This is a genomic window from Motiliproteus sp. SC1-56, assembly GCF_017309075.1.
Lineage (GTDB): Bacteria > Pseudomonadota > Gammaproteobacteria > Pseudomonadales > Balneatricaceae > Motiliproteus.
Map to the genome: position 1 here is coordinate 165,315 of NZ_JAEMGS010000008.1, position 48,615 is coordinate 213,929.

General features: G+C 62.8%; 50 protein-coding genes, 1 tRNA gene and 1 rRNA gene (1 of these 52 cut by a window edge). 26 read left to right on the plus strand and 26 right to left on the minus strand.

Annotated features, from left to right (window positions below):
- A protein-coding gene (gene rsmI / locus JGZ97_RS10960; protein ID WP_207062655.1) for a 16S rRNA (cytidine(1402)-2'-O)-methyltransferase crosses the window boundary here: on the minus strand, nucleotides 1-579 show its 5' portion. The gene continues 258 nt to the left of window position 1, outside the view; only the first 579 of its 837 coding nucleotides appear in the window; it begins with the start codon at nucleotides 577-579; its stop codon lies off the left edge, out of view.
- A gap of 50 nt (nucleotides 580-629) precedes the next feature.
- Between rsmI and JGZ97_RS10965 the strand changes: the two genes are divergently transcribed.
- Genes JGZ97_RS10965 through JGZ97_RS10980 form a run of 4 tightly spaced genes read left to right on the plus strand, consistent with a single transcriptional unit; the run spans nucleotide 630 to nucleotide 3,977 of the window.
- Nucleotides 630-2,447 carry a penicillin-binding protein activator gene (locus JGZ97_RS10965; RefSeq protein ID WP_207062656.1) on the plus strand — a complete coding sequence of 606 codons (1,818 nt, stop codon included), beginning with the start codon at nucleotides 630-632 and terminating at the stop codon, nucleotides 2,445-2,447.
- Entirely contained in the window at nucleotides 2,444-2,800 is a 357-nt protein-coding gene (locus JGZ97_RS10970; protein WP_207062657.1) for a YraN family protein, read from the plus strand. Before JGZ97_RS10965 ends, JGZ97_RS10970 begins: the two co-directional genes overlap by 4 nt.
- Before the next feature lie 14 nt (nucleotides 2,801-2,814).
- Nucleotides 2,815-3,408 (plus strand): SIS domain-containing protein, encoded by a 594-nt coding sequence (locus tag JGZ97_RS10975; RefSeq protein ID WP_207062658.1) that lies wholly within the window; start codon nucleotides 2,815-2,817, stop codon nucleotides 3,406-3,408.
- A complete protein-coding gene (locus JGZ97_RS10980; protein ID WP_207062659.1) occupies nucleotides 3,408-3,977 on the plus strand; it encodes a BON domain-containing protein in 570 nt (189 codons plus the stop codon). Before JGZ97_RS10975 ends, JGZ97_RS10980 begins: the two co-directional genes overlap by 1 nt.
- Before the next feature lie 85 nt (nucleotides 3,978-4,062).
- On the opposite strand, the gene JGZ97_RS10985 is transcribed toward JGZ97_RS10980, so the two are convergent.
- The 8 genes from JGZ97_RS10985 to zapE all read right to left on the minus strand — a co-directional run bounded on the left by JGZ97_RS10985 (nucleotide 4,063) and on the right by zapE (nucleotide 10,564).
- On the minus strand, nucleotides 4,063-4,455 hold the full coding sequence (locus JGZ97_RS10985; RefSeq protein WP_207062660.1) for a ClpXP protease specificity-enhancing factor: 393 nt from the start codon (nucleotides 4,453-4,455) through the stop codon (nucleotides 4,063-4,065).
- A 181-nt stretch (nucleotides 4,456-4,636) separates the two neighbouring features.
- Nucleotides 4,637-5,263, minus strand: a complete 627-nt coding sequence (sspA, locus tag JGZ97_RS10990; protein ID WP_207062661.1) for a stringent starvation protein SspA — start codon at nucleotides 5,261-5,263, stop codon at nucleotides 4,637-4,639.
- 96 nt (nucleotides 5,264-5,359) lie between these two features.
- A complete protein-coding gene (locus JGZ97_RS10995) occupies nucleotides 5,360-6,067 on the minus strand; it encodes a cytochrome c1 (protein ID WP_207062662.1) in 708 nt (235 codons plus the stop codon).
- On the minus strand, nucleotides 6,067-7,326 hold the full coding sequence (locus JGZ97_RS11000) for a cytochrome bc complex cytochrome b subunit (RefSeq protein ID WP_207062663.1): 1,260 nt from the start codon (nucleotides 7,324-7,326) through the stop codon (nucleotides 6,067-6,069). Before JGZ97_RS11000 ends, JGZ97_RS10995 begins: the two co-directional genes overlap by 1 nt.
- A gap of 1 nt (nucleotide 7,327) precedes the next feature.
- A complete protein-coding gene (gene petA, locus JGZ97_RS11005; protein WP_207062664.1) occupies nucleotides 7,328-7,927 on the minus strand; it encodes a ubiquinol-cytochrome c reductase iron-sulfur subunit in 600 nt (199 codons plus the stop codon).
- A gap of 524 nt (nucleotides 7,928-8,451) precedes the next feature.
- Nucleotides 8,452-8,844, minus strand: a complete 393-nt coding sequence (gene rpsI, locus JGZ97_RS11010) for a 30S ribosomal protein S9 (RefSeq protein ID WP_207062665.1) — start codon at nucleotides 8,842-8,844, stop codon at nucleotides 8,452-8,454.
- A 12-nt stretch (nucleotides 8,845-8,856) separates the two neighbouring features.
- The gene (gene rplM, locus JGZ97_RS11015) at nucleotides 8,857-9,285 is read right to left on the minus strand and encodes a 50S ribosomal protein L13 (RefSeq protein ID WP_207062666.1); all 429 of its coding nucleotides are present in this window, start codon (nucleotides 9,283-9,285) and stop codon (nucleotides 8,857-8,859) included.
- 172 nt (nucleotides 9,286-9,457) lie between these two features.
- Nucleotides 9,458-10,564 carry a cell division protein ZapE gene (zapE, locus tag JGZ97_RS11020; RefSeq protein WP_207062667.1) on the minus strand — a complete coding sequence of 369 codons (1,107 nt, stop codon included), beginning with the start codon at nucleotides 10,562-10,564 and terminating at the stop codon, nucleotides 9,458-9,460.
- Between the two features lie 144 nt (nucleotides 10,565-10,708).
- Between zapE and JGZ97_RS11025 the strand changes: the two genes are divergently transcribed.
- Together JGZ97_RS11025 and JGZ97_RS11030 are read left to right on the plus strand one after the other, a co-directional pair.
- Nucleotides 10,709-11,056 carry a CidA/LrgA family protein gene (locus JGZ97_RS11025; protein WP_207062668.1) on the plus strand — a complete coding sequence of 116 codons (348 nt, stop codon included), beginning with the start codon at nucleotides 10,709-10,711 and terminating at the stop codon, nucleotides 11,054-11,056.
- Nucleotides 11,056-11,769, plus strand: coding sequence for an LrgB family protein (locus JGZ97_RS11030; protein WP_207062669.1), 714 nt, complete (start codon nucleotides 11,056-11,058; stop codon nucleotides 11,767-11,769). The genes JGZ97_RS11025 and JGZ97_RS11030 overlap by 1 nt, the downstream gene beginning before the upstream one ends.
- Here the strand turns inward: JGZ97_RS11030 and JGZ97_RS11035 are convergent.
- Nucleotides 11,766-12,365: a TMEM165/GDT1 family protein gene (locus JGZ97_RS11035; protein WP_207062670.1), complete on the minus strand. Its 600-nt coding sequence runs from the start codon at nucleotides 12,363-12,365 to the stop codon at nucleotides 11,766-11,768. The two genes, JGZ97_RS11030 and JGZ97_RS11035, sit on opposite strands and share 4 nt — an antisense overlap.
- Nucleotides 12,366-12,508: 143 nt before the next feature.
- On the opposite strand from JGZ97_RS11035, the gene JGZ97_RS11040 reads away from it, so the two are divergent.
- Nucleotides 12,509-12,585, plus strand: a tRNA-Pro gene (locus tag JGZ97_RS11040).
- A 176-nt stretch (nucleotides 12,586-12,761) separates the two neighbouring features.
- Here JGZ97_RS11040 and glcF read toward each other — a convergent pair.
- The 8 genes from glcF to dctP form a co-directional block, all read right to left on the minus strand.
- Nucleotides 12,762-13,982, minus strand: coding sequence for a glycolate oxidase subunit GlcF (gene glcF / locus JGZ97_RS11045; RefSeq protein WP_207062671.1), 1,221 nt, complete (start codon nucleotides 13,980-13,982; stop codon nucleotides 12,762-12,764).
- Between the two features lie 13 nt (nucleotides 13,983-13,995).
- Complete coding sequence (gene glcE, locus JGZ97_RS11050) at nucleotides 13,996-15,054, minus strand: glycolate oxidase subunit GlcE (protein ID WP_207062672.1); 1,059 nt, start codon at nucleotides 15,052-15,054, stop codon at nucleotides 13,996-13,998.
- The gene (locus JGZ97_RS11055) at nucleotides 15,047-16,558 is read right to left on the minus strand and encodes an FAD-linked oxidase C-terminal domain-containing protein (protein WP_207062673.1); all 1,512 of its coding nucleotides are present in this window, start codon (nucleotides 16,556-16,558) and stop codon (nucleotides 15,047-15,049) included. Before JGZ97_RS11055 ends, glcE begins: the two co-directional genes overlap by 8 nt.
- A 35-nt stretch (nucleotides 16,559-16,593) precedes the next feature.
- The gene (locus JGZ97_RS11060) at nucleotides 16,594-17,031 is read right to left on the minus strand and encodes a heme-binding protein (RefSeq protein WP_207062674.1); all 438 of its coding nucleotides are present in this window, start codon (nucleotides 17,029-17,031) and stop codon (nucleotides 16,594-16,596) included.
- Nucleotides 17,032-17,103: 72 nt separating this feature from the next.
- Nucleotides 17,104-19,290 carry a malate synthase G gene (locus JGZ97_RS11065; protein WP_207062675.1) on the minus strand — a complete coding sequence of 729 codons (2,187 nt, stop codon included), beginning with the start codon at nucleotides 19,288-19,290 and terminating at the stop codon, nucleotides 17,104-17,106.
- An 81-nt stretch (nucleotides 19,291-19,371) separates the two neighbouring features.
- Nucleotides 19,372-20,922: a TRAP transporter large permease subunit gene (locus tag JGZ97_RS11070; RefSeq protein WP_207062676.1), complete on the minus strand. Its 1,551-nt coding sequence runs from the start codon at nucleotides 20,920-20,922 to the stop codon at nucleotides 19,372-19,374.
- Nucleotides 20,919-21,614, minus strand: coding sequence for a TRAP transporter small permease subunit (locus JGZ97_RS11075; RefSeq protein WP_207062677.1), 696 nt, complete (start codon nucleotides 21,612-21,614; stop codon nucleotides 20,919-20,921). The genes JGZ97_RS11070 and JGZ97_RS11075 overlap by 4 nt, the downstream gene beginning before the upstream one ends.
- A 56-nt stretch (nucleotides 21,615-21,670) precedes the next feature.
- Nucleotides 21,671-22,798 (minus strand): TRAP transporter substrate-binding protein DctP, encoded by a 1,128-nt coding sequence (gene dctP / locus JGZ97_RS11080; protein WP_207062678.1) that lies wholly within the window; start codon nucleotides 22,796-22,798, stop codon nucleotides 21,671-21,673.
- A gap of 292 nt (nucleotides 22,799-23,090) precedes the next feature.
- Between dctP and JGZ97_RS11085 the strand changes: the two genes are divergently transcribed.
- Entirely contained in the window at nucleotides 23,091-23,834 is a 744-nt protein-coding gene (locus JGZ97_RS11085; RefSeq protein ID WP_207062679.1) for an FCD domain-containing protein, read from the plus strand.
- A 150-nt stretch (nucleotides 23,835-23,984) separates the two neighbouring features.
- On the opposite strand, the gene JGZ97_RS11090 is transcribed toward JGZ97_RS11085, so the two are convergent.
- A complete protein-coding gene (locus JGZ97_RS11090) occupies nucleotides 23,985-24,779 on the minus strand; it encodes a helix-turn-helix domain-containing protein (RefSeq protein ID WP_207062680.1) in 795 nt (264 codons plus the stop codon).
- Nucleotides 24,780-24,912: 133 nt separating this feature from the next.
- On the opposite strand from JGZ97_RS11090, the gene JGZ97_RS11095 reads away from it, so the two are divergent.
- The 6 genes from JGZ97_RS11095 to JGZ97_RS11120 all read left to right on the plus strand — a co-directional run bounded on the left by JGZ97_RS11095 (nucleotide 24,913) and on the right by JGZ97_RS11120 (nucleotide 31,472).
- Nucleotides 24,913-25,875, plus strand: coding sequence for an ornithine cyclodeaminase family protein (locus JGZ97_RS11095; RefSeq protein ID WP_207062681.1), 963 nt, complete (start codon nucleotides 24,913-24,915; stop codon nucleotides 25,873-25,875).
- A gap of 263 nt (nucleotides 25,876-26,138) precedes the next feature.
- The gene (locus tag JGZ97_RS11100; protein ID WP_207062682.1) at nucleotides 26,139-26,741 is read left to right on the plus strand and encodes a glutathione S-transferase family protein; all 603 of its coding nucleotides are present in this window, start codon (nucleotides 26,139-26,141) and stop codon (nucleotides 26,739-26,741) included.
- Nucleotides 26,742-27,232: 491 nt separating this feature from the next.
- On the plus strand, nucleotides 27,233-27,694 hold the full coding sequence (locus JGZ97_RS11105) for a (2Fe-2S)-binding protein (RefSeq protein WP_207062683.1): 462 nt from the start codon (nucleotides 27,233-27,235) through the stop codon (nucleotides 27,692-27,694).
- A 3-nt stretch (nucleotides 27,695-27,697) separates the two neighbouring features.
- A complete protein-coding gene (locus JGZ97_RS11110) occupies nucleotides 27,698-29,857 on the plus strand; it encodes a xanthine dehydrogenase family protein molybdopterin-binding subunit (protein WP_207062684.1) in 2,160 nt (719 codons plus the stop codon).
- 41 nt (nucleotides 29,858-29,898) lie between these two features.
- Nucleotides 29,899-30,885: an XdhC family protein gene (locus tag JGZ97_RS11115; protein WP_207062685.1), complete on the plus strand. Its 987-nt coding sequence runs from the start codon at nucleotides 29,899-29,901 to the stop codon at nucleotides 30,883-30,885.
- A complete protein-coding gene (locus JGZ97_RS11120; RefSeq protein WP_207062686.1) occupies nucleotides 30,882-31,472 on the plus strand; it encodes a nucleotidyltransferase family protein in 591 nt (196 codons plus the stop codon). Before JGZ97_RS11115 ends, JGZ97_RS11120 begins: the two co-directional genes overlap by 4 nt.
- A gap of 81 nt (nucleotides 31,473-31,553) precedes the next feature.
- Here the strand turns inward: JGZ97_RS11120 and trmB are convergent, their stop codons facing one another.
- The 3 genes from trmB to JGZ97_RS11135 form a co-directional block, all read right to left on the minus strand.
- Nucleotides 31,554-32,255 carry a tRNA (guanosine(46)-N7)-methyltransferase TrmB gene (gene trmB / locus JGZ97_RS11125; protein WP_242521686.1) on the minus strand — a complete coding sequence of 234 codons (702 nt, stop codon included), beginning with the start codon at nucleotides 32,253-32,255 and terminating at the stop codon, nucleotides 31,554-31,556.
- Between the two features lie 145 nt (nucleotides 32,256-32,400).
- Nucleotides 32,401-34,245 (minus strand): dihydroxy-acid dehydratase, encoded by a 1,845-nt coding sequence (gene ilvD, locus JGZ97_RS11130; RefSeq protein WP_207062688.1) that lies wholly within the window; start codon nucleotides 34,243-34,245, stop codon nucleotides 32,401-32,403.
- Between the two features lie 110 nt (nucleotides 34,246-34,355).
- Nucleotides 34,356-35,774 (minus strand): 4Fe-4S binding protein, encoded by a 1,419-nt coding sequence (locus JGZ97_RS11135; RefSeq protein ID WP_207062689.1) that lies wholly within the window; start codon nucleotides 35,772-35,774, stop codon nucleotides 34,356-34,358.
- A 254-nt stretch (nucleotides 35,775-36,028) separates the two neighbouring features.
- On the opposite strand from JGZ97_RS11135, the gene JGZ97_RS11140 reads away from it, so the two are divergent.
- Nucleotides 36,029-36,613: an iron transporter gene (locus JGZ97_RS11140; protein WP_207062690.1), complete on the plus strand. Its 585-nt coding sequence runs from the start codon at nucleotides 36,029-36,031 to the stop codon at nucleotides 36,611-36,613.
- A 15-nt stretch (nucleotides 36,614-36,628) separates the two neighbouring features.
- Here JGZ97_RS11140 and JGZ97_RS11145 read toward each other — a convergent pair whose 3' ends face one another.
- Genes JGZ97_RS11145 through JGZ97_RS11155 form a run of 3 tightly spaced genes read right to left on the minus strand, consistent with a single transcriptional unit; the run spans nucleotide 36,629 to nucleotide 38,579 of the window.
- Nucleotides 36,629-37,585 (minus strand): diguanylate cyclase, encoded by a 957-nt coding sequence (locus JGZ97_RS11145; RefSeq protein WP_207062691.1) that lies wholly within the window; start codon nucleotides 37,583-37,585, stop codon nucleotides 36,629-36,631.
- Nucleotides 37,585-38,217, minus strand: a complete 633-nt coding sequence (locus JGZ97_RS11150) for a histidine kinase (RefSeq protein ID WP_207062692.1) — start codon at nucleotides 38,215-38,217, stop codon at nucleotides 37,585-37,587. Before JGZ97_RS11150 ends, JGZ97_RS11145 begins: the two co-directional genes overlap by 1 nt.
- The gene (locus JGZ97_RS11155) at nucleotides 38,214-38,579 is read right to left on the minus strand and encodes a response regulator (protein WP_207062693.1); all 366 of its coding nucleotides are present in this window, start codon (nucleotides 38,577-38,579) and stop codon (nucleotides 38,214-38,216) included. Before JGZ97_RS11155 ends, JGZ97_RS11150 begins: the two co-directional genes overlap by 4 nt.
- A 162-nt stretch (nucleotides 38,580-38,741) precedes the next feature.
- Between JGZ97_RS11155 and JGZ97_RS11160 the strand changes: the two genes are divergently transcribed.
- The 11 genes from JGZ97_RS11160 to JGZ97_RS11210 all read left to right on the plus strand — a co-directional run bounded on the left by JGZ97_RS11160 (nucleotide 38,742) and on the right by JGZ97_RS11210 (nucleotide 48,388).
- A complete protein-coding gene (locus tag JGZ97_RS11160; RefSeq protein WP_207062694.1) occupies nucleotides 38,742-38,984 on the plus strand; it encodes a hypothetical protein in 243 nt (80 codons plus the stop codon).
- Nucleotides 38,981-39,652: a Crp/Fnr family transcriptional regulator gene (locus JGZ97_RS11165; RefSeq protein ID WP_207062695.1), complete on the plus strand. Its 672-nt coding sequence runs from the start codon at nucleotides 38,981-38,983 to the stop codon at nucleotides 39,650-39,652. Before JGZ97_RS11160 ends, JGZ97_RS11165 begins: the two co-directional genes overlap by 4 nt.
- A 105-nt stretch (nucleotides 39,653-39,757) precedes the next feature.
- Nucleotides 39,758-39,955 carry a DUF2892 domain-containing protein gene (locus JGZ97_RS11170; RefSeq protein WP_207062696.1) on the plus strand — a complete coding sequence of 66 codons (198 nt, stop codon included), beginning with the start codon at nucleotides 39,758-39,760 and terminating at the stop codon, nucleotides 39,953-39,955.
- Between the two features lie 166 nt (nucleotides 39,956-40,121).
- Nucleotides 40,122-40,700, plus strand: a complete 579-nt coding sequence (locus JGZ97_RS11175) for a glycine zipper 2TM domain-containing protein (RefSeq protein WP_207062697.1) — start codon at nucleotides 40,122-40,124, stop codon at nucleotides 40,698-40,700.
- A 31-nt stretch (nucleotides 40,701-40,731) separates the two neighbouring features.
- Complete coding sequence (locus tag JGZ97_RS11180) at nucleotides 40,732-41,010, plus strand: PepSY domain-containing protein (protein WP_207062698.1); 279 nt, start codon at nucleotides 40,732-40,734, stop codon at nucleotides 41,008-41,010.
- Nucleotides 41,011-41,012: 2 nt separating this feature from the next.
- Nucleotides 41,013-41,696 (plus strand): response regulator transcription factor, encoded by a 684-nt coding sequence (locus JGZ97_RS11185; RefSeq protein ID WP_207062699.1) that lies wholly within the window; start codon nucleotides 41,013-41,015, stop codon nucleotides 41,694-41,696.
- Between the two features lie 6 nt (nucleotides 41,697-41,702).
- A complete protein-coding gene (locus tag JGZ97_RS18495; RefSeq protein ID WP_207062700.1) occupies nucleotides 41,703-43,025 on the plus strand; it encodes an ATP-binding protein in 1,323 nt (440 codons plus the stop codon).
- Nucleotides 43,026-43,129: 104 nt separating this feature from the next.
- On the plus strand, nucleotides 43,130-44,287 hold the full coding sequence (doeB2, locus tag JGZ97_RS11195; protein WP_207062701.1) for a N(2)-acetyl-L-2,4-diaminobutanoate deacetylase DoeB2: 1,158 nt from the start codon (nucleotides 43,130-43,132) through the stop codon (nucleotides 44,285-44,287).
- Between the two features lie 210 nt (nucleotides 44,288-44,497).
- A complete protein-coding gene (locus tag JGZ97_RS11200; protein WP_207062702.1) occupies nucleotides 44,498-45,745 on the plus strand; it encodes an aspartate aminotransferase family protein in 1,248 nt (415 codons plus the stop codon).
- 1 nt (nucleotide 45,746) lies between these two features.
- The gene (gene doeA / locus JGZ97_RS11205) at nucleotides 45,747-47,027 is read left to right on the plus strand and encodes an ectoine hydrolase (RefSeq protein ID WP_207062703.1); all 1,281 of its coding nucleotides are present in this window, start codon (nucleotides 45,747-45,749) and stop codon (nucleotides 47,025-47,027) included.
- Nucleotides 47,021-48,388 carry an NAD-dependent succinate-semialdehyde dehydrogenase gene (locus JGZ97_RS11210; RefSeq protein WP_207062704.1) on the plus strand — a complete coding sequence of 456 codons (1,368 nt, stop codon included), beginning with the start codon at nucleotides 47,021-47,023 and terminating at the stop codon, nucleotides 48,386-48,388. The genes doeA and JGZ97_RS11210 overlap by 7 nt, the downstream gene beginning before the upstream one ends.
- A 128-nt stretch (nucleotides 48,389-48,516) precedes the next feature.
- Here the strand turns inward: JGZ97_RS11210 and rrf are convergent.
- Nucleotides 48,517-48,615 (minus strand): 5S ribosomal RNA (gene rrf, locus JGZ97_RS11215); the annotation flags it as partial.

Below are 48,615 nucleotides of genomic sequence, written 5' to 3' on the forward strand. Positions count from 1 at the left end.
GGTCTCGAAGGTCTTGGTTAACTCCCGGGCAATGACCAGGTAGCGATCGTCCCCAAAACAGTCGCGAATCGCCTCAAGCGCATCCCGAATGCGATGCGGAGACTCGTAAAACACCAGCGTACGGGTCTCCGCCGCCAGCGCTTCCAACCGCGCCAGCCGCGCCTGCGGTTTGGCAGGCAGAAAACCCTCGAACACAAAGCGGTCGGTGGCCACCCCCGAGGCGCTCAGGGCCGCCACCAGCGCACAGGCGCCCGGCACCGGCACCACCGTCACACCCGCCTCGCGGGCCGCCCTCACCAGGTGAAAACCGGGATCCGATATCAGCGGGGTGCCGGCATCGGAGATGAGGGCGATGTTTTCTCCCTCCAGCAAACGCTGTACTATTCTATCGGCCTGAGTTCGCTCATTATGGTCATGCACCGCCCACATAGGGGTTTCAATGCCGAAATGGTTCAGCAAGCGACCACTGTGACGGGTGTCTTCAGCGGCGATCAGGTCCGCCGCGCGCAACACATCCAGCGCCCGCGGGGTCATGTCGCCCAGGTTGCCGATGGGCGTAGAAACGATATAAAGACTCATAAGGCTACAGATCCATCATCAAGCGCATTTTACAGGCACGTATCGATTCGATGAGCACCCTCCGCCGCCCGCTGCTAATTGGCTCCGCGCTCTTTCTGCTTTTTATCCAGGGCTGTACCACGGCGCCACCCTCCCCTGAACCGGTGCCCGCCGAGACGCCGGGACAAGCACTGAGCGAAATCGAACAACTGTTACTGCAGGCTGAAACCAGCACCCCGCTGGCCCGGGCGGAGTATACACTACTGGCCGCCGAGCGCCTCGCCGAAGAAGGCAGCTACACGCGCGCCTCCCGCGTGCTGGAGGGGCTCAACCCCATGTATCTCAATGATACCCAGCACCAGCGTTTAAACTTGCTGCGCGCGGAGCTGGCGCTGGCCAACGACGACCCCGAGGCCGCGCAGCGCTGGCTGGACCAGGTGCGCGCCGAGACGCTGAGTGAAGCACTCTATCAACGCTGGGCAGCGCTCCGCACCCAGACCCAGCTCCAGATCGGCGACGCCTCAACCGCGCTGAAAGCGCTGATCGCCCAGAGCGCCGGGCTAACCGAGGCCCAGCAGGCCGAGCTGCATCCGCAAATCTGGGCCGCCGTTCAAGGGCTCGACGATGAGACCCTGAAGAACCTGGCCGCCGATCCGAGCAACGACTACCTGTTACAAGGCTGGCTCGACCTGGGCCTGGTGACCCGACAGGGAGACCGCGACATACAGGCGCGCAACCAGGCCCTGGAAAACTGGTTGACCCTGTGGAACCTGCATCCCGCCGCAACGACGCTGCCGCCGCAACTGGAGCAGCTGCGCCGCCTCCGCCCCGACGGGATCACCCACCTCGCCGTACTCCTCCCCCAGAGCGGACGCCTGGCCACACCGGCCCGCGCCGTGGTCGAAGGCATTATGGCGGCCCATTACCAGCGTCGGGAGGAAGGCCGCCCGTTGCCACGCCTGAGCTTTTATGACAGCCAGGCGATCGACGATCTGGCCGCCTTTTACCAGAGCGCCCAGGGAGCCGGCGTCGAGCTGGTGATCGGCCCCCTCGACAAAGAGCTGATGAGTCAGCTGATTCCCAAGACCATCATGCCCATCCCCACCCTGGCGCTCAATTATGCCGAGCAGGACACGGGAGCCCTCGATCTTTACCAACTGGGACTGAGCGGCGAGGACGAGGCCCGCCAGGCGGCGCGCCGGGCTTGGAACGACGGTCACCGCATCGCCCTGAGCCTGACTCCGGACACCGACTGGGGCCGCCGTATCGCGGACGCCTTTGAGCAGCAGTGGCGCCTGCTCGGAGGAACCCTGGCCGCCGAGGAGCGCTTCGCCGGGAACGACTTCTCGGAGAAGGTCAGCCGGCTACTGAGCGTCGACCGCAGCGAGACCCGCGCCCAGACCCTGCTGCAGATGGTCACCGAGCCCTTTGAATTCGAAACCCGCCGACGCCAGGATGCCGACTTTCTGTTCCTGAGCGCCCTGATCGCTGAGGCCCGCCAGATCAAACCCACCCTGGCCTTCCATTACGCCGGGCGCCTGCCGGTCTACGCCACCTCCCACGTCTTCGACGGCGAGCCTGCTCCCCTCAAAAACCAGGACCTGGACGGCATCCGCTTTGCCGATACGCCCTGGATCCTGAACAACGACAACCCGCTGCGCGCCTCGCTACTGCGGCACCGGGACAACGCCCGCAGCCGCTTTGGCAAGCTTTACGCCCTTGGCGCCGACGCCTACCGAGTCGCCCCCTACCTCAACCAGCTGCAGGCCCTGCCGGACAGCTACCTACAGGGGCAGACCGGGCGACTGCAGGTCGACCCCCAGGGGCGCCTCAGCCGGGAGCTGGACTGGGCCCTGTTCCGCGACGGGAAGGTGCGGAGACTCAATTGAGCATCACCCGCGGCGCGGAGGTGGAAGCACAGGCGCTGGCCTTTCTGGAACGGCAGGGTGCCCGGCTGGTCAGCCGCAATTACCGGGCCCGGGGCGGCGAGATCGACCTCATCGTCATCCTCGAACAGGTACTCGTGTTCGTCGAGGTGCGGTTTCGAAGCAATTCGCGCTATGACAACGCAGCCGAGTCTGTGGACTACCGCAAGCAACAGCGACTGGCGCTCACCGCCCAGCGCTTCTTACAGGACCGCCCCGACCTTCAGGACACCCCCTGCCGCTTCGATGTATTGGCTTGCCACCCGGAGGCCGGTAAAGTGCAGACTCACTGGATAATCGACGCCTTCCAACCCTGAACTTTGGAAAACCGATGGAACTGCAAGACCGCATTATTGACCACTTTCACCAGAGCCTGGACCTCAAAGCCCACTGTATCGAGGAGTTCGGCCCTACCATCGAGGACGCCGGTCTGCTGCTCTTTCGCTGCCTGGTTTCAGAGAACAAAATCCTCTGCTGTGGCAACGGCAGCTCCGCCGCCCTCGCCCAGCTGTTCTCCTCCCTGATGCTCAACCGCTACCGGCAGGAGCGGCCAGGTCTTCCCGCCATGGCCCTCAACGGCGACAGCACCACCCTCAGCGCCATCGCCGAGGACGGCAGCTTCAGCGAAATCTATTCCAAACAGATCCGAGCCCTGGGACAGCCCGGCGATGTGCTGCTGGCCCTCTCCCCGACCGGGCGCGCGGCCAGCCTGGTCCAGGCCGTCCAGGCGGCCCACGACCGGGAGATGACGGTCATCGCCCTGAGCGGAGACGACGGCGGCGGCATGACGGCCCTTCTCAACCCGGAGGACATCGAAATTTGCATCGACTCCCCTTCACCGGCCCTGGTCCATGAGGTACATTTGCTGATCATTCACGCCCTGTGCGACCTGATTGAATTCCAACTTTTTGGCGGTATCGATTGATGAAATTCCCTTTAATTCTCGCAACGGCAGCCTGCCTGGTGCTCAGCGGCTGCGCCCAAGTTCTCACGGCAACCACCGAAGAACCCATTAAGGAAGACCCCACCCGGCGAACCACCGGCGCGCTCATCGACGACGAGCTGGTTGAGATCAAAGCCCTGGTCAACCTGGCCAAGGCCTCGCCGTCTCTGGAAAACGCGCACATTTCCGCCGTCAGCTTCAACGGCATCATGTTATTGGTAGGCCAGGTTCCCGACGCCCAGAGCCGCAAGCTTGCCGAGCAGGTGGTCAGCAAGCTGCACAAGATCCGCACGGTTCACAACGAGCTGGAGGTGGCCGGCCCCACCTCACAACTGGTGCGCACCAACGACACCTGGCTCACCGGCAAGATCAAGACCGCCATGCTGGCCGACCGAGGCATTGAAGGCAGCCGCCTTAAGGTCGTGACCGAGAACGGCGTGGTCTACCTGATGGGACTGACCACGCAGCGCGAGGCCGAACGCGCCGTTAACCTGGCCCGCCAGACCCAGGGGGTACAGAAAGTAGTGAAAATCTTCGAATACATTCGCTAACCCCCCCTTCAGCCCGATACAAAAAGGCCGCCTTGGATTACCAACGCGGCCTTTTTTACAACCTTCTTACCACCGAGATTCAGCGCTACTTCACCACCTTCAGCGACGGGCGCGCCTTGCCACTCTGAGGCGGCTGCGGGGGCGCGGTGGTCGGCGGCTCGGGGGCACCCGGTTCACGCCCAAAGCTCATACCCTGCCCTGTCTCCTTGGCATAGATCGCCATCACAGCGATGATCGGCACGTGAACGCGCATGGGCACCCCGCCAAACCGGGCGCTGAACTCAACCGCCTCGTTGCTGATCAACAGGTCCTTGACCGCGGTCGATGATACGTTCAGCACAATCTGCCCGTCGCTGACATAGTCCTGGGGAACCTGAACGCCCTGAATACCCGCATCCACCACGATATAGGGGGTACTCAGGTTGTCGTTGATCCAGTCGTTCAGGGCTCGAATGAGATAAGGGCGGCTTGGAGTCATAGGTTTTTGCTGTTCCGCTTGTTCAATGGCGCAAGGATACCAGAGTTAGCCCCGAAGCTCCCCCGCCTCGTCGGGAGAACCCCCTGCCGCGGAGACCGGGCCAGCGCGCACACCTTTTCGCCCTCCCAGCGGCAAACAAAAAAGGGGCGCCAGTGCACCCCTTTTTCAACCCTCTGTAAGCTTAGCGCATCTCGCGCTCCGCCTCGGACAGGGAAGCCTGGAACGAGTCGCGCTCGAACAGACGCTCCATGTAGGCGATCAACGGCTTGACCTGCGCCTCGGGCAGCTCAACCCCCAGCATCGGCAAGCGCCACAGGATCGGCGCCATGCAGCAGTCCACCAGGGTAAACTCCTCGCTCATGAAGAACGGCTTCTCGGCGAAGATCGGCGCAATGGCCACCAACCCGTCGCGAAGCGCCTGGCGAGCGGCCGTCACTGCCTTCTCGTCATCACCGGCCAGAATGGTTTCAATCAGGCCGCACCAGTCCTTCTCGATACGGTGCATGAACAGACGGCTCTCGGCACGGGCCACCGGGTAGACCGGCAACAACGGCGGGTGCGGGAAACGCTCGTCCAGATACTCCATCATGATATTGGGCTCATAGAGCACCAGATCACGGTCGATCAAGGTCGGCAGGCTGTTGTAGGGGTTAAGATCCGCCAGTTCCGCGGGCTTGCTGTCCGCGTCAACATCCAGGATTTCCACCGCCACTCCCTTCTCCGCCAGTACGATGCGTACGCGGTGGCTGTAGTGATCCATACCATCGGAAAAGAAAGTCATTGAGGAACGTTTTGCCGTTACGCCCATTGGTATCCCCTTGGATATTTGCGCAATTTATCAAATGCGTACGCGGCCCTGAGGCCGCGCACGTCAAAATCAATGCCCCCGAGGGGGCAGACACTCTTAGTGAACGTCTTTCCAGTACTCTTTCTTCAGGGCATACGCCAGGAAGAACAGAATCACCAGGAAGCCGAGCACCCAGGGTGCGACCCGCTTTGCGATCAACGCAGAAGGCTCGCCCATGTACGTCATGAAGTTGGTCAGGTCGTACATGGCCTGGTCGAACTCCTCGGGCGTCATGGAGCCCTTCTTGATCAGCTCGAACTCCTCGCAGTGCTCACCCTTACAGGCCTGGACACCCTGCATGGAAGCCAGCACGTTGGGCATACCCACATCCGGGAACACCTTGTTGTTGACACCCCAGGGACGGTTTTCGTCCACGTAGAAGCTCTTCAGGTAAGTGTAGATCCAAGCCCCGCCGCGCAGGCGCGCCTCGAGGGTCAGATCCGGCGGCGGCGCACCAAACCAGGCAGTGGCAGCCTCGGTGGGCATCGCAATCGTCATCTGCTCACCGATCTTCTTGTCACCGACGATCAGGTGCTCTTCAACGTAGGCATTTTCCATGCCCAGGTCAGTGGCGGCGCGCTCGTAGCGCTGGTACTTGGCCGAGTGGCAGCCCATGCAGTTTTCGACGAACAGCTTCATGCCGTTCTGCAGGGACTCTTTGTCCTCCAGATTCGCCTCAAAGGGCAGCAGAGGTACTTTCGCGCCGGCCGCCATGACGGACATGGGCAGCGCGGCAAAAAGGATAGCGATCAATAGCTTTTTCATTAGCCTGTCACCCTCTCAGGAACCGGTTTAGTCTTCTCCATCTTGCTGTACCAAGGCATCGCCAGGAAAAAGACGAAGTACAGCGTGGTCGTGATCTGTGCCACCAGGGTGCGCCCAGGCGTGGAGGGCAGCGCGCCCAGAACACCCAGAATCACGAAGGAGACCGCAAAGACCACCAGCATCAGCTTGGAGATCATGCCCTTGTAGCGAATTGACTTAACCGGGCTCTTGTCCAGCCAGGGCAGCACGAACAGGATAGCGATCGCAGCCCCCATCACCACGACACCCCAGAACTTGGCGTCCACACCGAACAACGGGTAGGTCACGGCGCGCAGCATGGCGTAGAAGGGCGTGAAGTACCACACGGGCGCGATGTGCTCGGGGGTCTTCAGCGGGTTAGCCGGCTCAAAGTTGGGCTTCTCCAGGAAGTAGCCACCGCCTTCGGGGAAGAAGAACACCACCAGCAGGAAGACGAAGAGGAAGACCACCACGCCGACAATGTCCTTGACGGTGTAGTACGGGTGGAAAGGAATGCCGTCCAGGGGCACGCCGTTCTCGTCCTTCTTCTTCTTGATTTCGACGCCGTCGGGGTTGTTGGAACCCACTTCGTGCAGCGCCAGGATGTGCAGAACCACCAGCGCCAGCAGCACAATCGGCAGGGCGATCACGTGCAGGGCGAAGAAACGGTTCAGGGTGATGCCGGAGATCAGGTAGTCACCACGGATCCACTGCTGCAGGTCTTCGCCGATCCAGGGAATGGCGCCGAACAGGGAGATGATCACCTGGGCACCCCAGTAGGACATCTGACCCCAGGGCAGCAGGTAGCCCATGAAGGCCTCGGCCATCAGGCAGAGGTAGATGGCCATACCGAAGATCCAGATCAGCTCGCGAGGATTCCGGTAGGAGCCGTACATCATGCCGCGGAACATGTGCAGGTAGACCACCACGAAGAAGGCCGAAGCCCCGGTGGAGTGGAGGTAACGCAGCAGCCAGCCCCACTCGACATCACGCATGATGTACTCAACGGAGGCGAAGGCGCCTTCGGCAGAGGGGTTGTAGCTCATGGTCAGCCAGATACCGGTCAGGATCTGGTTGACCAGCACCAGCAGTGCCAGCGAGCCAAAGAAGTACCAGAAGTTGAAGTTCTTCGGGGCGTAATACTTGCTGAGGTGATCTTCCCACATCTGTGTAGCGGGGAAACGATCATCAATCCAGCGCATCAGGCCCTTTTCGGCCTTGCTTCTATTTGGGTTTCCCATTTTATGCAGTCTCCTCAGGATCAACACCGACCATGATCACCTTGTCGTCAATGTACGCGTGGGGCGGAATCACCAGGTTGGTGGGTGCAGGAACCCCCTTGTAGACGCGTCCGGACAGGTCGAACTTGGAGCCGTGACAGGGGCAGAAGAAGCCGCCCAGCCACTCTTCACCGAGATCTTCGGGAGCAATCTCAGGACGGTAGGTCGGCGAGCACCCCAGGTGGGTGCAGATACCGGTCATTACCGCGAATTCCGGCTTCAGGGCCCGTACCGGCGTATTGGGAATGTAGTCGGGCTGCTGCGGCTTCTCAGACGCGGGGTCGGCGAGCTTGTCGTCGAGCTTCGCCAGATTCTCCAGCGCTTCCTCAGTACGGCGAACGATCCAGACCGGCTTGCCACGCCACTCCACAATCATCTGCTGTCCCGGCTCCAGCTTGCTGACGTCCGCCTTCACAGGGGCGCCGGCGGCCTTCGCCTTGGCACTGGGATTCCAAGAAGCCACGAAGGGGACCGCTGCGCCAACAGCACCCACCGCCCCAACAACGGAGGTGGTGGCTACCAGGAGGCGACGGCGCCCTTTATCTACGCCTTCATTACTCATCAAGGTTTCTCCCGTTTACCGACCGCTCTGGCGGCCGACGGGCCGCTCAATGGGTCGCAATGAACTAAAGACTTAGCGCCCCCCGCGCCAAGCGCACGCGGAGGGTCGAATTCACGGTTGAACAAAATGGGCGAGATTTTAAAGAGAAAGGGCCATTCTGGCAAGGCGGGCAGGGGCTTTTTTGCAGTGCATTATACTAACGGGGAACCCGCTCAACGCACCCAAAACCACCCCTAAAAACCTTGAAACGCGCGGCCGGCAAAGGATAGAGAAAATGCCGTCCGTCCAGCCGAGAACCTGACGCAAGCCGCCGACAGAGCCCAGCGAACACAGCCCCGCTCGCCCGAAACACACAACCACAAATCAGCCGGTTACATATATCAACCCGAGCCAGGCCTGACGACGGTGACAAGCAACCGCCCCCTCGCAGGCAACATCCCGGCCCGAACAAGCACCCGCCACAGAAATGAAAAAAGCGCCTGCCCCGAGCGGGACAGACGCTTTTCTGCAACCGGCGTAAGCGATTAACGCTTGGAGAACTGAGGCTTCTTACGGGCCTTGCGCAGACCGACCTTCTTACGCTCGACTTCACGGGCGTCACGGGTCACGTAACCGGCCTTGCGCAGCACAGGACGCAGAGACTCGTCGTACTCCATCAGGGCACGGGTAATGCCGTGGCGGATCGCACCGGCCTGACCGAAGCTGCCGCCGCCTTCAACGGTGATGTGCAGGTCAAACTTGCCGGTGGTCTCGGTCAGCTCCAGCGGCTGACGTACGATCATACGCGCCACTTCGCGGCCGAAGTACTGCTCCAGAGAGCGCTTGTTGATGGTGATGTTGCCAGTGCCCGCTTTCAGGAAGACACGCGCAGTGGAAGTCTTGCGACGACCGGTACCGTAGTATTGAGTAGTAGACATATCCGCCTTCCTTTAGATGTTCAGTTCTTGAGGTTGCTGAGCTGCATGGGGGTGCTGGCCGCCGGCGTAAACTTTCAGCTTGGCGAACATGGCACGACCCAGCGGGCCCTTGGGCAGCATCCCCTTAACGGCGGACTGCAGGACACGCTCGGGAGCGTGGTCGATCAGCTTGTCGAAGGACATGGAACGCAGACCACCGGGGTAACCGGTGTGGCGGTGATACATCTTGTCCTTGGCCTTGTTACCGGTCACGCGGACCTTCTCGGCATTGACCACAACGATGTAGTCACCGGTGTCAACGTGAGGCGTATACTCGGGCTTGTGCTTGCCGCGCAGACGACGGGCGATTTCGGTGGCCAGGCGACCCAGGGTCTTGCCCTCAGCGTCAACCACAAACCACTCGCGCTTTACTTCAGCGGGCTTCGTGCTAACAGTTTTCATGAACTTTGCCTTTAATCTTCCCCGGACTTTAAGGGCCCGGCGTTTCCTATAATTATTGGTTGCCGCCAAGCGACAACAGGAGGTCGTTACGGGGAGCCCAAAACCACTCCAGCCGAAACGGACGGCGCATTATACGGAAAAGAATTCGCCTTGTTAAGGTCGAATTCGCTTTTTATGCGCGATGTGCCCGGGCCAGGTATTCGTGAGACTGCATCTCCAGCAGGCGGCTGGTGGTGCGCTCGAATTCGAACTCCAGGCGACCACCGGCGTACAGGTCCTTGAGCGGTGCAGCCGCGGAGAGAATCAGCTTCACCCCGCAGTCGTAGAACTCGTCCACCAGGTTGATAAACCGCCGCGCCTGATCATCCCGCTCCCCGCCCAGCACCGGCACATTGGACACCAACACCGCATGGTAGAGCTTGGCCAGCTCAATGTAGTCGTTCTGGCTGCGCGGCCCCTCGCACAGCGCCTCGAAGTCGAACCAGACCACGTCTTCACAGCAACGGCGGCTGTGAATCGGCCGGCGGTTGACTTCCAGAACCTGCCCGTTGATCGCCTCATTCAGATCCGGGGCCAGGCGCTCGAAACTCTGGTTCAGACTGCTATCTGCCGCGTCACCCAGCGGATGATGATACAGCTCAGCCTGCTCCAGCGTACGTAGACGGTAATCCACCCCGCCGTCCACATTGACCACCTCAGTGTAGCGGTTGATCAGCGCGATGGCCGGCAAAAAACGGGCGCGTTGCAGGCCGTTCTCGTAGAGCCGGTCGGGAATGATATTGGAGGTAGCGACCAGGGCCACGCCGTGACCGAACAGTTTCTCCATCAGTCCGCCCAGAATCATGGCGTCGGTAATGTCGGAGACGAAAAACTCGTCAAAGCAGATCACTTCCGCTTCCGAGGCTAGGCGGCCGGCGACGATGTCCAACGGGTTTTTCTCCCCCGCCAGCTCGGTCAGGTCCCGGTGCACGCGCTGCATAAAGCGATGAAAGTGGGTGCGCAGCTTCTGGGTAAAAGGAAGGCTGTCGTAAAAGGTATCCATCAGGTAGGTCTTGCCGCGCCCCACCCCGCCCCAGAAATAGAGCCCTTTCACCGGCTCAACCGGCTGTTTTTTTAAGCGCCGACCCAGTCGCTGAATCAGCCGCGGCTTGGGACGGCTGCGCCGCGCCAGGAGGTCATCGTACAGGCGCTGCAGGTGGCGGACCGCCATTTCCTGGGCCGGATCAGCGGCGAAGTCGTCGCGTGTGAGATCTTGATGATAGCGCTCTAGAGGAGTCATAAAATTAAAGCGGTTTGCCGAAATCGGGGCACTGTAACCATTGCGCCAGCGCTTGGCAATTAGCCGAACGCGGAAGGCGCGGCCCTTGAGTTGCCGCGGCCAAGCCTCTAGCATCGCCCCATTCGACCACGTAGAGACACCGATATGATCCGCGGCCTGACCACCATAATGCTGTTCTGGGTGCTTGGGGAGAGCCTCCACTTCCTGACAGGACTGGCGGTCAGCGGCAACGTGCTCGGCATGCTGCTGCTGTTTGCCTGGCTGCTCTTCCGCCAGCGGATAGACCTTGAGCTGGAACAGGCCAGCAGCGCCCTCATCGCCCAGCTCTCCCTGCTCCTGCTACCCGGCGGTGTCGGCCTGTTCTTCCTCGGCGAACGGATGAGCGGTCAGTGGCTGCCGCTGCTGACCGCCGTCATCGTCGGCTCGCTGCTCAGCACCTTTATCTGTCTTGTGCTGATGAAGGCTCTGGTCGCGCGAAAGGAGAGTCGATAATGGAGCGCATTACCGCCCTCGCCGAACATCTGTCCCAGACACCGCTGCTGCCGGTGGCCCTGACCCTGCTGGCCTACCAGCTGGGGCTCATGCTCTTTCAAAAACTCAAGCGCCCGGCCTGGCTCCCCCCCATCGTTGCCGGCAGCCTGCTGCTGGTCCCGATGATCGCCCTGCTGCTGGACTACGCAACCTATTATAGCGGCGCCAAATGGATCAGCTTTTTGCTGGGCCCGGCCACCGTGGCCCTCGCCGTTCCGCTGTTCCTGCAGTTCCGGCACATCCGCGAACTGTTCGTTCCCATTGCCGTCACCCTCTGCGTGGGCGCCCCCCTGGCCGCGGGCCTGGCGCTGGGCATCGCCTGGCTGCTGGGTGCCGATCTCGCGGTTCTGGCGAGCCTTGCGCCAAAATCGGTCACTGCGCCGATTGCAGTGAGCCTGACCGAGCAGCTGGGAGGCGTGGTCCCCCTCGCGGTAGGCATCGTTGCCCTCACCGGCGTACTCTGCTCACTGTTTGCGCCGCTGTGCTGTCGCTGGCTGAAGATCGAGGACGAGCGCATTCTCGGTTTCGTGATGGGGCTGAACGGCCACGGCATCGCCACCGCCCGCGCCTTTGAACTCGGCCATCAGGCGGGCGCGTTCTCCAGCCTGGCCATGGGACTGACCGGTGCCTTCACCGCCCTACTGCTCCCCCTGGCCTGGGCCCTGCTTGCCTAGGCGAAAGCCTGGTAAAGGGCAAACGCCGCCAGCCCGAGAAAGAGCAGGCCGCTGATCCGGTGAATGGTCCCCAAAGGCAGGTGATTGATGAAACGGCGTCCGGCCACCACCCCCAGCACCGTGGTCCCCAGCAACGCCAGGGTTGAGCCCAGCCAGACCGCCAGGGCGTTCTGAGTACTGCCCAGCCCCGCCACCGCCAGCTGCGTCTTGTCCCCGAACTCGGCAACGAAGATCAGCAGGAAGGACGTAATGAAGAGACTGTGCCCGCTGCGCTCGGAACCGGCATCGGCCTCCTCCTCTCCGTCATCAAAGAGCAGCGCCTGCACACCAAAAATACCGAACAGCAGCGCCACCGCCAACGCCAGCCAGGCTTGGGGAATCCAGGCGGCCACCACCGCCCCAAACAGGACCGCCAGCAGGTTGAGCAGGGCAAAGGCCCCCACCGCCCCCAGCAGCACCGGCCAGGGGCGGTGACGCGCCGCCAGGCTCATGCAGACCAGTTGGCTCTTATCACCGAACTCGGCCAGAAAAATCACCACAAAAGCGGCGCCAGCAGTGGAGAAGAGGGCGCCTAGAGCGGGAAGCTGAAAATCCATAGCGGCTTACATCCGTCGCAGAAAAAGCGCGCATTATAGCGCCCTGCCCGCGCCATCAGGTGGAAAAAATTGCCACAAAGCAGTTGTTTTCCGACGACGCTTTTCCTATCATTCGTGCCGCTGGAAACAGCCCCTCATGAGATCGGTGTGTAGCGCAGCCTGGTAGCGCACTTCCTTCGGGAGGAAGGGGTCGGAGGTTCGAATCCTCTCACACCGACCATCTCTACTTCCCCAGACCATCGAACCGTCTATTTAAGCACCTAGCCCGCCCCCTCAGTTTGAGCACATGGGGTTACGGCCATGGAAAAGGACAGGGTCCCTGTTAATGTCTTCTAAAAGCAGGTTTCTTTCTGCAATTGAAGCCAACACCGCTGTGACGCCTTGAAAACAACCCGCTCAGCGCTCAGCCCCCGGATCAAGCAACTCGATCCAGTGCTGTACCGGCACCTTGGCCTGGGTTTCCAGGTGTAGCTGGCAACCAACGTTGGCCGTCACGATCCGGTCCGGCTGATCGATGGACAGGGCGGCCAGCTTGTTATTTAACAGCCGTTGGCTAAGGTCTGGCTGCAGGATCGAGTAGGTCCCGGCCGAGCCGCAGCACAGGTGCTTGCCCGTCGTCGCGGCGAGTTCAATCCCCGCCTTGCTGAGCAACGCTTCCACCACCCCACCCTGCTTCATGGCGTGCTGCTGAGTACAAGGGCAATGGACCGCGACCTTGCCGGGCTGACCGGTCAGTGCCAGCTTGGAAAGATCCTCATCGGCCAGAATATCGGCCAGGTCCCGGGCCAGGACGCTCACCCGCGCCGCCTTCTGCGCATACGCGGGGTCATCCCGCAGCAGGTAGCCGTACTCCTGGACCATGGCCCCGCAGCCCGAAGCCGTCATGACGATCGCTTCGGCGCCCGCCTCGATCGCCGGCCACCAAGCGTCGATATTACGGCGCACGAAATCCAGCCCTTCCTCGTGTTCAGAGAGGTGATAGCTCACCGCCCCGCAACAGCCGGCCTTCGGGGCCTCCACCAGAGTAATGCCCAGGCGATCCAGCACCCGGGCGGCGGCCCCGTTGGTCTCGGGGGTCGCGGCGGGCTGGACACAACCGGCCAGGGCCAGCATCACCCGGGGGTGGCTGCTGGCCGGCCAGGGCGAGGCGGCGCGACGGGGCGGTACTTTTTTTCTTAGCCGCTCGGGCAGCATCGGCGCGACCCATTGCCCGAGCCGCAACAAGGAACCAAACCGACGCCGGTACGGCAGCACCCGCCTCAGAGCCCAGCGGACCAACCGCTCCCCGGGAGCACGTTGCAGTTTTTCTTCCACCAGCCCGCGGCCGATGTCCACCAGCCGTCCGTACCGGACCCCGGAGGGGCAGGTGGTTTCACAGCTTCGACAGGTAAGGCAGCGGTCGAGGTGGGTGCGGGTTTTGTCGCTGACCTCGCCCCCTTCCAGCAGTTGCTTGATCAGGTAGATGCGGCCACGGGGGCCGTCCCGCTCGTCGTTAAGCTCCTGGTAAGTTGGGCAGGTAGCGGTGCAAAAACCGCAATGGACGCAGGAGCGGAGGATCGCCTCTGCCTCCTGCCCCTCACGCCGTTGTTTATAGTCTTCCGTGAGATTGGTCTGCATCGGTTACTGTCCCTCACATCCAGCTATAAAGGCGGCCGGGATTGAACAGGCTGTCGGGGTCAAAGCCGCGCTTCAAGCGTTGCTGCAAAGTCTGCAGGGCATGGGGCTGGCTGTGGAATACCTCGCCGCTGCGATCGCCCCCCTTAAAAAGCGTGACACTGCCGCCCATCTCCTTCGCCACGGGTTCATAGCGTTCAATGTCACCGGCGGCCCGCAGCCAGCGCTGGGCCCCGCCCCAGTCCACCAGCCACTCCCCATCCAACGCCGGCTGCGGTGCCGTGGGGCTGACGGAAAAGCGCCACAGGGGCGTATCGCCCGCGAAGAACTCCAGCTGCTGATCACGCAACTGCCGCCAGAATTCATCCGCTTCACTGTACGGCTCTCCACCCCACTGCTGAACGGTGGACTCCACCGACGAGCGGGCGCCGGCGAGCCGCGTGTGCAATTTGCCCTGCCACCAGCACACGGCAGAGATGGGCTTGGGCGTCGCCGCGCGTTCGTTGCTTACCCTGAGGGCCTCGTCCAGCCCCATCGACTCCACCAGCGTCACCTGGCAGGCCGGCCTGGGCAACACCTTGAGGCTGACTTCGGTGATCACCCCCAGAGTGCCCATGGCCCCCGCCATCAGCCGGGAGACATCGTAGCCGGCAACGTTTTTCATCACCTGGCCGCCGAAGCGAAGCGCCTCACCCCGGCCGTTGATCAGCCGGATGCCCAATAGGTGATCGCGCATCGAACCCTGCCACGGCCGCCCGGGACCTGAAAGATTGCAGGCCAGGGTGCCGCCCAGGGTCGACTGGTCGCTGAAACGGGGCGGCTCAAACGCCAGCATCTGCCCCTGCTCCTCCAAGAGCGCTTCGATCTCGCCAATGGGGGTACCAGCGCGGGCGGTGACCACCAGCTCCACCGGCTGGTAACTGACCACGCCGCGGTGCTGTCCCACATCCAGCAAATCCCCGCTGGATTGGCGCCCCATGAACGCCTTGCTTCCCCCTCCGACGATGTTCAGCTGGCGCCCTTCGCTGCGGGCGCTCAGCACCTGTTGCTGTAGCTGCCGGGTCAGATCAGACATGGGAGCCTCCGCAGGATGAGGGAGCGGGATGCTCGGCTGAGGGGGGCTCGATGCTTCGGTACTCCTGGCATTGGCGCAGGGTGGGCACCCCTTTGCCGGGGTTCAGGGTGCCTGCGGGGTCAAACGCGGCCTTGATCCGGTGGAACTGGGCCAGCTCCTCGGGGTTGAACTGCACCGGCATCTGGCGGATTTTCTCGATGCCGACGCCGTGCTCACCGGTAATGCAGCCGCCCACCTGAACGCAGAGTTCGAGTATTTTGGCGCCGAACGCCTCGGTTTTTTCGAATTCACCGGGCACGTTGGCATCAAACAGGATCAACGGGTGCAGGTTGCCATCGCCGGCGTGAAACACGTTGGCGACCCGTAGGCCGTAGTGCTCCGACATTTTTTGCATCTCGGTGAGCACGTGGGCCAGTTGCCCTCGAGGAATAGTGCCGTCCATGCAGTAGTAGTCGGGCGATATACGGCCAACCGCGGGAAACGCCGACTTGCGCCCCTTCCACAGCAGCGCGCGCTCGGCTTCGCTTTGCGAGGTGCGGATGGAGGTGGCGCCAAAACGGTGGAACAACTGCTCCACCCGTTCAATGTGCTCCTGCACCTCTTCGCAGGTGCCGTCCACTTCGCACAATAACAACGCCTGCGCATCCTTCGGGTACCCCGCCCGGGCGAAGTCCTCGGCGGCGCGAATCGCGTGGCTGTCCATCATCTCCAGGCCCGCGGGAATGATCCCTTCGGCGATAATTCCGCCCACCGCGTCGCCCGCGGCCTGGACGCTGTCAAAGGCGGCCATCACCACCCGCGCCTTTTCCGGAATCGGCAGCAGCTTGACGGTGACTTCCGTCACCACACCGAGCAGCCCCTCGGAGCCATTCAACAATGCCAGCAGGTCCATGCCGGGGCTGTCCAGCCCGCCGCTGCCGATGGTCAGGCGTTCGCCCTCCACCGTGATCAGCTCGACCTTAAGCACGTTGTGCACCGTCAGACCGTACTTGAGGCAGTGCACCCCGCCGGAGTTTTCGGCCACGTTGCCGCCGATGGTGCAGGCGATCTGGGACGAGGGGTCGGGGCCGTAGTAAAGCCCGTGCCGGGCCGCCGCCTCACTGATGGCGAGGTTGCGCACCCCTGGCTGCACCCGGGCCGTACGACCCAGCGGGTCGATCTCAAGAATGCGCTTGAATTTTGCCAGCGACAGCAGCACCCCCTGGCGGTTGGGCATCGCCCCGGCACAGAGGCCGGTACCGGCCCCCCGCGCCACCACCGGTACCTGGTGCTGATGACAGATTTTCATCACCTGCTGCACCTGTTCCACCGTTTCCGGAAGCACCACCAGCAGCGGCATCTCGCAGTACATGGAGAGCCCGTCACACTCGTAGGGCTTCTGGGTCTCCGGGTCCTCGATCACGAAGTCCGGGTCGATAAACTGGCGAAACAGCTGCGCCAGCTGGCCACGATCAGGACCCGTATTGGGGCTAGGGCTGGGACGGGTATTGGCCAATTCGCTCATCAAACACTCCGTATGCGCATCGGGGCGGACGCCGTTCAGCCCTGCTCGGCTGCGCGGCTCTGCAAAAAGTGGTCGATTCCGGCCTGGGCGCAGAGCATGTCCTGCTGCGGCGTGCCGGAGCTAATCCCGATTCCTCCCACCACCTCACCGTCGACCGCCACCGGCAACCCACCGCCGACCACGCACAGGCGTCCGCCGATGGCGGTATGAATACCGAACACCAGACTGCCCGGGACGCAGACTTCGTTGTACTCGTGGGTCGCCTTGCGCGCCGCCGCCGCGGTAAAGGCCTTGTCCTGGGCAATGGTCACGCTGGTGACTTTGCCCCCATCCATCCGTTCAAAGGCCACCAACGCCCCCGACTCGTCGGTGATGGCGATACACATCGGCACCCCGATCTCAACGGCCTTGTTGCGCGCCCCTTCGATCAGGCACTGGGCCTCTCGCTGGTTCAAGCGGTTAATCGATAGCATTCGACGACTCCCGGAAAAGGCCCCTGCCCAGACGGCCGGGGCGGTTAATGGATCAAGCCAACCCCTGTTGCATTAGAGCCGGTTACGCGCTTTAACCTCGCGCCGCCTTGCATGCAGCACAGGCTCGGTGTAGCCGTTGGGCTGCTGGCAGCCTTTGAAAATCAGATCGCAGGCCGCCTGGAACGCCACCGAATTATCAAAGTCGGGGGCCATGCGGCGGTAGTCGGGGTCGCCCGCATTCTGCACGTCCACCACCGAAGCCATGCGTTTCAAGGTTTCCATCACCTGATCATCGGTACAGATGCCATGGTGCAGCCAGTTGGCCAGGTGCTGACTTGAAATGCGCAGGGTGGCGCGGTCCTCCATCAGCTCCACGTTGTTGATATCAGGCACCTTCGAGCAGCCGATTCCCTGTTCGACCCAGCGCACCACGTAACCCAGCAGTCCCTGAATGTTGTTGTCGAGCTCCGCCTGAATCTGCTGCGCGCTGAGGGGCTGGTCACCCAGCAGGGGCGGCGTCAGGAGCGGCTCTAGCGGCACGCGCTCACGGAAGGCCAGTTCCGTCTGCCGCTGAGCGACATTGAGCTGATGGTAGTGGGTAGCGTGCAGGGTAGCCGCCGTTGGCGAGGGCACCCAGGCGCAGTTGGCCCCTGCTCGAGGATGTGCCAGTTTGCTGTCCAGCATCTCGCGCATCTCCTCGGGCTTGGGCCACATCCCCTTGCCGATCTGGGCCACCCCCTTGAGGCCGCACTCCAGGCCGATATCGACGTTACGATCCTCGTAGGCGGCGATCCATGGCTGGCCCTTGATCGCCTCTTTGGGCAGCACCGGGCCTGCCTCCATGCTGGTGTGGATCTCATCCCCGGTGCGGTCAAGAAAGCCGGTGTTGATAAACACCAGGCGGTCCTTAACGGCTCGAATACAGGCTTTCAGATTGACCGAGGTGCGCCGTTCTTCGTCCATCACCCCGACCTTGAGGGTGTTGGGGGCAAGACCCAGCAGCTGCTCAACGCGGGCAAAGAGCTCGTCGGTAAAGGCCACTTCGTCCGGACCGTGCATCTTGGGTTTGACGATGTAAACGCTGCCCCGGCGGCTGTTGCGGTAGGCACCGTTACCCTTTAAATCGTGGATGGCGCAAAGACTGGTGACCAAGGCGTCCAGGAAACCTTCGGGTATCTCGGCGCCCTCGGCATCCAGTATGGCGTCGGTGGTCATCAGGTGACCGACGTTACGCACTAGCAAAAGACTGCGACCGTGCAGCGTCAGCGACTCGCCGTTGGCGGCGGTGTAACTGCGGTCGCCATGCAGGCGGCGCGTCAGGTTCTTGCCGTTTTTGACGAAGGTTTCCTCGAGGGTTCCTTTCATCAGCCCCAGCCAGTTGCGATACACCAGCACCTTGTCGGCGGCGTCCACCGCGGTGACCGAGTCCTCGCAGTCGAGGATGGTGCTCAGCGCCGCCTCAAGAATCACGTCCTTTACCCCGGAGGGGTTGTCGGCGCCGATGGGGTGGCTGCGGTCGATCTGCAACTCGATATGCAGTCCCTGGTTACGCAACAAGATGGCCAGACAACCGCCGGTTTCGCTGAAGCCGATAAACTGCTGGGGCTGCTGCAAGCCGGTGCTGCGACCATCTGCCAACTGAATCGTCAGGCTGTGCTGGCCTTTATGGCTCTGCACCCGGTATTCGGTAACCTCCTGGTGAGAGCCCTCAGCCAACGGCGCGGACCGGTCCAGAAAATCAGCCGCCCACGCCACCACTTTTGCCCCGCGGCGCGGGTTGAAAGCGCCGCCTTTTTCGCAGCCGTCTGCCTCATCGATCACGTTGGTGCCGTAGAGGGCATCATACAGACTGCCCCAGCGCGCGTTGGCGGCGTTGAGGGCAAAGCGGGCGTTGTTGACCGGCACCACCAGCTGGGGGCCGGCGATCCGGGCGATCTCGTCATCCACGTTGCGGGTGCCGAGGGTGAAGTCCTCCCCCTCCGCCACCAGGTAGCCGATCTCCTCGAGAAAGGCCTTGTAACGCGGCATGTCGAGGGGCTCGCCCTTGTGCGCGCGGTACCACTCGTCCAGCCGCTCCTGCATCCGGTCCCGGGTCTGCAGCAGGGCCCGGTTTCTGGGCCCCAGCTGATTGACGATGGCCTCAAACCCCGCCCAGAGCCGCTCCGGCGCGACGCCGGTTCCAGGCAGGATCTCATCGGTAATAAGGTCATAGAGCGCGGTGTCGATTTGCAGCCCGCCTTTGTTAACGCGTGCGTTCATAGAATTCTCTCGACTTGGTAAAAAGTTCGGTGATTAACGTCCGTATCAACGGTGCCTACGCGAAAGGAGCGGCGACCGCCGCTAGCCATACACCATGTTCGGCAGCCAGGTGACGATGGCGGGGAACAGGATGCAGAGCAGCAATCCAACGGCCTGCAGCGCCAGGAACACCAGGGACGAGCGGAAGATGGTGGCCATGCTGATGTCCGGCGGACAGACGCCGCGGATGTAGAACAGGGCGTATCCGAACGGCGGGCTGAGGAAGGACATCTGCATATTCACCAGGTAGAGCACCCCGAACCAGAGCACCACGTCTTCGCCGGGCACCGCGGGCAGGCCGAACAGCCCCTCAAAACTGAGCGCCTTGACGATGGGAATAAAGATCGGCACGGCCAGCAGCAGAATACCCACCCAGTCCAGGAACATGCCAAGGATCACCAGCAACACCATCAGCAGGAACAGGATGCCGTAGGCGGACATGCCGGTGCCGAGAATGGTTTCGGTGATAAAGTCCTGCCCACCCTGAAGGATGTAGAAGCCCACGAACACCGAGGCGCCGAACATGATCCACAGCACCATCGCGGTGGCCTTGGCGGTGGTCACCGAGGCGTCCTTCAGACTGGCGATGGAGAAGGCGCCGTGCTTCCAGGCCACCAGCATCGCCCCGAAGGAGCCGATACCTGCCGCTTCCACCGGCGTGGCGATACCGCCGAACAGCAGTCCGAGGACCAGCATCACCAGGATCAGCGGCGCGATCAGGTCCTTGAGCAGCAGGATCTTCTCCTTCAGCGAGATGCGCTCATCCGGCGGCACCGGCGGCCCGATCTCTGGGTTGAGTTTGGCCCGGATCAACACGTAGGTGACATACATGCCGGAGAGCATCAGCCCCGGCACCACAGCCCCGAGATAAAGCTCACCCACCGACTGCTGGGCGACCACCGCGTAAAGGATCGCGAGAATGGAAGGGGGAATGAGGATGCCGAGGGTGCCGCCTGCCATGATGGAGCCGAGGGCAATCTGGTGATCGTAGCCACGCTTGAGCATGGCCGGCAGAGCGATGATCCCCATGGTGACTACCGCAGCCCCGATGACCCCTACCATGGCCGCCAGGATGGTGGACGCCAGGATGGTGGCCGTGGCCAGCCCTCCACTGAGGCCGCCCATCCACTTGTAGACAACGTTGAACATCTCTTCGATCAACCCCGCCCGCTCCAGCATCGAGGCCATGAAGATAAACAGCGGAATCGCGGCCAGATCGGAGTTGGTCATCATCGGGAAAATACGCCCGGGGATGATGTTGAGCATATTGGCATCGCCCACCAGATAGACGTACATCACCCCCAGCCCGCCGGTGACAAACGCCAGGGGCAACCCCATCATCAGCACCACCAGAAGGGAGCCGAACATCAGGTAGGTCAGCGGGGCGATTTCAAGGTGGGACAGACTGCCCGCCAGGCGAAAAAGGAAGTAGTCATCTTCGTAGGGGTCGTAAAAGACCGCGTTGATAAACTCGACCCCGATCACCAGGGCAAAGCCCAGGGTCGCCAGCACCATCAGCCAGCTACCCAGTTTTCCGGAAGGGGAGGCGGATACGGGAAGCGATGCCCCGCTCTCAAGTGTTTTGGGAGTCATTGCACATCCTCACGGCCCATACGGATATAGAGCTGAACATCTTTGATCAGCTTGGAGACGCCGGCCATCAGGATCAGCACCGCACCCAGCAGCATCATCCCTTTCACCGGCCAGTACTGAATGCCCCAGGTTTCCACCGTGGTTTCGCTCATGGCATAGGCATTCTCAAAGAAGATCCAGGAGGTGCCCACCAGGGCGATGGCAAAGATGAAAAAGAACATCGAGGTAAAAATATCCATACCCACCCGCCCCCGTTTCGGCAGCAGGTTGTAGATCACATCCACCCGCACATGCGCCCCGTGCAGCAAAGCGAAACCGCCCGCCAGCAGGTACTGCATTCCCAGTAGCAGGAAGGAGGCTTCATGCACCCAGATGGTGGGCATGTTGAACAGGTAACGCATCACCACTTCGAAGAAGTAGAAACAGACGGCGTTGACGGTCCAGAACGCCACGAACACCCCCGAGCGCTCGCTGATCCAGTCCAGCACCCGGGTCAGCCCGTTACCCGGCGGCGGAGCCGTCGAATCGGCGTCCTCAGAGTGAGCGTTGTCGGAGCCGGGCGAGATCGCCTCTCCTTTCTCCCGTGTCGCCGCGCGCCGGTCCAGGGCCATCATGATCAGCGGCATGACCGCCAGCCAGCCCCAGTACAGCCAGTGCGGCATCACAAAGCCGAAGCCTTCCAAGTCAGACATGGTGAATTACCTCGTTCGATCAAGGGGGAGGAACGCCCTCCCCCGACTGCACAACGCTACTCGAGCCCTTTAACATCCTCGGGCGACAGGTAGCCCACCAGGTCGTTCATCATGTACTTGAGGTGAATATCGAAAATCGCGCGGGCATCCTTGTCCTTGTTGGCCCACTTGAACCAGACCGGCAGCGCCGCCTGGCGGAACTTTTCAACATCCTCCTGGCTGAGACGGGAAATCTGGCTGCCCGACTCCTTGAACTTCTCCAGGGCCTCGATGTTGCGCTTCTGAATGGTAAGGAAGTGCTGCTGCGAATAGTTGCGCACCTCCTGCTCCACGATCTTCTGCACCCGCGGCGACAGGTTGTTCCAGGCCCGCAGGTTCACGGTCAGGTCCATCAGGTCCACCGGCTGGTAAATGGACATCACCCCGGGCGGGCCGAACAGGATGTTGTTGGTCACCTGGCCGAAACCGAGCTCCCAGTTCACCGCCGGACCGACGTAGTCCGCGGCGTCGATGGTGCCCTTTTCCAGCGCCGGGAAGATATCGGAGCCCGGCAGGCTCACGGTGGAGACGCCGAACTTCTGGAACACCTCCGCCACCATTCCGCCCGGCAGGCGGATCTTCATACCTTTCAGGTCGTCGAGGCTGTTAACCGGTTTCTTGGAGTGGATGATATTGGCGTCGTGATGGATCGGGCCGACGTAGAACAGGCCCAGTTTTTTGTAGATTTCGCGGGTCTTCTCCAGCATCCCCATGGCGTAGAACATGGTGTCCCACTGGTGAGGCTGATCAGGCCCGGCGGGATAAGACGACAAGAAGACCGACGCCGGGATCTTGCCGGACCAGTAAAGGGTGAAGGGGTTCATCCCCTGCAGCACCCCATTGCGCACCGCGTCGAACAGGGCGTTGTTGTCGGCCGCCACCGACTTGGCCGGAAACGGCTTGATAATCAGCTCCCCGCCGGTCTTTTCCTCCATGCTCTTGGCCCACTCCTCGAACAGGGAGTAGCCGACGGTTCCGGCATCCCAGACCGACTGCACTTTCCAGGTCTGGGTTTTGGCCGCCTGGGCCGAGGAGAAGGTTCCGGCGGCGCACAGAGCGGCGGCGCTTAGAGCGGCGGCCTTCAGAAATGAACGCCGGGGGCGCCGGGCACCCTGCCGGTCTGCGGTATGGTTATCGCTTTTCATCGCGTGAACTCCTTATACCTACTTTTATTTTTTTGGGTCAGGTTTTCAGGCCCATCGGCACGCGCTCGCTACCATCAGCCTGCGACAGGCAGCTTGGAGCATCAGCCGGGGTTTGCGCCCCGTCCATTAAATCAACAACTGGTCCAACCAGTTTTTTCAGCTGAGGCGATGGACGATTTCATTTAAATCCCCGATATTTAGGGGGCACCGGACCACATCCGAGCCAATAACAACAACAATCCCGAAAACTGGTAGGACCAGTGATCGATCGGAAAAAAGAGTGGGAATAAAGATGGAAAACCACGCGCAGCCGGTCTCCCAGGTGATCGCCAACCAGATTGAGCAGATGGTGCTGGACGGCGCACTGAAGCCCGCCCAGAAAATCCCCTCCGAGCGGCAGCTGTCCAACCGGCTGGGAGTCTCGCGCACCATCGTTCGCGAAGCCTTGCACGCGCTGCAGGGGCGCGGGGTCATCAAGACCCGGCACGGGCAAGGCTCGTTCGTGGCCCGAATCGTGCCGGAACCCGAAGATGAAAGCCCACTCATGCAGCTGTTCTTCTCCCATTCGCGCACCCTCTTTGACCTCTACGAAGTGCGCGAACAACTGGAGGGACAGGCCGCCTACCTCACCGCCCAACGGGGCACCGAGGAGGACTTTTATCGCATTACCCAGGCCTTCGAAGCCATGGAGCGGGCCGACCCGCTCGCTAACGCAGAGCTTGACCACGCCTTTCACAAAGCGATTGTCGAGGCCTCACACAACGCGGTGTTGGTGCATATCCTCGCCAGCTTGAAAAAGCTGCTGCTGCACTCGGTGCACGCCTCGGTCGCCAACCTCAGCCACCGCCCGCAGGTGAGACAGCAAATCGACAAACACCACCGGCAGATCTACCACGCGATCATCAACCGGCAGGCCCAGTGGGCCCAAAAGGCGGCGGCCGCCCACGTGCGGCACGTCTGCGAGAGCATTCGGGAAATTGAAAAACAGGAACGGCACATTATTCGCGAAGCGATCACTGATACCGCCGCGGGCTAACGCTTTTCCGGTCCAACCAGTTCGTGCCGTGCCGAAGCAACTATTCGTCTGATCGTGCAGGGTGATTATCAAGGCAAACGACTATCGCTATAGCGGGGACCCGTTGCTAGCAACGAGCCTTCGAGTAAAGCCGATCGCATCGATGATGCGTCAATGCTCGCGCAAACGCCGGGCGCGGCCGGGGGTGGCTTCGAAATGCTTTTTGTAGGCCCGGGTGAAACTGGAGACGCCTGAAAAGCCCACCTTGGCCGCCACAACCGCCAATGGCACCTGGCTGTTGAGCACCAGCAACCGGGCCCGCTCCATCCGGCGTTGCATCACGTATTGCTGCGGCGTCTGGCCAAGGTGTTGCTGACACAAATGGTACAGGTGGCTCTCACTGAGATGGGCCATCGCGGCCAGTTCGGCATTGCTGGGCGGGGTGGCGAGGCGGCGGTCAATAAAGGTATCCAACTGCGCAAGCCGGAGCCGGGAACCGGTATGTGAGGAGAGGGTATCGGGCGAGTAGAGCTGACACAGGCGGGTCATGAACAAGGAGACCAACTGGCAACCGACCAGGGGGTTGAGCGCACCGCTGCCTCGCTGCAGAAGGTTCGCGGCATAATCGAGCAGCGGCAGCGTGGCGGCGTCCAGGGAGAGAAACTCCGGGCGTTGAAACAGCGTCTCTTCAAAGGGCAACCCGCAGGCCTGTTCCAGGGCCTGAACATAGGGGTCGTTGAAAAAGAGATCGATCACCAGCAGTTCACTCTCCTGGCTCAGCCCCTCGTAGTTGTGTTCCGCCGCCAGCGGGACCAAGGCAACCGCGCCCTTGCGCAGCCTCCCCGTCTCCTGCCTGAATCCACAGTCCATCTGCCCGCGCCAGCCGATCAGCACCTGGGCGAAATCATGGCGATGCTCACCGCTTTGGCGGGCGATCAAATTGCGGCGGGCCTGGCTGCTTCTCATGTACGACCTGTCGGACAAGCTGGCTCGCAAACGCGCTGCATAGCCTGGGTATATAACATCGGAGTCTGGGTAAACGGATGATAAAACTTTTCCGTTACCATCGCTTGGCAGAGTAACAACAGGAGTCACCGTCATGCAATTGAACGCCGAGCAACTGCGAGCCGCCCTGCCCTGGGACGAGCTGATTGCGTCTCTGAAGGAGATGTTCGCCCGCGGCGCCGTCCAGTCTCCCCTGCGCCACCAGCACACCCTGGCGGTCCCGGGCGAGCCCGACGCCACCGTGCTGCTGATGCCGGCCTGGCTTGAAGGGGAGTACCTCGGCGTCAAACAGGTCAATGTGTTCCCGGGCAACAGCCGGCGGTACAGCCCTGGCCTCAGCAGTTATTACACCCTGAGCTGCGGCAAGACGGGAGCGCCGCTGGCGCAAATGGACGGCAACGAACTGACCTCGCGGCGCACGGCAGCAGCGTCGGCGCTGGCCTCCCGGTTTCTGTCCCGAGAGGACGCCAGCGAACTGTTGATAGTCGGCGCGGGCAGCATGGCGCGGCAGCTGATTCCGGCGCACCTCAGTGTCCGCCCCATTCAGACGGTCAGGGTCTGGAACCGGCGCAAAGAGTCGAGCGTGGCCTTGGTTGAGGAGTTGCGGGCGGCGGGCATCGACGCCCATTGCTGCGAGCAGGACCAATTACAAACGGCCGCACAGCAAGCGGACATCATCAGCTGCGCCACCCTGGCGACCGAGCCCCTGATCCAGGGTGACTGGCTCAAGCCCGGCGCCCACCTGGACCTGGTGGGCAGCTTTACCCCCGCCATGCGCGAAACGGACAACACCGCCATGGCGCGTGGTGCAGTCTTTGTGGATACCCGGCTCGGCGCGCTCAGCGAAAGCGGGGACCTGATCATCCCGATCCAAGAAGGCGCGCTCCGCGCCGAAGAGGTCGTGGCTGAGCTTGCCGAGCTCTGTGCAGGCCGGCATAAAGGCCGCGCCGCCCTGCAAGACCCCGGCAACGCCATTACCGTCTTCAAATCAGTCGGGGACTCCGGCGAAGACCTCGCCGCCGCCATCCTCGCCCACCAGCGCAGCCGTCAGCCCTGAGGGGGCGCAGGGCTCGCTATTATTGAAGGGTGCCGGTTGTCAGGAAATCCAACCGGCTTTGCGACAGCCGTGCATCACGTCAATACGGTCGTGGCATGAGAGATAACCGTTTGGCAGCCACGCCAGATTACGAAGGGTCGTCAGACCTTCGCGTCCCGGAGAAAAAAGGCATGGGGGCCGCTTTAAATGCGTGGCTTACTAGGAACTGGCGGTTTCCAGGGAAGGAAACCGCCGACGCTGACCACTGATATCAAGGCGCGATCATGAAGCTCTTTTTGAATAAAACCTCCCCTTACGCCCGCATGGCGCGCATCGTCATGTTAGAAAAAGGGCTTTCTGACCAGGTTGCGCTGTGCTGGTGTGATCCATGGGGCGAGGATGAACAATTGCTCGCAGCAAATCCCGTTGGCCGCATCCCGGTATTGGTCACGGACAGCGGCAACCCTCTGAGCGAGTCAATGCTGATTGCCTTTTACTTGAATGACCTCCCGCCCGGCCCCTCCCTGGTTCCGGAAAATCGAAAAGAGGCGGTGCTTCACCTTGCCGGGCTTGGACAAGGCCTGATGGATGCCTCATTCACGATGGTTATCTCAAGAAAATATCTAAACACGGAAGTCAACGATTCAGTCTTGGACCAGCGCCGTTGGCGCGCGATTGACCGCACACTTGAACGGCTCGAGCACTGTATCGACAGCTATTCATTGGCCGGGGAAATAACGCTGGGGGACATCTCGGTCGCCGTGGCGCTGGAATACCTGGGATTCCGGCTCCCTGAGCTAAACACGCCAGACAAGTATCCCAACCTGGAGGCATGGCGAAACACGATTACTCGACGTTCCAGCTTCACCAGCACGACGTTCTCGTAAGTATCTTTGCGATCATCCTCGACGCCACTGCCGATTGCTCCCGAACCCCGTCGCCCGGGCCAATCAGCCCCCCCCCGCGTTAATCTGCGACCAGGTCGCAGACGCAAAAGAAAGGCCATCATCGATGGCGCTCCGCTCCCCCCGGGGACACAAGACCGATGCGGCAAAAGAACCCGGGCTCTGCCGGACAGCGCTGTATGCAAAGCTGCGCCAGCCCGGGGTAGGCGATGAAGCGAGGCCGCCGGTAGCGAATTCGACAATTTCCCGCCTGCCCCGCCCGGCAGGGACTATCCTCTGAGAGTGCGTAGCGCCATCGAACCGCAGTGTGGTTAAACCGACGCGCGCTCGACCGACGCCATCACCCGGGCCACGATCAAGCCCCTGCCCTTTTCCAAAACCGGCCCGTTCAGCCACTGCCCCTTGAGCCCGGCTGGCGATCGGACAGTCGCCGGCATACGCGCTTCAACCCGTAACGACTCTGCGAGGTGACCATGGAGTTTCAACTCAACATCAACGGCGAGCAGCGAACCCTGGAGGCCGAGCCCGGCACGCCACTGCTCTGGGTTATCCGCGACACCCTCGAGCTCACCGGCACCAAGTTCGGTTGCGGCGTCGCCGCCTGCGGCGCCTGCACCGTACACCTCAACGGCACCCCGGTGCGCGCCTGCAGCACGCCCATCGAAAACGCCCAGGAGGGCGAGCTGGTCACCATCGAGGGGCTGGACGATCCGGTGGCCACGGCGGTCCAGGAGGCCTGGCGCGAAAAGGACGTGGTCCAGTGCGGCTACTGCCAGTCCGGCCAGATCATGTCCGCCGTCGGCCTGCTGCGCCAGACACCGGCGCCCACCGAGGCACAGATCGACAGCTACATGGCCGGCAATGTCTGCCGCTGCGCCACCTACGTCCGGGTCAAGGACGCGATCAAGCTGGCCGCGCAGAAACTGGAGGGCTGAACCATGACCATCGATCTCTCCCGCCGTGATTTTCTCAAGGTCAGCGCCGGCAGCGCCGCCGCCCTGGTGGTGGGGCTCAGCCCCGCGGGCAGCCTGGCCGCCGGTCCGGAAGGCAGCGTGCTCAACCCCTTCGTGCACATTGATGCCGAGGGTGTGGTCACCGTAATTCTCAAGCACTTCGAAATGGGCCAGGGCACCAGCACCGGCCTCACCACCCTGGTGGCCGAGGAGCTGGATGCCGACTGGGCCACGATCAAGACGGCGTTCGCCCCCAGCGACAACGCCAAGTACAAGAACCTGGCCTTTGGCGTGCAGGGCACCGGCGGCTCCACCGCCATCGCCAACGCCTACACCCAGTACCGCCAGGCCGGTGCGGCGGCCCGCGACCTACTGGTACGCGCGGCCGCCCAGACCTGGCAGGTGGACCCGGCGACGATCCAGGTCGATAACGGAGTGCTGCGCGCCGGCAGCCATAGCGGCCACTTCGGCGAGTTCATCGACCAGGCCGCCCAGCTGACGCCCAGTCCGGAGCCGGCCCTCAAGCCTGCGGAGCAGTTCCGGCTGATCGGCAAGCTGAACCTGCCCCGCAAGGACTCCCGGGACAAGACCGACGGCAGCGCCCGCTTCGCCATGGACGTCAAGCTCCCGGGAATGCTCTACGCGGTGATCCTGCGCAGCCCCAGATTCGGCGGCATCCTCAAGGATTTCGACGCCGGCGACGCAGCCGCCGTGGCCGGGTTTGTCACCGCCAAGGCCCTGCCCAACGGCGCCGGCGTAGCGGTCTACGGCAAAAACACCTGGGCCGCGCTCAAGGCCCGCCAAGCAATCCGCGCCGACTGGGACTTCGCTCAGGCGGAGCAGCGCAGCAGCGCCGAGATGCTCGCCGCACACCGCTCCGCGGCCGACAGTCCCCAGTACCAGGCTCGCCCCGAGACCACCGACACGGTGGCTCCCCGGGTTGCGGTCGCCTCCCGGCGCATCGAGGCGGAGTTCAGCTTCCCCTTTCTCGCCCACGCCCCCATGGAGCCCTTGGTGTGCGTAATCGAACCCACCGATAACGGCGTGCAGATTCACGACGGCTGCCAGTTCCCGGCCATCGCCCACGGCGCGGTCGCCACCGTGCTGCAACTCAGCCCCGAGCAGGTGGAGATCAACACCCTTTACGCCGGCGGCTCCTTCGGTCGCCGCGCCACCCCAACGGCGGACTACCAGGTGGAGGCGGCGCAGGCCTTCGCCCTGCTGGGCGGCAAGATCCCCCTCAAGCTGCTCTGGAGCCGGGAGGACGACATCCAGGGTGGCTACTACCGTCCCATGGCCCTGCACCGGGCCGCTATCGGGCTGGACGACCAGGGGCAGATTGTCGGCTGGGATCACCGTGTCGTCGCCAAGTCGATCCTCAAGGGCACCCCCTTTGAGAGCGCCGCGGTGCACGAGGGGCTGGATCACAGCGTGGTCGAGGGACTGGCCGATACCCTCTACCGGCTACCGAATCTCGCGGTCGGGGTCAGCGACTTCCACACCCCGGTGCCGGTGCTCTGGTGGCGGTCGGTGGGCCACACCCATACCGGCTTCGTCATGGAGAGCCTGCTGGACATGGTGGCCCACGAGACCGGGCGGGACCCGGTCGAACTGCGGCTATCCCTGCTGGACCGCGGCGACAAAACCCAGGCCCGGCTGGCCGGTGTGATCGAGGCGGCGCGGGATCTCGCCGGCTGGAAGCCCGGGCAGAAACGGGGCTTCGCGGTCCACTACTCTTTCAGTACCTTCGTGGCCGTGGTGGCGGACGTTTCGGCCGACGGCGACCAGGTCCACGTGGACAAGCTCCATATGGCCGTGGACTGTGGCGTAGCGGTCAATCCGGACGTCATCCGGGCGCAGATGGAAGGCGGCGCCGGCTTCGGGCTGGGCGCGATCCTGCGCAACGAAATCACCTTCCAGGAGGGCGAGGTGGTACAGAACAACTTCCCCCAGTACCTGCCCCTGCGGATGCCGGACATGCCCGAGGTCGCGGTGCACATCGTACCCTCGACACTTGCCCCCACCGGGGTTGGTGAGCCGGGGGTGCCCCCCACCGGGCCGGCGGTGGCCAACGCCATCTTCGCCGTCACCGGCCGGCGCGTCACCGAGCTGCCGTTGACTAAGGCCGGCTTGCGCTTCGTCTGAGCCCAGGCTGACCGAGGATAGGCTTCTATGAGCAATCAACCATGAGTAACCAACTCGCCGACCTGCTGGCCGCCTGGCAGGCCGCCGAGTCCGACACCCAGTGGGTGCTGGGCACCGTCTACCGGACCGAGGGTTCAGCCTACCGCAAAGCCGGGGCGATGATGCTGATCAATGATCGGGGCCAGCAGTACGGGCTGCTCAGCGGCGGCTGCCTGGAGTCCGACATCGTTCGCAACGCCCGCCGGGTGATGCTCAGCGGCCGGCCACTGATCCTGACTTACGACGGCAGCGACGAGGACGATCTGGCGTTCCAGCTTGGCATCGGCTGCGGCGGCACCGTCCACCTGATGCTGCAGCCTCTGACGGCGGAGAACAACCTGGCGCTGGACGCAGTGGCGGCTGCGCTGCATCGCCGCGAGCCCGGCACCTACTACCAGGAGATCGGCGGCAGCGGAGCCCGTTTCGAACCCGGCGAGATACGCCCCTTCGAACACAGCCGAATCGAGGCAGGCTGGCTGGTCACCCCCATCCGTCCCGGGCCCCACCTGCTGGTGCTGGGCGGCGGCATCGACGCCCGCCCGCTGGTCCAGATCGCCAAAGCCCTGGGCTGGCGGGTCACCCTGGCGGATCCCCGTCCCGCCAACGCCCGCCCCGAGCACTTCCCCGGGGCGGACCGGGTTCTGCGGGAGACCGGCCCGGCCCTGGCCCGCTACGCCGCCGCAAGCCGGGTTGACGCGGCGGTATTGATGAGCCACAACCTCGACCTGGACGCCGAAGGACTGGCGCAACTGCACGGGGCCGGCCCCCGCCACATCGCCCTACTCGGCCCCCGACACCGCTTTGAGCGCGTACTGGCGCGAGCCGCGCTTCTGGAATCCGATCTGGGCTGTTCGGTATCGGGACCGGCGGGGCTCGATATCGGCGGCCAGCTCCCAGAAAGCATCGCCCTCTCCATTCTGGCCGAGTGCCACCGGGAGCTGTACATCCGCTCCGCCCAGGCTCCGCTGCAGGTGGCGGCGAACCGGTGAAAACCGCCTGCCTGCTGATGGCCGCCGGCGCAGGCGCGCGCTTCGGAGGACGCAAGCAGTTCGCCCTCATCGGCAAGCAGACCCTGATCGAACGCGCACTTGAGCCCTTGAAGCCGCTTTTCAGAAAGGATCTATACTGCGTGCTCGGCGCCCACCGGGAAGCGCTGCGACCGCTGGTCGAACCCCATGCCCGGGTCATCGACCACCCCGGCTGGGCGCAGGGGCTCGGCGCCTCCATCGGTCACGGTATGCGCCAGCTGTTGGCCCGGTCCCCTTACGATGCCGTGCTGATCGCCCTGGCCGACCAGGTCGCCCTCGAACGCGCCGACTTTCAGCGCCTGCTGGAGGACTTCGATAACAGCCGGATCGTGGCCGCCCGCTATGCCGGGAAAACCGGGGTGCCGGCCCTGTTTCCCGCCGGCAACTTCGGCGAGCTGGCGCAGCTCTCGGGCCAGGAAGGCGCCCGTGAACTGCTTCGGGAAAAGGGCCGCGAGGTGATTGAAGTGCCTATGCCCCGGGCGGAAATCGACATCGACACCCCCGAGGATCTTGAAGGCTTCATCGGCCTTCGTACAGAGATGGGGTAAAGCGCTCGCTTCACAAAGGGATGGGCAGCGACCTCTGCCAGGAACAGCCGGCTTGGTGGTCGCGCCTGTGCCGGGCCGGTTTTAAGCCACCCGCTCGAACACAAGGTCCCAGACGCCGTGCCCCAGTTTTTCGCCCCGGCGCTGGAACTTGGTATCCGGCCGGTGCTCGGGCTGGGGTGAGTAGGCGCCCTCGCCAGCGACGTTGCGGTAGCCTTCGGCGGCGCTCATCACCTCCATCATGTGCTCGGCGTAGGGCTCCCAGTCGGTCGCCATGTGAAAGGTACCGCCGATCTTCAGCTTCTGGCGGAAGCTCTGGGCGATGGCGGGCTGTACCATGCGTCGCTTGTGGTGCTTTTTTTTCGGCCAGGGGTCGGGAAAGAACAGCTGAATGCCGTCCAGCGAGGCATCGGGAATGCAGTGTTTGAGCACTTCCAGGGCGTCCTCGCGATAGACCCGCAAGTTTTTCAGCCCCGCCTTGGTGGCATTGTTGAGCAACCGCCCCACCCCGGGCGTGTGCACTTCGATGCCGAGGTAGTTGGTGTCGGAATTGGCCTCGGCCATGGCCAGCAAAGAGTCCCCCATGCCAAAACCGATCTCCAGCACCACCGGCGCCTGTCGCCCGAAAGCCTGCTCGAAATCCAGCTCGCCGTCAGCCAGCTCCAGCCCCATCACCGGCCACTGGGCCTCCAGGGCCTTCTCCTGGGCCGGGGTCATCCGCCCGGCGCGGATCACGAAGGTGCGCACGGAGCGCAGGTGCTCTTTGGGGGTCGTCTCTTCGGTCATGATCGTATCGCTGCTTGAACGGAAAGGGGGCGCATTATAGCCCCTCCCCCCAATAACGAAAACAGGGTGCCAAAGCACCCTGTTGGCGGTGAGGGCGTGGATCAGCGCTACCGACATTCAGCCCTGGCGACGGCCGCTGGCGATATCAGTCCAACTGGCTCAGATCGCGCACCGCCCCCTTGTCGGCACTGGTGGCCATCTTGGCGTAAACCTTGAGCGCCGTTGAAACCTGTCGCGGCCGCTCTTCGGCCGGCTTCCAGGCATCTTTGCCCTTGGCCTCCATGGCCTGGCGCCGCTGGGCCAGCTCCTCGCTGCTCACCAGCACGTCGATGGTACGCTGGGGAATATCGATGCGAATGCGGTCGCCCGGCTCCACCAGGGCGATGGCGCCACCGGCAGCGGCCTCGGGGGAGGCGTGGCCGATGGAAAGCCCCGAGGTGCCACCTGAGAAGCGCCCGTCCGTCAGCAGGGCGCAATCCTTGCCCAGCCCCTTGGACTTGAGGTAACTGGTGGGGTAGAGCATCTCCTGCATGCCAGGCCCGCCGCGGGGACCCTCGTAGCGAATCACCACCACGTCACCGGCCTTCACCTTGCCGTCAAGAATATCGGCCACGGCCTGGTCCTGGCTTTCGCAGATGTAGGCCGGCCCTTCGAAGGTCCAGATGCTTTCGTCAACCCCGGAGGTCTTCACCACGCAACCGTCCTCGGCGATGTTGCCGTACAGCACCGCCAGCCCCCCTTCCTGGCTGAAGGCGTGCTCCACCGAGTGAATGCAGCCCTCGGCACGATCAATGTCCAGGGACGGCCAGCGGCAGGCCTGGGAAAAGGCCTGCTGGGTGGGCACCCCGGCGGGGCCGGCCTTGTAGAAGGTCTTCACCGCCTCGTCCTCGGTCACCATCACGTCCCACTTTTTCAGAGCGGCGTCGAGGGTGGCGCTGTGGACCGTGGGGATCTCGGTATGCAGCAGGCCGCCCCGGGCCAGCTCGCCGAGAATCGCCATGATGCCACCGGCGCGGTGCACATCCTCGATATGGTACTTCTGGGTGTTGGGCGCCACCTTGCACAGCTGCGGCACCTTGCGCGAAAGCTGGTCGATATCGGCCATGGTGAAATCCACCTCGGCCTCCTGGGCGGTGGCCAGCAGGTGCAGGATGGTGTTGGTGGAGCCGCCCATGGCGATATCCAGGGTCATGGCGTTCTCAAACGCCTGCTTGGAGGCGATGGCCCGGGGCAGCACCGCGCTGTCGTCCTGCTCGTAATAGCGCTTGGTGATCTCGACGATCTTGCGCCCCGCCTCCAGGAAGAGCTCCTCGCGATCGGCGTGGGTGGCGACCAGGGTGCCGTTACCCGGCAACGACAGCCCCAGGGCTTCGGTGAGACAGTTCATGGAGTTGGCGGTGAACATCCCCGAGCAGGAGCCGCAGGTGGGGCAGGCCGAGCGCTCGACCTCATTCACCAGCTCGTCGGAGACGCTGTCATCGGCAGCCAGCACCATGGCGTCCACCAGGTCCAGGCCGTGATCCACCAGCCGTGTCTTGCCGGCCTCCATGGGGCCCCCGGAGACGAAGATGACCGGTATGTTGAGGCGCATGGCCGCCATCAGCATGCCGGGGGTGATCTTGTCGCAGTTGGAGATGCAGACCAGCGCATCGGCGCAATGGGCGTTGCACATGTACTCGACGGAGTCAGCGATCAGGTCCCGCGAAGGCAGCGAGTAAAGCATGCCGTCGTGGCCCATGGCGATGCCGTCGTCGATGGCGATGCTGTTGAACTCCTTGGCGACACCGCCCGCCTTCTCGATCTCGCGGGCCACCAGCTGCCCCATGTCCTTGAGGTGAACATGGCCGGGTACAAACTGGGTAAAGGAGTTGGCGATGGCGATAATCGGCTTGCTGAAATCCTCATCCTTCATGCCGGTGGCCCGCCACAAAGCGCGGGCCCCGGCCATATTCCGGCCTTGGGTGGAGGTGTTGGAACGGTATGCGGGCATCAGGGTGCTCCCTTAATAGCTGACAATCCAGGACGGACATTCTAGCAAGGGTGCCGGGGAATAAGTAGTTGAAGACAGGGCGCTCTTGGGCGCCCTGTCCGACCGAGTTGTCAGAGACCGAACAGGGCCGGCCACCAGCCCAGGGCCACCACCAGGCTACCCAGGAGGCCCGGTGCCGCCGCCAGCGGCCGACCGTAACCTGTAACCCCCTGCCCCTTGAGGATCTGGTCCCCAAGATAGAGGCTCCAGAGCAGACTCAACCCGAAGAGCCCGGCCTTGATGCCGCTGATGGCGCCACTGCCCAGGCCGAATACCTCCAGCAGGCTGAACAGCTCGCCGCCCAGGCCAATCACCAACGAGATCAGGGCCACCGGCATGTATTGATAGGCCAGTTCGGTGAAGCGGCGCACCAGGGTGCCGGCGCCACCGAAGCGGCCCGCGATCCAGGCGCCGAACAGGGTGGTCGCGGCCAGCACCGCGGTCAGCAACGCCATCACCCCGATCATAAAGCCGCAGATCATCATGAAATCGAGCCAGTTGAACACCTCGCGACGCTCCGGATGCACGCTCATCAGCCACCAGGGGCCAGCCTCGCCGATCCAGTACCAGCCGTTCTCGATAAACCAGGTGCCCACCCGGTGACGCAGATCCTGGTAAAAGGGCAGCACCAGCCACAGAAAGCCGCCCATGGCGATACCGATACCCAGGAAGAAGAACCAGACCTCGGAGAGAATCGGGTGGTGGTTGCGAATCTGGGCCACCTCTTCACCCGGCACCCGCAGCCGCACTTTTAGGGCCCCAGGGGAGTCGGGCTTCACACAACGAAAGCATTCGATGCAGTGACGGGACTCCTCCTTGTGTACCACGTCGATCATGGTCGGGCAGATGCCGTGGGTGGTGTAGCGATCTCCCCCGAGCTTCTTCCGCTTGGGGGTAAATTGCACGGCGCCGAGGCGGGAAAAGACGCCCAGCAGCAGTCCGATGGGGCAGAGGTGGCGGCACCAGGCGCGCTTGTTGTGGCCCCAGATAAGCCCCACCAGGATGGCGGCCGCCATGGTGCCGCCGAAAATCTCCGCCATGGCTTCGGGGTGGTCACGCACCCCCAGGGTCTGCCCCAAAATAGTAACCAGCAAGAAACTGACGATGGGGGTGCCCTCCCAACGCATCCAGCGGGGAATGGGACGCTGGAAACCACGCTTGTTGGCCCACTCGGAAGCGGCGCCCATCGGACACATCAGCCCGCACCAGGAGCGTCCACTGACAATCACAGAGAGCAGCGTCAGGGGGAACCAGACCCCCCAGAGCACGTACTTGGCAAAGAGAACGAAATCGTCAAAGGGGGTCGCCAGCCCCTCGGGGTCAGGAAAGAACAAGGGCCCCAGGATCAGGGCCAAAAAGCCGACAAAGAAGGTGGCGTGAATCCAGACCAGCTTGTCCCGGTGACGGTAGAAGAACAGCTCTATGCGCTGAGCCAGGGTGGATTCAGCAGTATCATCGACTACAACTTGGACAGCATCACTGGCGATCACAGTAGAATCGCCAGGCCGGGCAGCGGAAGCTTCGGAAGAGGGAGGAACGGACATCGAAAGACCTCTCGTGGAAGGACAGGGAGCCGACTAACCCGTGCCAACAGCTGCCAGCGCCGGTACAACAGGGCAATTATCTCAAACTGACAAGGGCTTTGAAAAAAGGTGCCCGCCGAAGTTCCAGCCTCGGCGCTGACAAAGCCCAGGCGCTATTATATCTTTGATTGATTATCAGCGAAGAGGAAGCCAGTTAAATGATGAAAAAAACCCTAGCGTTGCTCCTGGCGGGTGCCGCCGGCCTGGCCCAGGCGGCCGAATTCAAGGTGGGCGAGCCGGTCAAACGCGACGGCATGGAGCTGCAGATTCTCTACATCCAGGCGGTGGAGATGTCCCACGAGCCCGCCGAGATGCAGATGTCAATCGAAGAGGGTGAGAAGGGAGCCATGGATCACAGCGCCCACGGAGGACACGCCGGACACGGGCCGGCGGACATTCACCTGGAGGCCGCCGTACAGGCCACCGCGGGCAACGCCTGGGGCTTTCCCGAGGGCGCCTGGGTGCCGTACCTGAATATCACCTACTCGGTGGCCAAGAACGGCAGCTACTTCAAGACCACCGGCAAGTTGATCCCCATGGCCTCCAACAATGGCCCCCATTACGGCGCCAACCTGCAACTGGACGGGCCCGGAAAGTACTTTGTCACCTATGAAGTCGAGCCGCCCAAGCCCAGCGAGTTCCCCTACCATACAGACGCTGAAACCGGCGTCACCGGCTGGTGGAAGGGCTTTGAGATAAAAGACAACTTCACCTACCTCGGCACGGGTAAGAAAGGCGGTTACTAAGCCTGCCGCGAGCGCCTAGCGAGGCAGTTGCTGGAAACAGGCAAAGCGGTTGCGCCCGTTCTCCTTGGCAAAGTAGAGGGCGGCGTCCGCTTCCTTGATCAGCTGCTCGTGACTCTGACCCGGATCGCGAAATTCGGTGATCCCGAGGCTCACCGAAATCGATATCGACCGCCCCTCGTGCTCCACGGGGGTGCGGGCCATGGTCTTGCGGATGCGCTCGGCCACGTATTCGCCCCCCGCCAGCTCCGTGGAGGGCAGAAAGACACAGAACTCCTCCCCCCCGTAACGCCCGGCCACATCCACGTTACGTAAGGCCCGGCGCAACCGGCTGGAGACGCAGCGCAACACCTCATCCCCCGCCTGGTGCCCCCAGGTGTCGTTGATCTTCTTAAAGTGGTCCAGGTCGAACATCAACAGGGTCACCTTGCCCCCGTAACGCTGGACCCGGGCCACCTCCTGGCGGAACCGCTCCTCCCAGTGGCTGCGGTTGAACAGCTGAGTCAGTCCGTCGGTATGGCTCGCGACCTCCAGCTGGGCCAGGGCCTGCTTGAGACGGGTCTCGTAGATACCCACCTCGGTGACGTCCTTGATCGAGATGCAGACATAAGCCACCTCGCCGGCGTCATCAAAGATCGGCGTCAGGGTGCAGTCCTGGTACATGTGCTCCACCCCGCCGGTGACCTGGCGGTTGTGGGAGAAACGAAACAGGAAGGGACGCTGCTGCCAGGAGGTGAACGCCTGATTCTTGAGAATCAGTACGCCGTTGAGCTTGCGCTCGAACCAACGCTGCGGCAGCTCGGGAAAGCAGTCAAAGAGGTTCTTGCCGAGCACCTCTTCGGCGCTGCGCTGGCTGTGGGTGACCATGAACTGGTTCCAGAGCTGAATGCGCATCTCGGGGTCGACGATAAGAATGCCGGTATCAACCCGGTCGATCACCCGGTCCAGCAGGGAGAGGGCCGCCGGAGCAGCCATCAGAAGTCTTCCAGAAACTGATCCAGAACGCTCATCAGGTGGCTGATCGCCGCCCCCGGCATCAACATCAGCATGTCGCACTGAAAGGCGTGGTTTTCAAGCGTGTAACCGATCTTGATCGACAGGGCATGCTCCCAGGTCAGCTTTTCCTTGTCGAGAATCTGCTCCACGGGAATATGCTGACCGATCAGCGAGGGGGCGCTGTAGCCCAGTTGCTCCTCCAGCTGCTGGGCGATGCCGTTGAGGCAGGCGCCGTTGAGCACGTTGGAGATATCCAGCAGCAGCTCCTGCTCCGCGCGGGCGTCGAGTTCCCTACCCTCGAACGCCATCAGGTGGGCCAGCTCCTGGAAGCTGGCATCACTGAAAATCACAATGGACTCGCCGCACAACCCCTGGTTGCCCTGGGGGCTGTAAAAGGCTTGGCGCACCGCCGATACCTGGGGGGCGTTGATCAACGAACGCAGTTCCTGGTGCACCTCCTCGGCCTTGATCAGCCGAATGTAGGGTACGCTGAGGTTGATAAACACATTGAGCAGACGGGCCAGCGAGTCGCCGGCCTGCCCCATGGCGACGTTGCAGATCTCCTGCAGGCAGTCGCGCTGGTCTTCGTTGAAAGTCAGGGCGTTGCTCATACCAACCCGTATTTATGCAGGACTTCGGACAATTTAACGCGGTCGACCGGCTTCTTGATGAAGTCCAACGCCTTGAGCGCCATGACGCGGCTGTATGCTTCGGGCTGTATGTCGGCGGAAATGACGATGGTGAGGGTCTTGTGCCCTTCTCGCTGGATCGCTTCCAGCACCTGATAGCCGTCCATGACGGGCATGGTCAGGTCAAGAAACAGCATCTCCCCCTTGCCGGCGCGAATCGCCTCCATTGCCTCCTGCCCGTTGGTAGCGAGAGTGACCTCCACATCCCAACCGTCCGGCAGTGATCGCTGAACCTGCTTGCGCGCCATCTTAGAGTCGTCGCAAATTAACAGCGGAATAGGCATACAACCTCTCTTTACCTAAAGCAGCGGTCTATTGTATGGGTTTATGGCCGGGTTGCAATGTGGCAAGTCCCCCAAAACGCGACTAAATGCGAGTTGATGCGGCCAGGGTGATTGCCTAGTCTGGCCCTTTGCCCGACCAAGTAACCAACCAAGTAACCGATCATGACCGACAAACAGAGCATTCGCGCCGACCGCCACCTGCAATGGATGATGCGCCTCGGCCTTCCACTGGCCGCCATTGCCATCGCCAGCCTGTGGCTGGGACGGGCGTTGGAATCACCGGGCATCGGGTTGTTGTTTTTTATCGCCCTGCCCCTGGCGCTGGCGATCGGCTTTGCCTACAACATCCGCTATATCATCCTCGCCCACCGCCAGCGCAAAGCCGATACGCCCCCTTCCCGATGAGCACCTCTTCTCCCCTCCTCCGGCAGTTCCCTGGACTGGCGGATATCACCGACGAGGTAGGGAAAGCGCTGCTGGCCAAGGCCAAGGCCCTGACCGTTCCCGCCGGCGCCACCCTGTTTCGCCTCGGCGATCCCTGCGAGAACTACCTGCTGGTGGCCCAGGGCGAGATCAAGGTGGTGGGGCGCTCGCCCAGCGGTCGAGAGATCGTGCTCTACCGCATCCACTCGGGGGGCACCTGCGTGCTGACCACCGCCTGCCTGCTGGGTGATTCACGCTACCCGGCCGAAGGCATCAGTGAAACCGAGGTGCAGGCCTTTGCCCTGCCCCGCGACCTTTTCCAGCAGGGACTGGAGCACTCGCCAGCCCTGCGCCGCTTCGTCTTTGACTCCTACGGCCAGCGCCTGGGCGCCCTGATTGGGCTGGTGCAGGAGATCGCCTTTGACCGCATCGACCTGCGCCTGGCCAGGCACCTGCTCAAGCAGGGTCGCGAGCGGGTCGCGCTGCAGCTCACCCACCAGGCCCTGGCCACCGAACTTGGCTCGGCCCGTGAAGTGATCAGCCGCCAGCTCAAGGAGCTGGAACATCTGGGACTTGTGACCCTGGGGCGAGGGACCATCCGCATCGACGACCTGTCCGGACTCCAGGCCTTTATCGAACGTCACCAATAGCCCGTTGTGTGACCTAGTCACTGAGTCTCCCCTCCTCAAAGCGCTAATCTGAGCCACAGCTTCCGCCTTCGCGGAACCTGCTGAGCCTTCAAAAGGAGAAACCCCATGCAACAGAACGTCGGTGGTATCGACAAAACCGCGCGGATTCTGATCGGCCTCGTCCTGCTGTCACTGGTCTTTATCGGCCCTCAGACCCCCTGGGGATGGATTGGGATTGTTCCCCTGGCTACCGCCCTGATCGGCTGGTGCCCGCTGTATAAAATCGTCGGCGTCAGCACCTGTAAAAAGCCCGCTAACGGCTGATTCGTCCCCCTTCAGCCCAAGCCCAAAGCCCGCCATCGCGGGCTTTTTTTGCTCGACGCCCTCCCTTTTTATCCGCTAGGTTGCCGCCCCATGCCTGCTGTTAAGGCCGGATTCAGCCAAGCCCCACTAAGCTGATCCCAACGAATACCAGCAGAGGGACACAGCCATGCTTAAACAACTGATCGCAGGCATCGTCATCGCGGGGCTGAGCAGCAGCGTCCTGGCCGACCACCGAGGCGACCGTTTCGACCGTGGCCACGGCAAGCCCCACCGGGGCGGCCAGACTGACTACGCACGGGTGGTGGATGTCGAGCCCATCACCGAGACCCTGACCCACCGCATCCCCCGGGAGACCTGCTGGAACGAACAGGTGCGCTACGAAGAGCCGGTCGGCGGCCGGGATTCCGCCACCCCGGTGATTTTGGGCGGCATCATCGGGGCCGCCATCGGCAGCAGCCTGGGCAACAACCACCATAAGAGCAACCGCACCATTAAGACGGTCGCTCTGGGCGCGCTGGGTGCATCCATCGGCAATGACATCGCCCGGCGCAGCCACCCCGGGGCGACCCGGGTCGACTACCGCACCGAGGAGCATTGCGAAGTCAGCTACGACACCCAGTACGAAGAGCGCATCCGGGGCTACGACGTCACCTACAAGTACCGTGGCGAGACATACCGGACCCGTATGGATTATGATCCGGGGAAGCGAATCAAGGTCAATGTCAAGGTGCGCCCGGTCATGTAGACCGGGGTGCCGCGTCCGAGGGACAGTCGATTTGAACAGCGCGCGGCAACGATTTCTTCCAACCTGGCTTCTGCTGGTATTGCTGGCAGCAACGCCGGCCCAGGCCGAACTCAGCCCCGACCAAGCTGCGCGACGAGTGCAGAAGCAGTTCGGAGGCCAGGTACTGGATATCCAGCCGGTCAAAACCGGCCGAGGCCGCGCTTACCGAATCAAGCTTCTGCAGCCCTCGGGGCGGGTCAAGCTGATGTTGCTCGACGCCGAAGACGGCCGCCCCAAGCGCTTTAAGGACGTAAAGCCCAAGGACGACTGAGCATGCGGATTCTGGTGGTAGAAGACGAGACGGCCCTGCGCGAGCAGCTCAATCAGGCCCTCAAGCGCAAGCACTACGTAGTGGAGCAGGCCGCCGACGGCGAGGAGGGACTCTATCTCGCCCGGGAGTGGCCCTACGACCTGGCCATCGTGGACCTGGGGCTGCCCAAACTCTCGGGTATCGAGCTGATCCGCCGCCTGCGGGCCGAGGGGGTGGCGCTGCCGGTGCTGATTCTCACCGCCCGGGGCGATTGGCAGGACAAGGTCCAAGGGCTGGAAGCCGGCGCCGACGACTATCTGACCAAACCCTTTCACATGGAAGAGCTCTTCGCCCGTCTCAACGCGCTGCTGCGTCGCGCCACCGGCCACGCCAGCCCGCAACTCGCCTTTGGCCCCGTGGTGCTGGACACCAGCGCCCAGCAGGTCACCCTGAACGGCGCGCCCCTGGAGCTGACCGCCTACGAATACGGCACGCTCGAGTACCTGATGCACCACGCCGGCAAGGTGGTGTCCAAGACCGAACTCACAGAACACCTGTACGACCAGGACTTCGACCGCGACAGCAACGTCATCGAAGTGTTTATCACCCGCCTGCGCAAAAAGCTCGACCCCGACGGCAACCTGAAACCCATTGCCACCGAGCGGGGGCGCGGCTATCGCTTTGTGCTCAAGGCGCAAGGCACCTAGCGCGGCGTGTTCGGATCTATTCCTCGCTCGCTCAGCGGTCGCCTGGGGCTGGCTTCCTGCATTGTGCTGCCGCTGATCCTGGGGCTCACCGCCCTGGTTCTGGACCAGGCGTTTCGCAGCAGCCTGCAAACCTCCACCCGCGAGCAACTGCGGCTGCAGACCTTCGTCCTGCTGGGCGCGGCGGAGGTGGGGGGCGGCGAACTGTGGATGCCGCCGCGGCTGCAGGAGCCCCGCTTCACCCAGCCCGGGTCCGGCCTGTACGGACTGATCACTGACGCCAAGGGCCAGAATCTCTGGCGCTCCCCATCGGCGCTGGGGTTACGCCTGAGTCTGCCCGACAGCCCATCCAGGGAGCCCCGTTTCGGCCGCACCGAGAGCGGGCGTTTCTACTATTCCTACCCCGTAGTCTGGGAAACCGAGGACGGCCGCGAGACCGACCTGAGATTTACCTCCCTGGCGACCCCCGATGCCTTTGACGCAGAGCTGGCGGGTTTTCGCCTGCACCTGTGGGGCGGACTGGGGCTGGTCGCCCTGCTGCTGCTGGCAGCCCAGGCCTGGCTGCTGCGCTGGGGCCTGCGCCCCCTGAGCCGCCTGGCAAGCGATATCCGGGCGGTGGAGGCGGGCGAGCAAGCGCGCCTGCGGGGCCCTTACCCGCCGGAGGTGGCGACTGTCACAGAAAACCTCAATCTGCTGCTCAATACCGAGCAACGCCAGCGCGAGCGCTACCGCAACACCCTGGCCGACCTGGCCCACAGCCTCAAAACACCGCTCGCGGTCATCCGTAACCTGATCACGCCCGCCAGCGATGGCACCTTGGCGGAACAGGTGGATCGCATGGAGCAGATCATCAGTCACCAGTTAGGCCGCGCGGCAACCACCGCCCCCCACGCCCTGCTACAACCGGTCCCTGTCCGCGATGCCGCCGAGCGGGTAGGACGGGCCATGGAGAAAGTCTACCGCGAGCGCTTCAAACGCTTTACGGTGGACGGCCCGTCGCAAATGTTCCGGGGCGATGAGCGCGACCTGATGGAGATGCTCGGCAACCTGATCGACAACGCCTTCAAATATGGTGATGGGCACGTGCAGGTCACGCTCACCGAAGATGACCGGGAGTTGCGCATCCGCGTCGAAAACGGCGGCGCCCCCATCGCCGAAGACGTGCAGTCGCAGCTGCTCCAGCGGGGCACGCGGGCGGATAACCAACAGCCGGGCCAGGGCATTGGCCTGTCCGTGGTTCGGGACATCGTGGGCAGTTACCGGGGCCAGCTGGAGGTTGACACCGGCTCTCTGGGCGGCGCGGCTTTCACCCTGGTTATCCCCCGCCACTAAGCCCCAATTGTCGCACTGCGCGGGCTCTCTGTTACACTCCAAAGCATCGCAGCAAAGCGGTAGGTTTTTCCTGCCCGATTTTTTCACCGACCGGGGAGTACCCAATGACCGAATGGTCCAAGATTCTCGAAGAGGCCATCGCCTTCCGCCACGAACTGCACCGCTATCCGGAGCTGACATGGCGCGAAGAGGAGACCGCTCGACGTATCCGTGAGCGCCTGGACCAGCTGAACATCCCCTGGCGCAGCTGCGCCGAGCACGGCACCGTCGCCATCCTCGCAGCCCAAGCCCCCGGTGAGCATATCGCCCTGCGGGGAGACATCGATGCGCTGCCCATCAGCGAAAAGGCCGAGGTACCATTCCGCTCGCAAAACCCGGGCTGCATGCACGCCTGTGGTCACGACGGCCATACCGCGGCGCTCTGGGCCACCGCGGCTTGGCTCAAGGCCAACGAAGACAGCCTTGCAGGGCCGGTCACCCTGCTGTTCCAGCCGGCCGAAGAGGGAGGCCACGGCGCCCGAAAAATGATCGAAGAGGGCGCCCTGGACGGCGTTGACCGGGTGTTCGGCTGGCACAACTGGCCGGCGATTCCCTTTGGCCAGGCGGTGTGCCCTTCCGGCCCCGTGATGTCTGGCAACGGCAGTTTCCAGATCACCGTCCACGGCCGCGGCGGGCACGCCAGCCAACCCGAACTCTGCCGCGATCCTGTGCTGGCAGCGGCCGCCATCACCCAGGACCTGCAGCAGATCGTGAGCCGGCGCATGCCCCCACAGTCCGCCGCGGTGGTGAGCGTCACCTCCCTGCAAGCGGACAGTGCCGAAAACGTCATCCCCGACACCGCCCGTCTGGCCGGCGGCATTCGCCTGGGCAGCCCCGAGCTGCGCCAACCCATCAACCAGGCAATCCAGGAGATCGCCGAAGCGACCGCTCGGAGCTACGGCTGCACCGCCGACGTCACCCTCAAGCCGCGCTATGAGGCGACGGTAAATCACGCGGATGCCGCCGAGGCATACCGCGATGCCCTGGCCGAAGAGTTCGGCAGCCACTGGCAGGCGAACATTCCCACCCCAATCATGGCGTCGGAGGACTTCAGCTACTATCTGGCCAACCGCCCCGGCGCCTTCGCCCTGATCGGCATGGCAGCGGAAGGCGGCGAGTACTGCCTGCCCTGCCACAATGCCCGCTACCAGTTCAACGACGCCCTCCTGGCACCCATGACCCGCATTTTCGCCCGCCTCGTCGGCGCCCCCCTGCCCGAATAATCGTCCTTACCTGCAAGCTCGCCCGCCCCCATTTTCCAAACCGAACTTGCAGGTACCGGAGATCTCTCCTACGTTCACCTGTACATGCCGAAAAACCCGAACGGGCACCAAGGCCTCTTGGTAAGCGCATGTTTCGTAAGCCTTCTGTCACCTTTCTGACAGGCTTTTACCCCACATCACAACAGATCAGCCCACCGGCAGGAGGACTAGATGGAGTTGTTTGAGCAATGGGAATCCAACATTCGCGGCTACTGCCGCGCCTATCCGACCGTGTTCACACGGGCCAGCAATGCCATGCAGTACGACGAGCAGGGCAAGGCCTATATCGACTTTTTCGCCGGGGCCGGCGTACTCAATTTCGGCCATAACAATCCGCGGATGAAGCAGGCCCTGATCGAATTCATCGAGAGCGACGGGGTCGCCCACAGCCTGGACATGTATACCACCCCCAAGCGGGATTTCATTCAGGCGTTTGTCGATACCGTCCTCAAGCCCCGCCACATGGATCACAAGCTTCAATTCATGGGCCCCACCGGTACCAACGCCGTGGAGGCCAGCCTGAAGCTCGCCCGACGGGTCACCGGGCGCACCGAAGTGGTCGCCTTTACCCAGGGCTTTCACGGCATGACCCTGGGCTCGCTGGCCTGCACCGCCAACCAGGCATTCCGCAACGCCGCAGGTGTGCCTCTGCAGCATGTCACCCGGGCCCCCTTCGAGAACAGCGTCGGCTGCGGCATGGGCTGCCTGGAAACGCTGAAAAACGCTTACAAAAACAGCTCCAGTGGCTACGAACGCCCTGCAGCCTTTCTGGTGGAGGTGATCCAGGCTGAAGGAGGGGTCAACGTCGCCAGCCGCGAGTGGCTAAGCCAAGTAGCTAACCTGGCCAACGAGCTGGGCGCACTGTTCATCGTCGACGAGATTCAGGTCGGCTGTGGCCGAACCGGAAGCTATTTCAGCTTCGACGGCATGGGACTGAACCCGGACATCATCTGTCTCGCGAAAGGGATCGGTGGTTTCGGCACCCCCTTGGCGATGAACCTGGTCAAACCGGAATATGACGCCCACTGGCAGCCTGGGGAGCACACCGGGACCTTCCGCGGCCAGGGGCTCTCCTTCGTCGCCGGGCGCGAGGCGCTGCGCTACTTTGAAGACGATACCCTGATGAACCAGGTAAAAGCCTACGGCGAGCAGATCGCCGCCACCCTGGCAGAGATCCACGGTCGCCACCCCGAGTTTGCCGTGCGCGGCCGCGGCATGATCCAGGGGCTGGATGTCAACGATGGCACCCTCGCTAAAGCGATTGCCAAGAGCTGCTTTGAAGACGGCCTGCTAATCGGCCCCTGCGGGGAAGGCGGCCGGGTTTTGAAGCTGATTCCGCCACTGACCATCGAGCAGAACACCCTGACGAGCGGTCTGGAGCGGTTCTCCGCGGCGGTTCAAAGCAATCTGGAGGGCTGACATGCGCGAACGCGACGATATGACGTTTCCTTTCTCGGAGTATCAACGCCGCCTTGGCGAATTGCGCCAGCACATGGCCGAGCGCCTGCTGGATGCAGTGATCATCTCCGATCCGGAAAACCTGATGTACCTAACCGATTACCAGACCACGGGGTACTCTTTCTTCCAGTGTCTGGTGGTGCCGATCAACGATGAACCCTTCATGATTACGCGCATGATGGAGGAGTCCAACGTCCACGCACGTACTTGGGTGGAGTTGACACGGCCCTACTCCGACAACGGTGACGCCATCCAGATGCTGATCGAGTCCCTGCGCGAATTCGGTCTCTCCGACAAGGTCATCGGCTACGAGCGCAATAGCTACTTCTTTCCCGCCTACCACCAGGACTACATCCATACCGCGTTCACCGGCGGCCGCCTGATGGACTGCTTCGGCATCGTCGAGCAGGGGCGGCGCTGCAAGTCTGCGGTGGAGCTGGAGGTGATGAAAAAAGCCGCCGTCGCCACCCGCGCCGGCATGGCGGCGGGGCTGGAGGCCTGCCAGGCAGGCACCAGTGAAAACGAAATCGGGGCCGCCGTATGCCAGGCCATGTTCAGCGCCGGTGGCGAGGTTCCCGCGGTGATGCCGTATATCACATCAGGCCCGCGCACCATGATCGGTCACGCCACCTTCGAAGGGCGTATCGTCCAACCCGGCGAGCACGTTTTCCTGGAAGTCGCCGGCTGTTACCGCCGCTATCACACGGCCATGATGCGTACCGCCATCTGCGGCGAGCTGAGTGACGCCATGCATAAAGCCCAGGAGACCATGAAGGAGGCACTCCGCCAAGTTCGTCTGTACATGCGCCCCGGCATGACCGTATCCGACGTCGACAACCTGGTGCGGAAAATCATCACCGATAACGACGTGGGTGCGCGTCTGATCACCCGCTCGGGCTACTCCATCGGGATCGCCTTCCCCCCCAGTTGGGACGAAGGCTATATCATCAGCCTCAAGCAGGCGGACGCCTCTGTACTCGAGCCGGGCATGACCTTCCACATTATCCCCTGGATGTGGGGGGTGGAAAGTGACAAGACCTGCGGTATTTCAGATACCTTTTATCTCACGGAAAACGGCTGCGAATCGTTTTTTTCAGACGTCCCCCAGGACTTTACCCTCAAGCCAGAAGGAGTGCCGAGCAGTCGCAAGGAGCTTGAACTGGTCACCGATAACAACGACCCCAAGAAAGCTTCGCTCAAGAAGACGAAAAAACCGTCCGATAATAAGGAGGCCTCATGCTGAGAGTGATCAACCCGACCACCGGAACCCTCTTGCACGACTACCCGGCCCTCAACCACGCCGAGCTGGACGAGCGCATGGAGGCCTCGGAGCAGGCCTATCGTGGCTGGCGCAAGCGCAGTTTTCCCCAACGCGCGGAGGTCCTGATGAATGTGGCGGGCTACCTGCGCGAGCACACGGACGAGCTGGCGCGCCCGATGACTGAAGAGATGGGAAAACCCGTGGGAGAGGCTCGAGGCGAAGTCCTCAAGGCCGCGTGGTGCGCCGAACATTACGCCGAACACGCCGAGGGCTACCTCGCCGCACAGACACTGGCCTCCGACGCAACCCGCAGCTACGTTCAGCACCTGCCGCTCGGCCCGGTACTGGGGATCCTGCCTTGGAATGCGCCCTTCTGGCTGGCCTTTCGTTTCGCCGCGCCGGCACTGATGGCCGGCAATACCTGCCTGATGAAGCACGACCCACACGTGCCCGCATGCGCAGAGGCAATCGCCGGCTGCTTCGAAGCTGCCGGGGCACCTGCAGGAACCTTTCAAAATCTACCTCTGCAAAACAACGACGTAGCTGCGGCTATTCAGCATCCCCGGGTACGCGCCGTCTCCTTTACCGGCTCGAGCGCAGCCGGGGGCAAAGTCGCAGCCACCGCCGCCGCTGCCATTAAGCCGGTGGTACTTGAGCTCGGTGGCTCCGACCCGGCCATCGTCCTGGCAGACGCGGACCTGGAAGAAGCCGCTAAAAACATCGCCCTTTCCCGCCTTATCAATGCTGGGCAATCCTGCATCGCAGCCAAACGCATCATCGTTGAGAGCCCAGCCTATGAGCGCTTCTTATCGCTGCTGCAGGCGGAGATGGAAAAATACCGTGTGGGCGACCCCAGCGATGAGCAGAACCAGATCGGGCCTATCGCTCGTTCGGACCTGAGGGATAATCTGGCCCGCCAAGTGCGAGCCACCATTGATGCCGGCGCACGCTGTCTGTTGGGGGGGACAATACCCGAAGGCGACGGCTTCTTTTATCCGGTGACCCTGCTCTGCGATGTTCACAACGACATGCCCGCTTGCCGGGAAGAGACCTTTGGCCCGGTCGCGGTCGTCCTCAAGGCCCGCGACTTAGCCCATGCTCTCGGCATCGCCAACGATACGGAGTACGGTTTGGCGGCTTCAATCTGGACCGATACTGCACGGGGAGAGGCCCTCGCCACGGAAATCGAAGCGGGCCAGGTGGTCGTTAACGGCTTGGTAAAAACAGACCCCCGGCTACCCAGCGGCGGCATCAAAAAATCGGGTATCGGGCGAGAACTGGGCCCTCACGGGATTTTTGAGTTCGTCAATGTGCAGCAGGTATGGGTAGGGCCTAAGGTCTAACGCTATCCGCGACCGCTCAAAAACCCCGGGACCAACGTAAAGGCGCAAAAGCTCACCGTATCTGACCCTACCGAGCCCCAAACGAAAAACCCCCGGCACAGTGTGCCGGGGGTTTCTCAGGATAAGGCGCTTGGCGATGACCTACTCTCACATGGGGAGACCCCACACTACCATCGGCGCTGGACCGTTTCACTTCTGAGTTCGGGATGGAGTCAGGTGGTTCCGGA

Bases quoted from the DNA above. Each gene is read 5' to 3' on its own strand.
- JGZ97_RS10965 (WP_207062656.1), top strand. From the start codon at position 630: ATGAGCACCCTCCGCCGCCCGCTGCTAATTGGCTCCGCGCTCTTTCTG.
- JGZ97_RS10975 (WP_207062658.1), top strand. From the start codon at position 2,815: ATGGAACTGCAAGACCGCATTATTGACCACTTTCACCAGAGCCTGGAC.
- JGZ97_RS10980 (WP_207062659.1), top strand. From the start codon at position 3,408: ATGAAATTCCCTTTAATTCTCGCAACGGCAGCCTGCCTGGTGCTCAGC.
- JGZ97_RS10985 (WP_207062660.1), bottom strand. From the start codon at position 4,455: ATGACTCCAAGCCGCCCTTATCTCATTCGAGCCCTGAACGACTGGATC.
- sspA (WP_207062661.1), bottom strand. From the start codon at position 5,263: ATGGGCGTAACGGCAAAACGTTCCTCAATGACTTTCTTTTCCGATGGT.
- JGZ97_RS10995 (WP_207062662.1), bottom strand. From the start codon at position 6,067: ATGAAAAAGCTATTGATCGCTATCCTTTTTGCCGCGCTGCCCATGTCC.
- JGZ97_RS11000 (WP_207062663.1), bottom strand. From the start codon at position 7,326: ATGGGAAACCCAAATAGAAGCAAGGCCGAAAAGGGCCTGATGCGCTGG.
- petA (WP_207062664.1), bottom strand. From the start codon at position 7,927: ATGAGTAATGAAGGCGTAGATAAAGGGCGCCGTCGCCTCCTGGTAGCC.
- rpsI (WP_207062665.1), bottom strand. From the start codon at position 8,844: ATGTCTACTACTCAATACTACGGTACCGGTCGTCGCAAGACTTCCACT.
- rplM (WP_207062666.1), bottom strand. From the start codon at position 9,285: ATGAAAACTGTTAGCACGAAGCCCGCTGAAGTAAAGCGCGAGTGGTTT.
- zapE (WP_207062667.1), bottom strand. From the start codon at position 10,564: ATGACTCCTCTAGAGCGCTATCATCAAGATCTCACACGCGACGACTTC.
- JGZ97_RS11025 (WP_207062668.1), top strand. From the start codon at position 10,709: ATGATCCGCGGCCTGACCACCATAATGCTGTTCTGGGTGCTTGGGGAG.
- JGZ97_RS11030 (WP_207062669.1), top strand. From the start codon at position 11,056: ATGGAGCGCATTACCGCCCTCGCCGAACATCTGTCCCAGACACCGCTG.
- JGZ97_RS11035 (WP_207062670.1), bottom strand. From the start codon at position 12,365: ATGGATTTTCAGCTTCCCGCTCTAGGCGCCCTCTTCTCCACTGCTGGC.
- glcF (WP_207062671.1), bottom strand. From the start codon at position 13,982: ATGCAGACCAATCTCACGGAAGACTATAAACAACGGCGTGAGGGGCAG.
- glcE (WP_207062672.1), bottom strand. From the start codon at position 15,054: ATGTCTGATCTGACCCGGCAGCTACAGCAACAGGTGCTGAGCGCCCGC.
- JGZ97_RS11055 (WP_207062673.1), bottom strand. From the start codon at position 16,558: ATGAGCGAATTGGCCAATACCCGTCCCAGCCCTAGCCCCAATACGGGT.
- JGZ97_RS11060 (WP_207062674.1), bottom strand. From the start codon at position 17,031: ATGCTATCGATTAACCGCTTGAACCAGCGAGAGGCCCAGTGCCTGATC.
- JGZ97_RS11065 (WP_207062675.1), bottom strand. From the start codon at position 19,290: ATGAACGCACGCGTTAACAAAGGCGGGCTGCAAATCGACACCGCGCTC.
- JGZ97_RS11070 (WP_207062676.1), bottom strand. From the start codon at position 20,922: ATGACTCCCAAAACACTTGAGAGCGGGGCATCGCTTCCCGTATCCGCC.
- JGZ97_RS11075 (WP_207062677.1), bottom strand. From the start codon at position 21,614: ATGTCTGACTTGGAAGGCTTCGGCTTTGTGATGCCGCACTGGCTGTAC.
- dctP (WP_207062678.1), bottom strand. From the start codon at position 22,798: ATGAAAAGCGATAACCATACCGCAGACCGGCAGGGTGCCCGGCGCCCC.
- JGZ97_RS11085 (WP_207062679.1), top strand. From the start codon at position 23,091: ATGGAAAACCACGCGCAGCCGGTCTCCCAGGTGATCGCCAACCAGATT.
- JGZ97_RS11090 (WP_207062680.1), bottom strand. From the start codon at position 24,779: ATGAGAAGCAGCCAGGCCCGCCGCAATTTGATCGCCCGCCAAAGCGGT.
- JGZ97_RS11095 (WP_207062681.1), top strand. From the start codon at position 24,913: ATGCAATTGAACGCCGAGCAACTGCGAGCCGCCCTGCCCTGGGACGAG.
- JGZ97_RS11100 (WP_207062682.1), top strand. From the start codon at position 26,139: ATGAAGCTCTTTTTGAATAAAACCTCCCCTTACGCCCGCATGGCGCGC.
- JGZ97_RS11105 (WP_207062683.1), top strand. From the start codon at position 27,233: ATGGAGTTTCAACTCAACATCAACGGCGAGCAGCGAACCCTGGAGGCC.
- JGZ97_RS11110 (WP_207062684.1), top strand. From the start codon at position 27,698: ATGACCATCGATCTCTCCCGCCGTGATTTTCTCAAGGTCAGCGCCGGC.
- JGZ97_RS11115 (WP_207062685.1), top strand. From the start codon at position 29,899: ATGAGTAACCAACTCGCCGACCTGCTGGCCGCCTGGCAGGCCGCCGAG.
- trmB (WP_242521686.1), bottom strand. From the start codon at position 32,255: ATGACCGAAGAGACGACCCCCAAAGAGCACCTGCGCTCCGTGCGCACC.
- ilvD (WP_207062688.1), bottom strand. From the start codon at position 34,245: ATGCCCGCATACCGTTCCAACACCTCCACCCAAGGCCGGAATATGGCC.
- JGZ97_RS11140 (WP_207062690.1), top strand. From the start codon at position 36,029: ATGAAAAAAACCCTAGCGTTGCTCCTGGCGGGTGCCGCCGGCCTGGCC.
- JGZ97_RS11145 (WP_207062691.1), bottom strand. From the start codon at position 37,585: ATGGCTGCTCCGGCGGCCCTCTCCCTGCTGGACCGGGTGATCGACCGG.
- JGZ97_RS11150 (WP_207062692.1), bottom strand. From the start codon at position 38,217: ATGAGCAACGCCCTGACTTTCAACGAAGACCAGCGCGACTGCCTGCAG.
- JGZ97_RS11155 (WP_207062693.1), bottom strand. From the start codon at position 38,579: ATGCCTATTCCGCTGTTAATTTGCGACGACTCTAAGATGGCGCGCAAG.
- JGZ97_RS11160 (WP_207062694.1), top strand. From the start codon at position 38,742: ATGACCGACAAACAGAGCATTCGCGCCGACCGCCACCTGCAATGGATG.
- JGZ97_RS11165 (WP_207062695.1), top strand. From the start codon at position 38,981: ATGAGCACCTCTTCTCCCCTCCTCCGGCAGTTCCCTGGACTGGCGGAT.
- JGZ97_RS11170 (WP_207062696.1), top strand. From the start codon at position 39,758: ATGCAACAGAACGTCGGTGGTATCGACAAAACCGCGCGGATTCTGATC.
- JGZ97_RS11175 (WP_207062697.1), top strand. From the start codon at position 40,122: ATGCTTAAACAACTGATCGCAGGCATCGTCATCGCGGGGCTGAGCAGC.
- JGZ97_RS11185 (WP_207062699.1), top strand. From the start codon at position 41,013: ATGCGGATTCTGGTGGTAGAAGACGAGACGGCCCTGCGCGAGCAGCTC.
- doeB2 (WP_207062701.1), top strand. From the start codon at position 43,130: ATGACCGAATGGTCCAAGATTCTCGAAGAGGCCATCGCCTTCCGCCAC.
- JGZ97_RS11200 (WP_207062702.1), top strand. From the start codon at position 44,498: ATGGAGTTGTTTGAGCAATGGGAATCCAACATTCGCGGCTACTGCCGC.
- doeA (WP_207062703.1), top strand. From the start codon at position 45,747: ATGCGCGAACGCGACGATATGACGTTTCCTTTCTCGGAGTATCAACGC.
- JGZ97_RS11210 (WP_207062704.1), top strand. From the start codon at position 47,021: ATGCTGAGAGTGATCAACCCGACCACCGGAACCCTCTTGCACGACTAC.